This window comes from Pyruvatibacter sp. HU-CL02332 (assembly GCF_040362765.1).
Classification (GTDB): domain Bacteria; phylum Pseudomonadota; class Alphaproteobacteria; order CGMCC-115125; family CGMCC-115125; genus Pyruvatibacter.
Genome location: NZ_BAABWK010000001.1, coordinates 456,610 through 512,400 on the forward strand (window position 1 = coordinate 456,610; position 55,791 = coordinate 512,400).

General features: G+C 60.1%; 57 protein-coding genes (2 of these 57 cut by a window edge). 31 read left to right on the top strand and 26 right to left on the bottom strand.

The window, feature by feature from the left end; all coding sequences use genetic code 11:
• From ABXH05_RS02210 to ABXH05_RS02225, 4 genes are all read right to left on the bottom strand, one after another.
• Positions 1-1,935, bottom strand: partial view of a class I SAM-dependent DNA methyltransferase gene (locus ABXH05_RS02210; RefSeq protein ID WP_353559578.1) — the 5' portion only. It extends 1,584 nt beyond the left edge of the window; 1,935 of the gene's 3,519 nt are visible here — the first part of the coding sequence; the start codon lies at positions 1,933-1,935; its stop codon lies off the left edge, out of view.
• A gap of 197 nt (positions 1,936-2,132) precedes the next feature.
• Positions 2,133-3,494, bottom strand: coding sequence for a methyl-accepting chemotaxis protein (locus tag ABXH05_RS02215; protein WP_353559579.1), 1,362 nt, complete (start codon positions 3,492-3,494; stop codon positions 2,133-2,135).
• Between the two features lie 210 nt (positions 3,495-3,704).
• Entirely contained in the window at positions 3,705-4,118 is a 414-nt protein-coding gene (locus ABXH05_RS02220; protein WP_353559580.1) for a hypothetical protein, read from the bottom strand.
• Between the two features lie 100 nt (positions 4,119-4,218).
• Positions 4,219-5,676 (bottom strand): multicopper oxidase domain-containing protein, encoded by a 1,458-nt coding sequence (locus ABXH05_RS02225; protein WP_502947703.1) that lies wholly within the window; start codon positions 5,674-5,676, stop codon positions 4,219-4,221.
• 86 nt (positions 5,677-5,762) lie between these two features.
• On the opposite strand from ABXH05_RS02225, the gene uvrB reads away from it, so the two are divergent.
• The 3 genes from uvrB (at position 5,763) to ABXH05_RS02240 (ending at position 10,278) form a co-directional block, all read left to right on the top strand.
• Positions 5,763-8,159, top strand: a complete 2,397-nt coding sequence (uvrB, locus tag ABXH05_RS02230) for an excinuclease ABC subunit UvrB (protein WP_502947704.1) — start codon at positions 5,763-5,765, stop codon at positions 8,157-8,159.
• A gap of 191 nt (positions 8,160-8,350) precedes the next feature.
• A complete protein-coding gene (locus ABXH05_RS02235; protein WP_353559583.1) occupies positions 8,351-9,526 on the top strand; it encodes a DNA cytosine methyltransferase in 1,176 nt (391 codons plus the stop codon).
• A complete protein-coding gene (locus tag ABXH05_RS02240) occupies positions 9,523-10,278 on the top strand; it encodes a GIY-YIG nuclease family protein (protein ID WP_353559584.1) in 756 nt (251 codons plus the stop codon). Before ABXH05_RS02235 ends, ABXH05_RS02240 begins: the two co-directional genes overlap by 4 nt.
• A 782-nt stretch (positions 10,279-11,060) precedes the next feature.
• Here the strand turns inward: ABXH05_RS02240 and ABXH05_RS02245 are convergent.
• On the bottom strand, positions 11,061-12,923 hold the full coding sequence (locus ABXH05_RS02245) for a monovalent cation:proton antiporter-2 (CPA2) family protein (protein WP_353559585.1): 1,863 nt from the start codon (positions 12,921-12,923) through the stop codon (positions 11,061-11,063).
• Between the two features lie 307 nt (positions 12,924-13,230).
• Here ABXH05_RS02245 and ABXH05_RS02250 point away from each other — a divergent pair, with 307 nt between their 5' ends.
• The 7 genes from ABXH05_RS02250 to ABXH05_RS02280 all read left to right on the top strand — a co-directional run bounded on the left by ABXH05_RS02250 (position 13,231) and on the right by ABXH05_RS02280 (position 19,121).
• Positions 13,231-14,175: a calcium/sodium antiporter gene (locus tag ABXH05_RS02250; protein ID WP_353559586.1), complete on the top strand. Its 945-nt coding sequence runs from the start codon at positions 13,231-13,233 to the stop codon at positions 14,173-14,175.
• Positions 14,175-14,939, top strand: a complete 765-nt coding sequence (locus tag ABXH05_RS02255; protein ID WP_353559587.1) for an SDR family oxidoreductase — start codon at positions 14,175-14,177, stop codon at positions 14,937-14,939. Before ABXH05_RS02250 ends, ABXH05_RS02255 begins: the two co-directional genes overlap by 1 nt.
• Before the next feature lie 6 nt (positions 14,940-14,945).
• Entirely contained in the window at positions 14,946-15,380 is a 435-nt protein-coding gene (gene folB / locus ABXH05_RS02260; RefSeq protein ID WP_353559588.1) for a dihydroneopterin aldolase, read from the top strand.
• A 356-nt stretch (positions 15,381-15,736) separates the two neighbouring features.
• Complete coding sequence (uvrC, locus tag ABXH05_RS02265; RefSeq protein ID WP_353559589.1) at positions 15,737-17,680, top strand: excinuclease ABC subunit UvrC; 1,944 nt, start codon at positions 15,737-15,739, stop codon at positions 17,678-17,680.
• A 105-nt stretch (positions 17,681-17,785) separates the two neighbouring features.
• Positions 17,786-18,403, top strand: coding sequence for a CDP-diacylglycerol--glycerol-3-phosphate 3-phosphatidyltransferase (pgsA, locus tag ABXH05_RS02270; protein WP_353559590.1), 618 nt, complete (start codon positions 17,786-17,788; stop codon positions 18,401-18,403).
• A complete protein-coding gene (gene moaD, locus ABXH05_RS02275; protein ID WP_348138373.1) occupies positions 18,404-18,664 on the top strand; it encodes a molybdopterin converting factor subunit 1 in 261 nt (86 codons plus the stop codon).
• Between the two features lie 4 nt (positions 18,665-18,668).
• Complete coding sequence (locus ABXH05_RS02280) at positions 18,669-19,121, top strand: molybdenum cofactor biosynthesis protein MoaE (RefSeq protein WP_353559591.1); 453 nt, start codon at positions 18,669-18,671, stop codon at positions 19,119-19,121.
• A gap of 7 nt (positions 19,122-19,128) precedes the next feature.
• Here the strand turns inward: ABXH05_RS02280 and ABXH05_RS02285 are convergent, their stop codons facing one another.
• The gene (locus ABXH05_RS02285; RefSeq protein WP_353559592.1) at positions 19,129-20,025 is read right to left on the bottom strand and encodes a branched-chain amino acid aminotransferase; all 897 of its coding nucleotides are present in this window, start codon (positions 20,023-20,025) and stop codon (positions 19,129-19,131) included.
• Positions 20,026-20,281: 256 nt separating this feature from the next.
• Here ABXH05_RS02285 and ABXH05_RS02290 point away from each other — a divergent pair, with 256 nt between their 5' ends.
• The 3 genes from ABXH05_RS02290 to ABXH05_RS02300 are packed head-to-tail and all read left to right on the top strand — an operon-like array spanning position 20,282 to position 22,980.
• Positions 20,282-20,827: a MarR family winged helix-turn-helix transcriptional regulator gene (locus ABXH05_RS02290; protein WP_353559593.1), complete on the top strand. Its 546-nt coding sequence runs from the start codon at positions 20,282-20,284 to the stop codon at positions 20,825-20,827.
• Positions 20,820-21,539, top strand: a complete 720-nt coding sequence (locus ABXH05_RS02295; RefSeq protein ID WP_353559594.1) for a response regulator — start codon at positions 20,820-20,822, stop codon at positions 21,537-21,539. The genes ABXH05_RS02290 and ABXH05_RS02295 overlap by 8 nt, the downstream gene beginning before the upstream one ends.
• Positions 21,540-21,594: 55 nt before the next feature.
• The gene (locus ABXH05_RS02300) at positions 21,595-22,980 is read left to right on the top strand and encodes an ATP-binding protein (RefSeq protein ID WP_353559595.1); all 1,386 of its coding nucleotides are present in this window, start codon (positions 21,595-21,597) and stop codon (positions 22,978-22,980) included.
• A gap of 12 nt (positions 22,981-22,992) precedes the next feature.
• Here the strand turns inward: ABXH05_RS02300 and ABXH05_RS02305 are convergent, their stop codons facing one another.
• The 4 genes from ABXH05_RS02305 to ABXH05_RS02320 all read right to left on the bottom strand — a co-directional run bounded on the left by ABXH05_RS02305 (position 22,993) and on the right by ABXH05_RS02320 (position 25,594).
• The gene (locus ABXH05_RS02305; RefSeq protein ID WP_353559596.1) at positions 22,993-23,676 is read right to left on the bottom strand and encodes a TetR family transcriptional regulator; all 684 of its coding nucleotides are present in this window, start codon (positions 23,674-23,676) and stop codon (positions 22,993-22,995) included.
• 73 nt (positions 23,677-23,749) lie between these two features.
• Entirely contained in the window at positions 23,750-24,586 is an 837-nt protein-coding gene (gene proC, locus ABXH05_RS02310; protein WP_353559597.1) for a pyrroline-5-carboxylate reductase, read from the bottom strand.
• A 5-nt stretch (positions 24,587-24,591) separates the two neighbouring features.
• Positions 24,592-25,092, bottom strand: coding sequence for a type III secretion system chaperone family protein (locus ABXH05_RS02315; RefSeq protein ID WP_353559598.1), 501 nt, complete (start codon positions 25,090-25,092; stop codon positions 24,592-24,594).
• Between the two features lie 226 nt (positions 25,093-25,318).
• A complete protein-coding gene (locus tag ABXH05_RS02320; protein WP_353559599.1) occupies positions 25,319-25,594 on the bottom strand; it encodes an accessory factor UbiK family protein in 276 nt (91 codons plus the stop codon).
• Between the two features lie 244 nt (positions 25,595-25,838).
• Here ABXH05_RS02320 and lgt point away from each other — a divergent pair, with 244 nt between their 5' ends.
• From lgt to ABXH05_RS02345, 5 genes are all read left to right on the top strand, one after another.
• Positions 25,839-26,732 (top strand): prolipoprotein diacylglyceryl transferase, encoded by an 894-nt coding sequence (lgt, locus tag ABXH05_RS02325; protein ID WP_353559600.1) that lies wholly within the window; start codon positions 25,839-25,841, stop codon positions 26,730-26,732.
• Positions 26,732-27,814: a class I SAM-dependent methyltransferase gene (locus ABXH05_RS02330; RefSeq protein ID WP_353559601.1), complete on the top strand. Its 1,083-nt coding sequence runs from the start codon at positions 26,732-26,734 to the stop codon at positions 27,812-27,814. Before lgt ends, ABXH05_RS02330 begins: the two co-directional genes overlap by 1 nt.
• A gap of 6 nt (positions 27,815-27,820) precedes the next feature.
• Positions 27,821-28,597: a peptidoglycan editing factor PgeF gene (pgeF, locus tag ABXH05_RS02335; RefSeq protein WP_353559602.1), complete on the top strand. Its 777-nt coding sequence runs from the start codon at positions 27,821-27,823 to the stop codon at positions 28,595-28,597.
• Between the two features lie 137 nt (positions 28,598-28,734).
• Entirely contained in the window at positions 28,735-29,748 is a 1,014-nt protein-coding gene (locus tag ABXH05_RS02340) for a hypothetical protein (RefSeq protein ID WP_353559603.1), read from the top strand.
• A 108-nt stretch (positions 29,749-29,856) separates the two neighbouring features.
• Positions 29,857-30,789, top strand: coding sequence for a ribose-phosphate pyrophosphokinase (locus ABXH05_RS02345; protein WP_353559604.1), 933 nt, complete (start codon positions 29,857-29,859; stop codon positions 30,787-30,789).
• A gap of 15 nt (positions 30,790-30,804) precedes the next feature.
• On the opposite strand, the gene ABXH05_RS02350 is transcribed toward ABXH05_RS02345, so the two are convergent.
• On the bottom strand, positions 30,805-31,251 hold the full coding sequence (locus tag ABXH05_RS02350) for a MarR family winged helix-turn-helix transcriptional regulator (protein WP_353559605.1): 447 nt from the start codon (positions 31,249-31,251) through the stop codon (positions 30,805-30,807).
• 87 nt (positions 31,252-31,338) lie between these two features.
• Here ABXH05_RS02350 and ABXH05_RS02355 point away from each other — a divergent pair, with 87 nt between their 5' ends.
• The gene (locus ABXH05_RS02355) at positions 31,339-31,779 is read left to right on the top strand and encodes an ABA4-like family protein (RefSeq protein WP_353559606.1); all 441 of its coding nucleotides are present in this window, start codon (positions 31,339-31,341) and stop codon (positions 31,777-31,779) included.
• 4 nt (positions 31,780-31,783) lie between these two features.
• Here ABXH05_RS02355 and ABXH05_RS02360 read toward each other — a convergent pair whose 3' ends face one another.
• Entirely contained in the window at positions 31,784-32,155 is a 372-nt protein-coding gene (locus tag ABXH05_RS02360; RefSeq protein ID WP_353559607.1) for a hypothetical protein, read from the bottom strand.
• 248 nt (positions 32,156-32,403) lie between these two features.
• Between ABXH05_RS02360 and ABXH05_RS02365 the strand changes: the two genes are divergently transcribed.
• The 6 genes from ABXH05_RS02365 (at position 32,404) to ABXH05_RS02390 (ending at position 36,594) form a co-directional block, all read left to right on the top strand.
• Positions 32,404-33,066 carry a 50S ribosomal protein L25/general stress protein Ctc gene (locus tag ABXH05_RS02365; RefSeq protein WP_353559608.1) on the top strand — a complete coding sequence of 221 codons (663 nt, stop codon included), beginning with the start codon at positions 32,404-32,406 and terminating at the stop codon, positions 33,064-33,066.
• 84 nt (positions 33,067-33,150) lie between these two features.
• Positions 33,151-33,795 carry an aminoacyl-tRNA hydrolase gene (pth, locus tag ABXH05_RS02370; protein WP_353559609.1) on the top strand — a complete coding sequence of 215 codons (645 nt, stop codon included), beginning with the start codon at positions 33,151-33,153 and terminating at the stop codon, positions 33,793-33,795.
• The gene (gene ychF / locus ABXH05_RS02375; protein ID WP_348138330.1) at positions 33,795-34,892 is read left to right on the top strand and encodes a redox-regulated ATPase YchF; all 1,098 of its coding nucleotides are present in this window, start codon (positions 33,795-33,797) and stop codon (positions 34,890-34,892) included. Before pth ends, ychF begins: the two co-directional genes overlap by 1 nt.
• Positions 34,893-34,917: 25 nt before the next feature.
• Positions 34,918-35,391, top strand: coding sequence for a MaoC family dehydratase (locus ABXH05_RS02380; protein WP_353559610.1), 474 nt, complete (start codon positions 34,918-34,920; stop codon positions 35,389-35,391).
• Between the two features lie 3 nt (positions 35,392-35,394).
• On the top strand, positions 35,395-35,877 hold the full coding sequence (locus ABXH05_RS02385) for a MaoC family dehydratase (protein WP_348138326.1): 483 nt from the start codon (positions 35,395-35,397) through the stop codon (positions 35,875-35,877).
• Positions 35,878-35,907: 30 nt separating this feature from the next.
• A complete protein-coding gene (locus ABXH05_RS02390; RefSeq protein WP_353559611.1) occupies positions 35,908-36,594 on the top strand; it encodes a dienelactone hydrolase family protein in 687 nt (228 codons plus the stop codon).
• On the opposite strand, the gene ABXH05_RS02395 is transcribed toward ABXH05_RS02390, so the two are convergent.
• The 8 genes from ABXH05_RS02395 to petA all read right to left on the bottom strand — a co-directional run bounded on the left by ABXH05_RS02395 (position 36,591) and on the right by petA (position 43,088).
• A complete protein-coding gene (locus ABXH05_RS02395) occupies positions 36,591-37,004 on the bottom strand; it encodes an HIT domain-containing protein (protein WP_353559612.1) in 414 nt (137 codons plus the stop codon). The two genes, ABXH05_RS02390 and ABXH05_RS02395, sit on opposite strands and share 4 nt — an antisense overlap.
• Positions 37,001-37,654, bottom strand: a complete 654-nt coding sequence (locus tag ABXH05_RS02400; RefSeq protein ID WP_353559613.1) for a class II aldolase/adducin family protein — start codon at positions 37,652-37,654, stop codon at positions 37,001-37,003. The genes ABXH05_RS02395 and ABXH05_RS02400 overlap by 4 nt, the downstream gene beginning before the upstream one ends.
• Positions 37,651-38,742 carry an S-methyl-5-thioribose-1-phosphate isomerase gene (mtnA, locus tag ABXH05_RS02405; RefSeq protein ID WP_353559614.1) on the bottom strand — a complete coding sequence of 364 codons (1,092 nt, stop codon included), beginning with the start codon at positions 38,740-38,742 and terminating at the stop codon, positions 37,651-37,653. The genes ABXH05_RS02400 and mtnA overlap by 4 nt, the downstream gene beginning before the upstream one ends.
• A 24-nt stretch (positions 38,743-38,766) precedes the next feature.
• Entirely contained in the window at positions 38,767-39,294 is a 528-nt protein-coding gene (locus ABXH05_RS02410) for an adenine phosphoribosyltransferase (protein WP_502947705.1), read from the bottom strand.
• 27 nt (positions 39,295-39,321) lie between these two features.
• Positions 39,322-40,197 (bottom strand): S-methyl-5'-thioadenosine phosphorylase, encoded by an 876-nt coding sequence (locus tag ABXH05_RS02415; RefSeq protein WP_348138315.1) that lies wholly within the window; start codon positions 40,195-40,197, stop codon positions 39,322-39,324.
• Positions 40,198-40,310: 113 nt separating this feature from the next.
• Positions 40,311-41,135 (bottom strand): cytochrome c1, encoded by an 825-nt coding sequence (locus ABXH05_RS02420; RefSeq protein ID WP_348138313.1) that lies wholly within the window; start codon positions 41,133-41,135, stop codon positions 40,311-40,313.
• Positions 41,128-42,450, bottom strand: a complete 1,323-nt coding sequence (locus ABXH05_RS02425; protein ID WP_353559616.1) for a cytochrome b — start codon at positions 42,448-42,450, stop codon at positions 41,128-41,130. Before ABXH05_RS02425 ends, ABXH05_RS02420 begins: the two co-directional genes overlap by 8 nt.
• A 59-nt stretch (positions 42,451-42,509) precedes the next feature.
• Positions 42,510-43,088 (bottom strand): ubiquinol-cytochrome c reductase iron-sulfur subunit, encoded by a 579-nt coding sequence (gene petA, locus ABXH05_RS02430; RefSeq protein WP_348138309.1) that lies wholly within the window; start codon positions 43,086-43,088, stop codon positions 42,510-42,512.
• 313 nt (positions 43,089-43,401) lie between these two features.
• Here petA and ABXH05_RS02435 point away from each other — a divergent pair, with 313 nt between their 5' ends.
• Together ABXH05_RS02435 and hemF are read left to right on the top strand one after the other, a co-directional pair.
• Entirely contained in the window at positions 43,402-43,923 is a 522-nt protein-coding gene (locus tag ABXH05_RS02435) for a tRNA (cytidine(34)-2'-O)-methyltransferase (protein ID WP_353559617.1), read from the top strand.
• The gene (gene hemF / locus ABXH05_RS02440; RefSeq protein WP_353559618.1) at positions 43,920-44,831 is read left to right on the top strand and encodes an oxygen-dependent coproporphyrinogen oxidase; all 912 of its coding nucleotides are present in this window, start codon (positions 43,920-43,922) and stop codon (positions 44,829-44,831) included. Before ABXH05_RS02435 ends, hemF begins: the two co-directional genes overlap by 4 nt.
• Before the next feature lie 177 nt (positions 44,832-45,008).
• Here hemF and ABXH05_RS02445 read toward each other — a convergent pair whose 3' ends face one another.
• From ABXH05_RS02445 to ABXH05_RS02465, 5 genes are all read right to left on the bottom strand, one after another.
• Entirely contained in the window at positions 45,009-45,191 is a 183-nt protein-coding gene (locus tag ABXH05_RS02445; RefSeq protein ID WP_353559619.1) for a hypothetical protein, read from the bottom strand.
• A gap of 455 nt (positions 45,192-45,646) precedes the next feature.
• A complete protein-coding gene (locus ABXH05_RS02450; protein ID WP_353559620.1) occupies positions 45,647-46,891 on the bottom strand; it encodes a CCA tRNA nucleotidyltransferase in 1,245 nt (414 codons plus the stop codon).
• A 35-nt stretch (positions 46,892-46,926) separates the two neighbouring features.
• Positions 46,927-47,226, bottom strand: a complete 300-nt coding sequence (locus ABXH05_RS02455; protein WP_353559621.1) for a DUF6111 family protein — start codon at positions 47,224-47,226, stop codon at positions 46,927-46,929.
• 18 nt (positions 47,227-47,244) lie between these two features.
• Positions 47,245-47,901, bottom strand: coding sequence for a CoA pyrophosphatase (locus ABXH05_RS02460; protein WP_353559622.1), 657 nt, complete (start codon positions 47,899-47,901; stop codon positions 47,245-47,247).
• 14 nt (positions 47,902-47,915) lie between these two features.
• Positions 47,916-48,530, bottom strand: a complete 615-nt coding sequence (locus ABXH05_RS02465; RefSeq protein WP_353559623.1) for a DUF1285 domain-containing protein — start codon at positions 48,528-48,530, stop codon at positions 47,916-47,918.
• Between the two features lie 131 nt (positions 48,531-48,661).
• On the opposite strand from ABXH05_RS02465, the gene ABXH05_RS02470 reads away from it, so the two are divergent.
• Genes ABXH05_RS02470 through ABXH05_RS02485 form a run of 4 tightly spaced genes read left to right on the top strand, consistent with a single transcriptional unit; the run spans position 48,662 to position 55,547 of the window.
• Complete coding sequence (locus tag ABXH05_RS02470; RefSeq protein ID WP_348138293.1) at positions 48,662-49,660, top strand: AAA family ATPase; 999 nt, start codon at positions 48,662-48,664, stop codon at positions 49,658-49,660.
• Positions 49,661-49,701: 41 nt separating this feature from the next.
• A complete protein-coding gene (locus ABXH05_RS02475; RefSeq protein ID WP_353559624.1) occupies positions 49,702-50,655 on the top strand; it encodes a DUF58 domain-containing protein in 954 nt (317 codons plus the stop codon).
• 3 nt (positions 50,656-50,658) lie between these two features.
• Entirely contained in the window at positions 50,659-53,466 is a 2,808-nt protein-coding gene (locus ABXH05_RS02480) for a DUF4159 domain-containing protein (RefSeq protein ID WP_353559625.1), read from the top strand.
• Positions 53,466-55,547, top strand: coding sequence for a hypothetical protein (locus ABXH05_RS02485; RefSeq protein WP_353559626.1), 2,082 nt, complete (start codon positions 53,466-53,468; stop codon positions 55,545-55,547). Before ABXH05_RS02480 ends, ABXH05_RS02485 begins: the two co-directional genes overlap by 1 nt.
• Before the next feature lie 3 nt (positions 55,548-55,550).
• Here the strand turns inward: ABXH05_RS02485 and ABXH05_RS02490 are convergent, their stop codons facing one another.
• A protein-coding gene (locus tag ABXH05_RS02490) for a GNAT family N-acetyltransferase (protein WP_353559627.1) crosses the window boundary here: on the bottom strand, positions 55,551-55,791 show its 3' portion. The gene runs 341 nt beyond the window's last position; 241 of the gene's 582 nt are visible here — the last part of the coding sequence; the start codon falls outside the window, past its right edge; the stop codon is at positions 55,551-55,553.

The following is a 55,791-nucleotide window of genomic DNA, read 5'->3' on the forward strand; positions in this document are numbered from 1 at the left end:
CTCCGCCGCCTTGTCCCAGAAATGCATGACAAAGTCGGCACCACCGGGAATGTGCTTGCGCGCCTTCCAGCAGGCCTCCGCATAGCCGTCGCCCAGTTCCGCCCGCATGTCCTTGCCACCGGTAAAGGGCGGGTTGCCGACGATGAAATCCGCGTCCGGCCATGTGGCGGGCCGGGGGTTTTCATAGGTATAAAGCTCCATGCGCGCTGCTTCGTCCGGCACTTCCTCGCCGGTGACGGGGTGCAGCTTCATGGTGTGGCCGTCCCAGCGGGTGACGGGCTTGCCGTCGTCGCCGCGCAACAGCTCCTGCTTGTCGTAGGCCAGCACCGCGTCCTGGTTCTTGATGTTGTGGAACGCCTTGAGCACCGGTTCGTCGATGGCGGCGCGGCCGGATGTCCTGATCTGCCATTTGATGAAGCCGATCCACAGCACCAGCTCCGCAATGGCGACCGCGCGCGGATTGATCTCAAGGCCGAGGAACTGGTGCGGGTCCACCGTGTGGCTGGACAGCCCGGCGAGATAATCCGTCTCGCCCAGTTCGGCGAGGGTTTCCAGCACCTCCCCCTCCAGGCGCTTCATCAGCTCCATGGCCACATAGAGGAAGTTGCCGGTGCCGCAGGCCGGGTCCAGTACCTTTGTGTCCGTCAGCGACAGGTGGAAGGCCCGCACAACATCGCGCGCGTCATCATGCTTCCTGGCGTCGATGAGCTTTTGCGCTTCCACCTGCACGGCCCGCCAGTCCTCCGTCAGCGGATCAATGATCGTCGGGATCACCAGCCGCTCCACATAGGCGCGCGGCGTGTAATGAGCGCCGAGCTTGTGGCGGTCGCGTTTGTCCAGCGCGCGCTCCAGCAATGTGCCGAAGATGGCCGGCTCCACATCGCGCCAGTCCTTGCGGGCGGCAACCCACAATTCGTGAATCTGGCTGCCGTCCAGTTCCAGTGACGTTGGGCTCTCGAACAGCCCGCCATTAAACTGCCGCAGCACTTCGCCAAAGCCGGAGTAGAAGCCGCCGGTGTTCATCTTCTCCCAGAGGTCTTCCAGCATCAGGCGGAAGCGCTTGGGGTCTTCCTTGTGGTCCGCGAGAAGCTGTGTGAAGGCGCCTTCCGGCAGCAGCTTCACGTCTTCTGCAAACATCGTGAAGAGGCAGCGCATGAGATACTCGGCCACCGCTTCGGGTTGATGACCCTTGCCTTCAAGCTCGCGCGCTACCTTCGCCAGGCGCTCCGCAATGTCCCGCGTGACCTCCGCTGAGATGCGTGTGGGATCAAGCGACAGCGGGTCCGACCACACCGCCTTCAGCCGGTGCTGCACCTCCGGCTCGAGCAGATCGTCCAGATAGATGCGGTAAGACTGGCGATCAGGAAACTGCGCGTAGTTTTTTCCCTGCTGCGAGAAGTCGGCAAAAAGCTCAATGCAGTGGCCGACATCGACCACCACAAGAAACGGTGGCCAGCCATGATCCGTCGGCAGGGCGCGGGCGTAGTCCTCCGCCTGCCCGCGCGCGTTACGCATCGCCTTGTCCCAGCCCTTGGTGCCGCGCCGGGCCGTTCCGCCCTTGACCGCGTCCCCGGCCAGGTCAAACCCCGGCAGCGTCTCCGTCTCGACAAACTTCGAGCGGGCTTTACTGGAGCTCTGCTTGGCTTCCAGAACGAAGCTGCCGCGTTTGTACAGGTCGATGAACCCGGTGGTGCTGGAGCCGTCAGGGTGTTTGAACGCGACAGATCGCTCAAACACATAGTCGTTGTGCCGATTTTCTTCCTGCGACGGGTCAGGCTCCGGCTCGTCGAGCAGGCGTGCGAGTTCACTTAGAAAGAGCTGGTAATTCGACCGTTCGGAACCACCGGACTTCTGCCACTTCTCAACAAAGGCCGCCATCGCCTCCGGCGCGGCAATCGGCTGCTGTGTTTCAGATGGATCCCCCGAGTCACTCATCGGCGCAGCATTACCCGAAAGTGCATGAGGTTGAAGTTGTTTTTGTACTTTACCGGACCTCAAGTTGATCAGAGGAGATTGCTGGCATTTGTCCTGTGCACCGCGTTGCCCAAATCACAACCCAAGGAACGTCTCACAAATAAGCCCGCCCGTTTTGCAACGAGCGGGCGTTCTTGTTTCTGGAGTTGGCGCGAGGCTTAGCTGGCCTGACGCGTCTCCTGATCACCCTGGCGCAGATCCTCAACGGTGGTCTGGACCCGGTCGCGCAACTGGGTGGTGGCGCCGCGCAGTCCCGACGACACTTCCTGAAGCCGGGTGGCCATGGCGCTCATCGCGGTGATTTCAGCAGCCACATTTGCGATACTGCCGGACACTTCCTTGGTGCCGGTGGCCGTCTGCTGAACACTGCCGGCAATCTCGTTGGTGGCGGCACCCTGCTCGCCAATCGCTGATTCCACCTGCTGGGCAATCTCTTCCAGCTGGCTGATGACATTGGTGATGCGCGTAATACCCTCTGATGCGCCAGCGGTTTGCTGCTGAACACGGGTAACCTGATCAGAGATTTCCTGGGTGGCTTTTCCAGTCTGAGACGCAAGCGCCTTTACCTCGGACGCAACAACCGCAAAACCCTTGCCAGCTTCTCCGGCGCGCGCCGCCTCGATGGTGGCGTTGAGCGCCAGCAGGTTTGTCTGGTCTGCAACGTCCCGGATGAGATCGACGATTTTGCCGATCTGCTGCACCTCGGTGCTCAGACCGCTCATGGCCTCACCAATATGGCTGGCTTCGTCCGTCACACGCTGAACCGCCTGATGTGTTTCGCTCATCTGACGGCCAACTTCCTGAACGCTGGTTGCAAGTTCCTCACTTGCAGCAGCCACCGTTCCGATGCTGGCAGAGGCTTCTTCAGAAGCACTGGCAACGGATGACGACGCACCTTCAATCTTCGTCGCCGCATGGCCAAGCTCGCCGGAGGCAGTGTCGATGTCATCGACCTGCCCCACAACAGTCTCGACCGCCCCGGCCACATCCTTGTCGAGCCCATCAGCCAGAGACGACAGCCGCTCCTGCAAGACGCGGTCACCGGCTTCAATGTAAACGGATACGGCGAGCTCCATGTCCAGCATCACCGCCTTGGTGACGGCTTCAACTGTCAGGTCCACAGACTTGCGCTTGGTGGCCTTGCGGACGATCGCCAGAAGGTCCCCAAGAACGATCGCATAGGCGCTCACATACCAGCGGGGTTCCAGATTGATCCGCTGATGCGCATTGCCAATGGTGACGGCGCGTTCGAAATAATCGACACCAAAGTCACCCTTGAACAGACGCTCCCAGTGAGAGGCCTGCGCCGCCTTGAGGGCTGCAACCTTGTCTAGCCCCCCGAGCAGCGGTTTCAATTCTTCATATTTCAGCAGGTGCTCGTAGAAACGATCCAGCAATGGCGCCAACTCTCCTTCAAGAGAGGGCCAGAGGACCTCAAGCGCCTCGCCGTGCTCCGGTGCAAGTCCGATGAATTCAAGCCGCGCCTCGCGCGTTTGCGTGCTTTTGTTCTGTCCCGACATTTTTCAAAACCCCCTTAAGCCTTTGATTGAGGGAGTGTTTGACCGGCCCGGTTAACAACGAGACAACCGAAAAACACGCATAAGTAGAAGCGCTGCAACCAGCGTTATTCTGACAAAACCTCATTGATTTGATGTCGTTGCCATTCCGCCGTTTACGGACCTTTTTCATGGCCACCGCAAACACCGAAAAAAGTGCAAAAAAATGTCTGCCTAGTCGAAATCAGACCAGTCATAGACAAATGTCAGGAAGGCGAGCAGCAGGATCGTGACCGCAGCAAGGCCCAGAACGACATATTGCATGAAGTCATCAATGGCAGCACCAGTGTGCGGATGAGCCAGACTCAGGCCCAGCAGGGATAGGTCCGTTCCCGCAGCACGCATCATGTCCAGGGACTGACGCCCTGCTTCAGCAATGATGTAGAACTCACCGGCATTGACGATCAGTACCGTGAAGATAGCAAAGAAGGCAGCAAAGGCTCCCGCCTTCATCGGCATCGGCGCATGGCGCAGGAAATAGTAGAGCCCGCCCAGATAGGCGAGGACAAAGCCCGTGGCCGTGGTCAGCGCCAGCAGGATCAGCTCCTGCATGTAGGTGGTGATGGTGACAATCTCGGCTTCGTTCATCAGGCCCTCCGGATGGTCCGCAGCCCTCACACTGCGATGAAAACCGCCTTGGAAGGAGTCGCAATTTGTATCACTTGGTACCACGGGCCTGCCAACCCGGTCAGGCCACGCGAATATACCCCGCCAGACCGGTCTTTTGATGCTCGATCACATGACAATGAAACGCCCAGTCGCCCGGATTGTCCGCCTTGAGAGCAATGTCCACGACCTCGTTTTTCATCAACAGGATCGTGTCCGTGTAGTTGCCCGGCAGCTGCCGCTGGTTTGATCGCAGCGGCTTGAACACCAGACCGTGCAGATGAATGGGATGCAGGTTGGGTGACTCGTTCTTCAGCCGAAGAATGTAGCTCTTGCCCAGCTCCAGCGTTGCCAGCGGGCCGACGCCCTCCACCGCATCACCGGGCCACGGGCTGCGATCGATCGACCAGAACGTATAGCCATAACTGCCGCACAGCCCGTTGTTGGAGCCCTTGCCGTCCGACGTCCAGCCGAACACCAGCTGGCGGATTTCTGCATTGGCCACGTCCGGCTCGGCGATGGGGTTGCGCGGCAGCGGTTTCAGCTCGGCGAGATCGCGGCGACGGGAGGCCCCGGACGCCCGAAGCGTGACGACGGTCCGCTGCGATGTGCCGAACTGCCCGGTGAACGAGACCTCGCTGCCCTCACTGTCCGGCACTCGAAGCGCCACATCCATCCGCTGGCCCGGCCCAAGCCAGAGCGGCTTGTCTGCCATCGGCCACGCAATGTCTTCCTCCACCGGATGGCCGTCCCACGCGATGATCCTGCCGGGCACATCCGGGAACGCCAGCTTGTAGATCCGCGTCGTGTCCGTTGCGGCAAACCGCAGACGAACAAGCCCGCCGCTGGGCACGTCATAGATGGGCTCCACCGACCAGTTCGTGGTGGAGACATTGCCAAGGGTGCCACCGCGCGCAGCCCCGCGCGGCGTGAAGAAGGGCCGCAGCTGACCTTCAGCGTCGAGCCGGAAATCCTTCAGGTTCAACGGCACGTCGAGATCAAACCCCGCATCTTCCGGCTCTTCGACAATGAGAAGGCCGGTCAGCCCCAGCGCCATCTGGTTCATGGTCATGCAATGGGGGTGATACCAGTAGGTGCCGGCGTCGGGCGGCGTGTAGGCGTACTCAAACGTCTCGTCCTGCCCGATGGGGAACTGGGTCAGATAGGGCACGCCATCCATGGCATTGGGCAGGCGAATGCCGTGCCAGTGCATGGTGGTGTAGTCCTCCAGCCCGTTGGTCATGTGGATGACAGCACGCTCGCCCTGGGTGAGGCGCACAACCGGCGGCGGCGCATTGTCCGCCAGACTGATCAGGCCCTCGGTCTCGAACGCGCCAACGCCCGGCCGGTTGAACACATGGCTGGTCATCCGCGACCGCAGCGAGATCGGCCCGCGTTCCGCCGCCAGAAACTGCGTCCCGCCCGCGGCCAGCGTCAGCCCGGCAGCGCCAACCGCCCCGGACCCCAGCAAAAACTGTCTCCTGTTCATGGACACATGATAATTGTTCTCAGGTCTGAAGGGACCGTGCCCAATCCGCACAGGTGAAGGCCGCGCATGTCAGGAGAGAGCAAAACGGGACCCATTGGCCCTTTCAAAATGGGGGCCTGCGTACCATATTCGTTCTCATGTCGACTCCCTCCAAATCAGAAGCAAAACCGAAGCGGAAGACGCGGACCAAGACCGCGCCGAAATCTGCGACGCGGGACAATAAAGTCCCGCTGAAGGATGACGCTTATCCGCTGCCCGCGGACCAGATGCCATCTGCCCCGGCTGGTCTGGCAGAAGCACCGGGCGCGTCGTTCGTGCCTGCGGCCGAGGTGGACCCCAAGGAAGCCTTCAAGCTGGATGGCTCGGGTGCCGGCCTGCGCTACCTGCCTGATGTGCCGTTTGAGGCGCACCGTCCCGAGCGGCCGGACAAGCTGCTACCCAATGTCCGCTTCAAGGTGGCCTCGGACTACGAGCCCGCGGGCGACCAGCCCACCGCCATCAAGGATCTGGTGGAAGGCGTCGAGACCAATGAGCGCGATCAGGTGCTGCTTGGCGTCACCGGCTCCGGCAAGACCTACACCATGGCCAAGGTCATCGAGGCGACCCAGCGCCCCGCTGTGGTACTGGCCCACAACAAAACCCTGGCGGCCCAGCTCTACAGCGAGTTCAAGAACTTCTTCCCGGACAATGCGGTCGAGTATTTCGTCTCCTACTACGACTACTACATGCCGGAGGCCTATATCCCGCGCACGGATACCTTCATCGAGAAGGAAAGCTCCGTAAACGAACAGATCGATCGGATGCGCCACTCGGCCACCCGCGCCCTGCTGGAGCGCGACGACGTCATCATCGTCGCGTCGGTCTCCTGCATCTACGGCATCGGCTCGGTCGAGACCTATACGTCCATGACGTTCGACCTCAAGAAAGGTCAGCGCATCGACCGCAACCAGATCCTCGCCGATCTGGTGGCCATCCAGTACAAGCGCAACGACACGGCGTTCCAGCGCGGCACCTTCAGGGTGCGCGGCGACACGGTGGAAATCTTCCCGGCCCACTATGAGGACCGCGCCTGGCGCGTCTCCCTGTTTGGCGACGAGATTGAAGAGATCACCGAGTTTGACCCGCTCACCGGCCAGAAGTCCGCCAAGCTCGACTATGTGAAGGTCTACGCCAACTCCCACTACGTGACCCCGCGCCCCACCCTCACCCGTGCCATTGAAGGCATCAAAGGCGAGCTCAAAGCCCGGCTGGCGGAACTCACCGCGCAGGGCAAGCTGCTGGAAGCGCAACGCATCGAGCAGCGCACCCAGTTTGACCTGGAGATGATGCAGGCCACGGGCTCGTGCGCCGGCATTGAAAACTATTCGCGCTGGCTGACCGGCCGCAAACCCGGCGAGCCGCCGCCCACGCTGTTTGAATATGTCCCCGACAACGCCCTCGTCTTCGTCGACGAAAGCCACCAGACCGTGCCGCAGATCGGCGGCATGTTCAGAGGCGACTACCGCCGAAAATCCACCCTGGCGGAATATGGCTTCCGCCTGCCCTCCTGCGTCGACAACCGCCCCATGCGGTTTGAGGAGTGGGACGCCATGCGGCCGCAGACCGTGTTCGTCTCCGCCACCCCGGCGCAATGGGAGCTGGACCAGACCGGCGGCGTCTTCACCGAACAGGTGATCCGCCCCACCGGCCTCATCGACCCGGTGACGGAAATTCGCCCCGTGGAAACCCAGGTGGAAGACCTGATTGCCGAGGTGAAGGACGTCGCCAAGGAGGGCTACCGCTCGCTGGTGACCGTGCTCACCAAGCGCATGGCCGAGGACCTGACCGAATACATGCACGAGCAGGGCGTGCGCGTGCGCTACATGCACTCGGACATCGACACGCTGGAGCGCATCGAGATCATCCGCGACCTGCGCCTTGGCACGTTTGATGTGCTGGTGGGCATCAACCTGCTGCGCGAAGGCCTCGACATTCCCGAATGCGCCCTTGTCGCCATTCTCGACGCCGACAAGGAAGGCTTCCTCAGGTCAGAGACCTCGCTGGTCCAGACCATCGGCCGTGCCGCGCGTAACGTCGACGGCCGGGTTATTCTGTATGCGGACACAATTACGGGCTCGCTGGAACGCGCTTTGGCTGAAACCGAACGCCGCCGCAAGAAGCAGATGGCCTACAACGAAGAACACGGCATCACCCCGCAAAGCGTGAAGGCCAACATCTCCGACGTGCTCGACAGCATGTACGAACGCGACCATGTGCGCGTCGAAGGCGCGACGGGCAAGGACGGCGAAACCGTCCTGCTGGCCGGCCACAACCTCAAGGCCCACATGGAAGACCTCGAACGCCGCATGAAAGACGCCGCCGCCGACCTCGAATTCGAGGAAGCCGCGAGACTGCGCGATGAGCTGAAGAAGCTTCAGGAAACGGAGCTAGCAATTGCCAATGATCCGATGGTGCGCCCCGACGAGATCAAGCGGATGCAGGGTGAACCTGAGCGGCCCAAGCCGCGGCAGAAGCGTGGGCGGCGGGGGCGGTAGTGGTCCCGCTGCATGGGTAAAACGATACAAAAACGACTTAGTAGTCCAATACCCAACACGAATCGGTTACGAAAACACAAAGGCAAATTGCATAACGTGAACAGATGGACAATTTGCGATTGTCCGAATGCCCTAGGTAAGCGATAGTGAACATAAAGAGAACAAATCAGTTTGTTTCTAGGGGATGAATGATGCATTCAGTCGAATTGTTCGCAGGAGCGGGAGGCTTAGAACTTGGCATCAGCAAGGCAGGCTTCCGCCCGATTGGAATAGTCGAAAGGGATCGTTGGTGCTGCGACACGATTCGGGAAAACATAAATGCGGGCATTGGTTCGGTACGTAAATGGCCCGAACCTATTGAGAGCGATGTTCGCGTGCTCGATTTTCGGGATTTCGAGTCCAAAGCCGATCTGGTCAGCGGCGGACCGCCATGCCAACCTTTCTCGCTTGCAGGCAGACATCAGGCCGATGCGGACCAACGGGATATGTGGACCGAAGCCGTACGTGCAGTCAGAGAAATCAAGCCGAAGGCGTTTATCTTCGAAAATGTAAAAGGCCTAACAAGGGCAACCTTCAACGAGTATTTCTCGTACATTCAGCATCAACTTCGATATCCAATGATAGAACAGGCAAATGGCGAAGCTTGGTCTGATCATATGCGCCGCCTCGAGCAGCACCACTCATCCAGCCCTCACCATGATGAAGACTTGGTCTATAATCTGCTGCCACGTGTGCTGAATGCCGCAGACTATGGAGTGCCGCAACGGCGTGAACGAGTAGTTATCGTAGGATTCCGAGCGGACTTAAATGTTACATGGAGTTTTCCGGCCCCCACACACTCCATAGATTCTCTGCTTTGGCAGCAGAAAACTGGTGAGTACTGGGAGAAACACCAAGTCGCGTCAAAAGACAGGCAAATGGCTCGGCAGTTTGCCAAGCGGGCGGATAGAATTGACAAGGCACCGAAATCAAAACCATGGCGGACCGTCAGAGATGCTCTAGTCGGACTAGAAGAGCCTATTGCTGATCCGTCGCAAAGTCAGGGTTTTGCCGATCACAAATTTCAGCCCGGAGCGAAGTCCTACCCAGGACACACCGGTAGCCCGCTAGATCTTCCTGCAAAGACACTAAAAGCCGGTGTGCATGGTGTTCCTGGCGGAGAGAACATGCTAGCGCGTCGCAACGGGACTGTTCGTTACTTTACGGTCAGAGAGAGTGCGCGCCTGCAAACATTTCCCGACGAGTTTGTGTTCCACGGAGCATGGAGCGAGGTAATGAGACAACTCGGAAATGCCGTTCCTGTGGAACTGGCACATGTTGTTGCGAGGCATGTGGCGAAATCGCTCAAAGCGCGCAGTTCACAATGACCCACTACAAAGAGTTCGAGTTTGATTTACCTGAGGCACTTCTAGAGCGGCTTGTAAACTCGTTCGAAGAAATGGATGGCGGGCCGTTGCTCTCAGAGACCGTCGCTGATGTTCCAAATGAGCAAGGCGTTTATCAACTCTTTCTGGACAACCAACTCGTCTACATCGGCAAAACTGATGCAGATGCTGGGTTGAACAGGCGACTCGCCCGACACGCCAAGAAAATCCTACACAGGCGAAATCTCACGCCGAGCCGCGTTTCATTTAAGGCAATCCGAGTGTTCGTTTTTACGGCCATGGATTTGGAAAGTGACCTAATAAGGCACTACGGGGGTACGAGAAACGTGGCGTGGAATGGCAGCGGGTTTGGATCAAATGACCCAGGACGCCGACGTGATACATCCGCCGTGAAAGACAACCATTACGACTGGCAATTCCCAATTAATATTGACGAAGAAATTGATTTTGAATTGGAGCCAGGTGGTTCGGTTGAGGATGCTCTTAGTAGGTTACGACTGGCTTTGCCCTATGTCCTGCGGTATGAGACACAAGAAGGTGGACGGGCCGCACACTCTGAACTCCAACAAGCGACCTTGGACCCCAGCGCAGGCACCACAAGCTGCCGCTTGATTGTTGAACAAGCGCTTTCAAAGCTGCCTTCTGGCTGGCAAGCGACGGCACTACCCGGTTACGTAATTATCTACCGTGAAGACCGGCACTATGACCGGGCTGAAGTCATTTCAAAATCCTGACAAAAAACTTATCCCCGCCCCGTCTGACCGCCCGTATCCTGTCCGGACCTTCTCACTGAGGGCATCCCGGGCCGACCGGGCTTGGTGGGGAGGGCGGATGTCCCGGAAGGGGCGGGTCTGAAAGTGCCTTAGGAACGGGGCGCGGACAGCCGTCCCGCGGCAGCTGGCGAGTAACGGGTGCCAGCGCCACAGGGGCGGTGACGGCGCGGCCAGGCGCATAAGATAAGACGAGACCCGGTGTCGAAAGGGCGTCCCCTTAGCCTAGGAGGCGGGATCAGGGCCCCCAGCGTGCACGTTCCACAGCACGTGGCATCGGAAGCATGGCCGCCATGGGATCAGTTGCAGGGTAACGCCCTGCCCTCATGGGTTTCTGCCGGAGCCGAAGCGCATTCCGTGCGGGACGTGCTGCAAGGCGGCACTTCACGTCGACATTTTGGATCGCTGCCTCCCGCAAGGGCACGCTCCTCCCAGGCACGCTCATCAAGGGCGCCGCCTGAAGGAGCAAGGCAGCACGTCCCGCTCCCTCTCTTTTGTTTGTCGGAGCGCTTGGCCATCGCTCCTCTCGCGCTCCCTTTTGAGCGCGGGGCGTTTGGTGCTGGCCGGGCGCATATTCCGTGTCCCCGGACGTGATCCGGGGCCTACTCGCAGCGCTGCGGGCACACCCTCAGAGCATGATGTACAGCGGGCGCTGCGAATACGCTTCAGGCCCTGCGGCAAGCGGGAATGAGAGTGGACCCCGGATCAAGTCCGGGGATACGGGGGAGAGGAACGGAAAGGGACGGTTATTCAGCCGCCGCCTTGCCGGGCTTATCGTCCGCATCCGGATGAACAGGGATGGGCTTGGCGTCGTCTGATCCCGGGGCTTCGAGGCCCACATAGTCCCGCTCGCGGATGCGCATGATGATGTCGCCCACGGCTTCGCGTGGCGTGCCGAGGCTTTCCAGCACCTGACCGGCAAGCTGCAGGGAGCTTTCCAGGGTCTCCGGCACAACGCCGGTGGCGCCGAGTTTGAACAGTTCGTCCGAGTGCGACATGTCCCAGGCGCGCACGAAGATGGGAATGGCCGGCCAGCGGTCGCGGATGGCTTCCACGGCGCGCGATGCGGCGGCGAAATTGTCCAGCGTGATGACGACGGCGCCCGCATGGTCAGCGCCGACACGCTCGAGCACGTCCGTCTTGGCGGCGTCGCCATAATAGACGGGCTCGCCCTTGGACCGGCAGTCGCGGGTGCGCGGGACGTTGAGATCAAGCGCCATATAGGGGTGCTTGAGGTCGCCCAGCATCTTGGCGACGGTCTGCCCGACGCGGCCATAGCCGGCGATGATCACATGGCCATCAAGGCCGCGGGCTTCATCTTCAGATGCCTGAATGGGTTCAGCGCCCATACGGTCATCAATCAGCCGCTTGAGGAGCGCGCCGAAGTCCGCCAGGAACGGCGTCAGCGCCATGGAGACGGCGGCCACGATGAGCATGTATTGGGCCACCGGCTCGGAAATGATGTCGGAGCCCATGGCGGCGGTGACACCCACAAAGGCGAACTCGCCGCCCGCCGACAGAATGAGACCAGTGCGCAGGGAGGTCGTCAGCGGCAGGCCGAAGGCGCGGACGAGGCCGATCAGAATGGTCGCCTTGAGCACGATCAGGCCGACGACACCGATCAGCACGTTCGACCATTCGCTGGCCAGCACGCCAAAGTCGATGCCCATGCCGATGGAGATGAAGAACAGGCCGAGCAACAGCCCCTTGAACGGCTCGATATCGGTCTCGACCTGGTGGCGGAACTCGGTCTCTGACAGCAGCAGCCCGGCGAGGAACGCCCCCAGCGCCATGGAAAGGCCCGCATAGCCGGTGAACCAGGCGGTGCCCAGCACGGCCAGCAGGGTCAGCGCCATGAACAGTTCCGGGCTCTGGGTCCAGGTGACCATGCGATAGAGATGCCGCACCAGCCAGCGGCCGACAAAGATGATGAGAAGGACCGCGATGACCGCCCGCAGCAGCGCCGTGCCCACCAGCTCCGCCACATGGCCGTTCTCACCGGCGGCAAAGATCGTCACCAGCATGAGCAGCGGCACCACGGCCAGGTCCTGCGCCAGCAGGATGGCAAAGCTCGTACGCCCCATGCGCGAGGCGAATTCCCCGCGCTCCATCAGCAGCTGCATAATGACTGCTGTGGACGACAGCGCCAGACACAAGCCGATGATGATGGAGGCCTGCACCGAGTTGCCCCACCACAGGGCCGCCCCGGCAATAACCGCCCCGGACACCAGCACCTGCGCAAAGCCCAGGCCGAACACCATGGTCCGCATGGCCTTGAGCCGCTCGACAGAGAGTTCGAGCCCGATCATGAACAAAAGGAAGACGACGCCCAGTTCGGCCATGGCCGAGACACCCTGAACATCATCAATGATGGCAAGCCCGAAAGGACCAATCACCGCGCCGACAAACAGATAGCCCAGCACCGGGCTGGCCTTGAACCACTTGAACAGCGGCACCAAAAGCACACTGGCAACCAGAAAAACGATGATCTCGCGGATATAGGGAATGGCCACATGGCCGCCCCCATGGTCATCATGACCCGCACCGGATGCACCGGTTGCCATCTGAGCTGCCTGACGGGCAACTTCCGCGATTGTATCGGGTTCCAAGTCTATGACCGCCTTTTAACAAATCAGTGTCTTTGCAACGCGCCGCCTGCCCATATATATCAAAGGAATACTGCGCGGATATGGCGGGGGGCCGTGAATCGCAGCAGAAAAAGAGAATAATCTGGAGTCAGATGCCACAGCCGGATGAACGGGTGGGCAATTCGTAGGCAACAAGACCTACGCTGACGAATTTTGGGGCAGGAAACAGGATCTCCGTGACCAGCACAGACCACTCATCAAGCGCTGACGCCCTGCCTCTGGCAGCAGGCGCTGCAACGCTGTAGCTGGCGGGACGACAGATCACTCCATGATGTATCTCGCCCTCGCCGGTGGCCTAATCATTCTGCTGTTCTGCGGTGACCTGCTTGTGCGCGGTGCCGTGGCGCTGGCCAGCCGCTTCGGGCTGCATCCGCTGGTGATCGGTCTCACGGTGGTGGCCTTCGGTACGTCGGCACCTGAACTCATGGTGTCCCTCAAGGCAGCGCTCGAAGGCGCGCCGGGCATCTCCCTGGGCAACATTGTCGGCTCCAACGTGGCCAATGTGCTGCTGGTGCTCGGCATTCCGGCCATCATCTACCCCACGGTCTGCAATCAGGCGTCGATCCGCCGTAATACCTCCATGATGGTCGGCTCCACGATGATCTTCGTGGCCATGTGTTTCACCGGCATGCTGACCTTCTTTGATGGGTTCATCCTGTTCCTGCTGGTTCTCGCCTTCCTCGGTTACTCCGGCTACCGCGCCAAAATGTCCCCCGATGACAGCCTCGACGACGAGCTGGAAGACATCTCCGGCCTGCCCGAGCGCGGATGGGCGATTGCAGCCTTCATGCTGATCGGCCTGCTTGGCCTGCCCCTGGGCGCTGAGCTTGTGGTGGAAGGCGCAACAGAGATTGCCCGCCGCTTTGGCGTCTCTGAGGCAACCATCGGCCTGACGGTTATTTCCATCGGCACATCATTGCCGGAGCTTGCCACTACCCTCGTCGCGGCCTTCCGCAAGCAGGCAGACGTGGCCGTGGGCAATGTCATCGGCTCGAACCTGTTCAACATTCTGGCCATTGGCGGCATCACCGCCATGGTGGTGCCGCTGCCGGTCCCCGATGAGTTCCTCAAGTTTGACCTCTGGGTCATGCTGGCGTCAGCCCTGCTGGTCGTACCCTTCGCCTTCATGCGCGCAACCATCACACGGCTGGCCGGTGCAATCTTCACAGCGCTCTATGTCGGCTTCATCTTCACAGTGTTCCACATTTCCTGATGGCCCAGACCGCACCGCGAACAGCGATCATTACAGGCGGCGCCAAACGCATCGGCAAGGCGCTGGTGCAGGGCCTTGCGGAAGTCGGATGGGCCGTCGCCATTCACTATGGCGCGTCCAGCGATGATGCGCAGGCTCTGGCCGACGAGATCAATGCCAGCGGCGGCAAGGCGACGACTGTCCAGTGCGATCTGGCAAGTCCGCATGTAGCCGACACCATCATGTCCGCCGTGCACAAGGATCTAGGTCCGGCCGACCTGCTGATCAACAGCGCCTCCCTGTTTGAGGATGACGACGCCCAAACAGTCTCAAGCGACAGCTTCGATGCCCATATGGCGGTCAATCTGCGGGCGCCTGTGCTGCTTGCCAGCACTTTTGCAAAACAGCTGCCGGATGGTGTGGACGGCAACATCATCAACCTGATCGACCAGCGTGTCTGGCGGCTTAACCCGCGCTTCCTGTCCTACACCACGTCAAAGTCAGCCCTGTGGACCGTGACACAGACCCTTGCCCAGTCCCTTGCGCCCCGCATTCGCGTAAATGGCATTGGCCCAGGCCCGACCATGGGAAATGACCGCCAAACCCCTGAGGATTTTGCCGCGCAGGCATCTGCGGTACCGCTCGAACGAGGTCCGGACATAGCTGAGTTTCAGCGCGCGGTGCGCTTTATCCTTGAAACACCCTCTCTGACCGGGCAAATGCTGGCTCTCGACGGTGGACAGCACCTCGCGTGGGAAACCCCCGACGCGACAGGCAAGGAATAGTCACCCATGACCAAGTTGGCGACTGAGACCTCAGGTAACGTAACTCCCCTGCGCATTGCAGATGCAGCACGGCTGACCCGCCACGTATTCGTGCGTGACCTCCGGCTCGATGCCCATATCGGCGTTCATCGTCATGAAGAAGGCCGCGCCCAGCCAATTATCGTCAATGTCGACCTGACGGTAACCGAAGGCGAAGAGACCCTGAACGACAGTCTGGCTAATGTGGTCTGCTACGAGCGTGTCGTGAACAACATCAAGGATCTGGTCGCTCAGGGCCATGTCCGCCTGGTGGAAACCCTGGCTGAAAGCATTGCCGAGGACTGCTTCACAGACGAACGGGTGCTCGCAGCACGGGTCCGCATTGAGAAGCTGGACGCTATCGAGGAAGCCCATAGCGTGGGAATCGAAATCGAACGCATGCGCCCTCTGCCCCAGAACTAAACTGAGTGTTTCCAGGTAATCGCGCTGCCCTGATAAGCCGGTGACAGCTGAACTGTCACATGGGTGACAAAGACGTCGTTTTGCACATGCGCACAAGGTGCGTATATGGCGGAATTCTGCGATTCCTTCAGTTGAGGAAACAACAGTGGGTAGCTGCTGAACACTGAGATTGTGCCCATAATTTCAACAACTTAGACGCAAGACGAATTTTGGGCAGGCATGGCAAAATTCCGCGCTCTATAGGCCAATGGTGAATCGAGCCACAGGGTTTCCAACAGACTTATCCACAGGTGATGAAAATAGATTCGTCACGGTTCAATCTTCTATTTCAGCCCCGCGGGTGCATATTCATACCCATGAGCGACACACCTCAAACAGCGTCAGAAAAAGAGACCCAAAAGGGCGAAGAGGCTGAAGCAGCACCGCTGGTCGGCGCGGACCTGATTGCCGACTACGTCACCCGATTGCCCAATGCCCCGGGCGTCTATCGCATGTTCGGCGCTGATGGGGATGTGCTCTATGTGGGCAAGGCCCGTAGCCTCAAAAAGCGGGTGACCAGCTATACCCGCCTTATCGGCCACACCAACCGCATCGCCCGGATGATCACTGCCACCACCGCCATGGAATTCGTGGTGACGGAAAGTGAAACCGAAGCGCTGCTGCTGGAAGCCAATCTCATCAAGCAGCTGCGCCCGCGCTACAACGTGCAGCTGCGCGACGACAAATCATTTCCCTACATTCTCATTGCCCGCGACCATGACGTGCCGCAAATCCTCAAGCATCGCGGCGCACGCAGTCGCAAGGGTGACTACTTCGGGCCCTTCGCGTCCGCAGGTGCTGTGAACCGCACACTGAACGCCTTGCAAAAGGCGTTTCTTCTGCGGTCCTGCTCGGACACTGTCTATGAAGCCCGCTCCCGGCCCTGCCTGCTCTATCAAATCAAACGCTGCTCAGCCCCCTGCACCGGAGAGATCAGCGGCGAGGACTATGCGGCGCTCGTAGGAGAGGCGGACTCATTCCTCACCGGCAAGAGCAAGAAAATCCGTGAGCGGATGGCACAGCACATGGAGCAAGCCTCCAGTGAACTGGATTTCGAGAAGGCCGCCATCTATCGCGACCGGCTTCGCGCCCTGAGCCACATTCAATCCCGCCAGGGCATCAACCCGCAAACGGTTGAAGAGGCCGACGTGTTTGCGATCCACGCCGAAGGCGGTCAGGCATGTGTGCAAGTCTTCTTCTTCCGCGCGGGGCAGAACTGGGGCAATCGCGCCTACTTCCCCAAGCATGACAAGGACATGGAAGCCGCTGAAATCCTCGATGGATTCCTGGCTCAGTTCTATGAAGAGCGCCCCGCACCACGCCTGGTGCTGCTGAATGCTGACGTGGAAAACGCGGATCTGCTGGCCGATGCGCTGACTATCAAGCGCGGTCGCAAGGTTGCCGTCGGGAGACCGCAGCGCGGCGAGAAGCGTGAGCTCGTGCAATATGCCTTCGACAATGCCCGCGAGGCCCTTGGCCGCCGCATGGCGGAGTCCTCGACCCAGACCAAGCTTCACGCGGGTCTGGCCGAAGCATTTGCCATGGACGCGCCGCCAGAACGCATCGAGGTCTACGACAACAGTCATATCTCCGGCACCAACGCAGTCGGCGGCATGGTCGTCGCAGGCCCTGAGGGCTTTCGCAAAAATCAGTACCGCAAGTTCAACATCAAGGACCCTGACACCGAGCCAGGCGATGACTACGCCATGATGCGCGAAGTCCTGACCCGCCGGTTTGCCCGGCTGGTCAAGGATCAGGCCGCCATCGACAACGCCGAAGATGGTGAAACCACCGAACCACCGCCCGACTGGCCAGACCTGGTGTTGATCGACGGTGGCGCCGGACAGCTCTCAATCGTGCAGTCTGTTTTTGATGATCTGGGGATCGACCGTGTGACCCTGGTCGGCATTGCCAAGGGCCCGGACAGGGACGCCGGGCGCGAACGGTTCTTCATGACTGGCAAGCAGCCCTTCATGATGGAACCCAAGAGCCCCGTGCTCTATTACCTCCAGCGCCTGCGGGACGAAGCCCATCGCTTCGCAATCGGCACTCATCGCGCCCGCCGCAAGAAAGCCATCGGCAAATCGATGCTGGACGGCATCGCGTCCATTGGCCCCAAGCGCAAACGTGCCCTGCTCAACCATTTCGGCTCTGCCAGAGCTGTCGCAGCCGCCGGATTGGCTGACCTTGAGTCTGTTGAAGGCATATCGACCACCGTCGCGCGCTCGATCTATGACCACTTCCATGAAGGGGCCAAATAGCGGCTCTCAGCGTCGCACATACTTTGTAAACCGATGTGCAAATTTGTGATGCTGTGTTGTGCACACCCCCTCCCCGCCGCCGCATGCCTCGTATATGATCCCGCCATGTCGAGTGACCCCACCACACCTTCACGCGTCGACTCTGTCGCCTGGACACTGCCAAACATCCTCACCTATGCGCGGATTGCGCTGGTGCCGGTGCTTGTTGCCACGTTCTTCATCTCCGGTGAGATGGGCCGATGGATCGCAGTCTGCATCTTCATTGCCGCGAGTGTGACGGACTATATCGACGGCTACATCGCCCGCGCCTGGCAGCAGCAATCGAGCCTCGGCACCATGCTGGACCCGATCGCCGACAAGCTTCTGGTGTCCGCTGCACTGTTGTTGCTGGCAGCCAACGAAACCATTGCCGGCATCAGCCTGTTTGCTGCCGTCATTATTTTGTCGCGCGAGATTCTCGTCTCCGGCCTGCGGGAGTTTCTGGCAACGGTTCAGGTGAGCGTGCCGGTTACACAACTGGCCAAGTGGAAGACCGCCATTCAGATGACAGCTGTGACGTTCCTGCTGTGCGGTCCTGAAGGCCGGGAGCTGTTCTGGTTCAGCTCGGAACTGGGCATTGTCCTCTTGTGGCTTGCAGCCATGCTGACGCTCTATACGGGCTATGACTATTTCCGGGCCGGCATGCATCACGTGATTGCAGCCGATGACAAGGATGACACCTAGATGAGTGCAGAAGTCACAGTCCTGTACTTCGCACGTCTGCGCGAAGCTGTCGGCACCCCGGAAGAGCACATTGCGCTGCCCGATGGTGTGACCACCGCCGGTCATCTGCTGGCGCACCTTGCTGCCAACGACGACCAGAAGCACGCAGCCTTTGACGGTCTGGACATCAAGATTGCCGTCAATCAGGAACAGGCAACACCCGACACGCCCATCAAGGGTGGCGACGAAGTGGCCCTGTTCCCCCCTGTAACCGGCGGCTGACATCATGCCGGTGCGCATTCAATCCCACGCCTTTGATGCCGGTGCCGAACTCATGGCATTGACCAACGGACGGCCAGATATCGGGGCCAGCGTCACATTCGTAGGGCAGGTCCGCGAACTCACCGGCGGCAAGTCACTGCATACCATGACGCTTGAGCACTACCCGGCCATGGCTCAGGCAGAACTTGAACGCATCGAGGCGGAAGCCAGGGTGCGCTTTGAGGTGCAGGACATCGAAGTCATTCATCGCTTCGGTGATCTGTCGCCCGGCGACCCGATTGTGCTGGTGATTGCAACGTCTGCATCGCGGCAACCAGCATTCGACGCTGCGAACTTCATCATGGATTTTTTGAAAACCAACGCGCCGTTCTGGAAGAAGGAACATGACGCGGAAGGCAGCCACTGGGTGGATGCGAAATCAAGCGATGACGCAGCCACCCAGCGCTGGCAAAAATAGAAAAACTCTACTCGGCAGCCGCGACCGCACCCGTGCGGTTCACCAAAGCCATATAGTCGTTCATCAGGTTCTCGGTGATCTCACCGGGCGTGAACCGGTACTCACCAATCTCCGAAACCGGCGTCACTTCAGCAGCTGTGCCCGTAATGAAGCACTGATTGAAGTCAGCCATTTCTTCCGGCTTGATGTGACGTTCCACAATCTCAATGCCCCGCGCCTTCGCCAGATCAATGACCGTGCGGCGGGTGATGCCGTCCAGGAAACAGTCCGGCGTCGGCGTGTGCAGCTTGCCGTCTTTTTCAAAGAAGACATTGGCACCCGTCGCTTCAGCCACATAGCCGCGATAGTCCAGCATCATGGCGTCCGAGTAGCCTTTGTCTTCGGCGGCATGCTTGGAGATCGTGCAGATCATGTAGAGACCTGCAGCCTTGCTCTTGCATGGTGCCGTTTCGGGCGCTGGACGGCGATACTCAGCCATATCCAGTCGAATGCCCTTGAGGCGTTCTGCGGGGTCAAAGTATGAGGGCCATTCCCAAACCGCGACCGCCAGATTGATTTTCGTTTCCTGAGCAGAGACGCCCATCATCTCGCTGCCACGCCACGCAACCGGGCGCACATAGCCGTCGGTGAAACCCTGTGCCGCAACGGCTTCCTTGCAGGCAGCATCAATCTCATCGGCCGTATAAGGAATTTCAAAACCGAGGATGCGCGCAGACTCGATCAGCCGGTCCGTGTGTTCGCGCAGCTTGAAAATCTCACCGGAGTACACCCGCTCCCCTTCAAACACGCAGCTGGCGTAGTGCAGCGCATGGCTAAGGATATGGATGTTCGCGTCACGCCAGGGGCGCAGGCTGCCATTCATCCAGATCGACCCGTCCCGGTCGTCAAACGGTATTGAGGCCATGATGGCCACTCCCTCAAATAGCTGTCCGTCTTTGGTGAGAGGCTCCGCCGCAATAAGGGCGGAGTATCGCGTTACAAAGCGCGGGCAATTGTGAGCACCCTACGGGCGCAATCTGTTTTAGACAGGCGTATCGTGACCGCTGGAAGCCTGAATTTCACCCGATTCGAGGGAGAAATCCCGGCATTTGGAACCGATCACGACTTATCCTGTCGTTTATGTGGCATCATGAGTAACAATCTAACCAATATAAGTCAACATGGCTGACATAAATTCTTTTGACGATGCTCCACAGGCAAGTGGCGAGGACGCGCAGGCGGAAGCACGTCTGATCGAGGCTATGGAGCTTTTGTTCTTTGCCTATCGCGACTTTGTCGGCGATCCAGACACCATTCTGGAAGGTCAGGGCTTTGGCCGTGCCCATCACCGGGTGCTCCATTTTGTCGGGCGCAACCCTGGCATCACCGTGCAGAGCCTGCTTGCGATCCTGCAGATCACCAAGCAGAGCCTCGCCCGCGTCCTGCGCCAGCTCGTGGAAGCCGACCAGATCGAACAGCGCACCGGCGCCCAGGACCGCCGTGAGCGGCATCTGCACCTGACCGACAAGGGCACAGCCCTGTGGCACAAGCTGCAGGCACCCCAACGCACACGGCTTGAAAAAGCATTTGCGACCGTCGGCCCGGAAGGCGAAGCTGCTTGGCGCACCGTAATGGCCGCCATGCTGGACCGTGCCAGCCGAAACGAACTTCATCCGGGCACAGACCATATTCCAAGCGCCAAGCCAGAGGTGACACGGGATGACTGAAGTCACCGCTCCCATCCGGCGCGGCTCAGCACCTGCTGACGACGCGCCCCACCTGTTGATTGTCGACGATGACCGCCGCATTCGAGAGCTGCTGCAAAAGTACCTGAGCGACAATGGCTTTCGCGTCACGGCAGCAGAACACGCCGCCCATGCGCGCGAACGTCTCAACGGCCTCGCCTTTGATCTCATCATCCTCGATGTGATGATGCCCGGTGAAAGCGGCATCACATTCGCCAAGTCCCTGCGCACCACATCAGACGTACCGGTATTGATGCTCACCGCACGCACCGAAGCAGAAGATCGCATCGAGGGTCTTGAAGCCGGAGCGGACGACTATCTGCCAAAGCCCTTTGAGCCGCGCGAACTTCTCCTGCGCGTCAAGACGATCCTGCGGCGGACGAACACACGCCCCCAACCGCAAAAGGATGTGACCTTCGGCGGCTTCACGTTCGACATTGAGCGGGGCCTCCTCTCCAAGGAGGACAAGCCTGTGCGCCTCACAACGCGTGAAATCGAGCTGATGAAGCTCTTCACCCGCGCCGCCGGCCGCGCCCTCCCCCGCGAAGAACTGACAGGAGGTGACGCTGGCATCTCCGACCGCGCCGTCGATGTGCAGATCAACAGATTGCGCCGCAAAATCGAGCCAGACCCAAAGGAACCGCGCTATCTGCGGACCATCCGCGGGGCCGGATACATGTTTATCCCCGATTGAGCCTCAATCCGTTAGACTTGGAGTACAGGCCGCATGCCTGTGCAGGAGTAGAGCCATGGCTGACACCACAGTAACCCGCCCGACACCCCGCCCGCCTGCGAGACGGTTTCTCGCGGCCATCGACCCGTCCGTCCTCATCAAGGACCTGACGCCGCGCGGCCTGTTCGGACGCTCGCTCATTATCGTGATCGCGCCGATGCTGCTTTTGCAGATCGTGGCAACTTTCGTGTTTCTCGATCGTCACTGGGAAAAGGTGACGCGTGGCCTCGCCTATATGGCCGCCAACGACATGGCGCTCATCATGAGCCTCTATGATGACCTCACCGGCACCAGAGGATACGAAGCCTTTGCAGAGCGTATCGGCAGCACGGTGGAAGTGCAGGTCTTCATCTGGCCCGGCGAGCGCCTGCCGCCAAAAGTAGACCCTGGCCTCTTCCCGATGCTGCAGGAAAGCCTTGAAGCTGAAATGGCGCAGCGCTTTGACGAACCCATCTGGATCGACACCGTCACCTACGAAAAGTTTGTGGACGTTCGCATTCAAAAACCTGAAGGCGTCGTGCGCGCCCTGTTCCTGCGCAGCCGCGTCTCGGCCACCAATAGCCACATCTTCCTCTCCTGGATGGTCGCAGCCTCGATCATCCTGCTGCTGGTTGCAGTGCTGTTCCTTCGCGGACAGGTGCGGCCCATCCAGCGTCTTGCCCATGCGGCAGAAGCCTTTGGTCTTGGCCGTGACATGCCGGACTTCAAACCCACCGGCGCAACCGAAGTTCGCCGCGCCGCGCAATCTTTGATTGTTATGCGCGACCGGCTTGCCCGACAGATTGAGCAGCGCACGTCGATGCTGGCGGGTGTCAGCCATGACCTGAAAACACCACTGACCCGGTTCAAGCTGCAGCTGGCCATGATGGGGGATGACCCGGAGATCAAGGAGCTGGAGCGCGATGTCACCGAGATGCAGCGCTTGCTGGATGAGTATCTGGACTTCGCCCGTGGTCAGGGTGGCGAAAGTGCCAGATCGTTGGAGCTTGAAGAATTTCTGGAAGACATTCGCGTCAACGCTGCCCGCAAGGGCGGCAACGTAACCCTCGATATGGATGGGCCGCTGAATGTGCGTGCCCGCCCGGCGGCCCTCAAACGCTGCATTACAAATCTCGTCGAGAACGCGGCAGGCCATGCCGACCATGTGCGCCTGAGCGCAGTCCAACATGGGCACTCAGTCGAAATCTATGTGGATGATGACGGCCCCGGAATTCCGCCCGAGCAAATGGAAGATGCTTTCCGGCCGTTCCACCGTCTGGATGAGTCCCGCAACCAGAACCGGTCAGGCTCAGGTCTTGGCCTCGCCATTGCCCGTGACGTGGCGCGCGGACATGGGGGAGAAATTCTGTTGCTGGAAAGCCCGCTCGGCGGTCTCAGGGCACTTGTTCAACTGCCCGTCTAGGCGTCCGGTCACCTACTGACGCGACGCGAGCCCGGACAGGGCTTCAAATGAGCTGCGCATCAGGCCGGACACATTATCCACCATGCCCGAGGCCTGCTCCATCAGGCTTTCAGCCCGCCGCAAACGCCGGTCAAGATCAGCCATGGTCTTGGCCATGTCCTGGCTCTCTTCATTGAGCCAGACACGAAGATTGGCGGCATAGATCACGCCGATGGCGCGCACCCGTATGGCACCACGCACCCCGCTGGTATCAATGTCTGCGGCTTCCAGCATCCACTGCACGCTTTCGAGCGCCGGCGACATGGCGCCAACAAGCGCGCCGGGATCCGTCGGCAGATCACCGAGAATGGCTCGCAACGCCGGGCGATACGGCCAAAGCAGATCGTAGCGGCTCATCAAGACATCAAACAAACGATCCCGTGCCGGCTCGTCGCTGACTTCATCCTCAACATCATTGAGAACCTTTGCGTCGATCTTCTGGGAAAAAGCACTCAGGATGGCGGTCTTCGACGGCGTCACCTTGAGGGCTTCCGCAAGCGGAACACCTGCGGCTTCCGCAATCTCTGCCATGGACAGATCCCGCCAGCCTTTGGTTTCAGCCAGCGTCAGCGCGGCATCCACAAGACGTGCCTTAAGCTTGGCTTTCCCGGCCTTTTTCAGCTTTTTGCGCGGCTTTGTTTCACTATTGGCGTTCATGGGCCAAAGGATAGGCCAAGAAGGGTGACGCTTCCACTAACGCAGCAACGCTACGGCGAACGCGGGAAGAGCCCTAAAGCTCCCGTGCGCGGTCCCGTGCAGCGGTCAAAGCCTTGGCCATAAGGGGTTTGAGGCCATCATCCGCCATCAACACCGCCAGTGCTGCCGCCGTTGTGCCGCCGGGCGACGTGACGTTTTCACGCAACGTCGAGGCCGGTTCAGCAGCCTGATGCATCAACTCCCCCGCCCCGCTGACGGTGGCGCGGGCCAGGGCATCTGCCAGATCATCCGGCAATCCCAGTTCACGACCAGCTGCGGCCATGCATTCCGCCAGCCAGAATACATACGCCGGACCACTGCCGGATACGGCGGTTACCGCATCCATCAGATCTTCATCGTCCAGCCAGACGACATCGCCCACCGCCTTCAGAAGGGCCGTCGCAAGATCGCGCTGCTCGTTACTGACATCTGAACCTGCATAGGCCGCCGTGATGCCGCGTCCCACAGACGCAGGCGTATTGGGCATGGACCGCACGACGGGTGAATCGCCTAAGGCCTGAATGATATCCGCTACGCTTTTGCCCGCCGCAATTGATACGACCAAAGGCTTCGACGCCATCACGGGCGCAAGGGTCGTTGCTGCTGCATCAAGTATTTGCGGCTTCACCGCCAGCACCACAATGGCGACGTCATTCAGCTCGGACGCATCAGGATGAATTGAAAAGCCTTGCTCGGCAGCAAGCGCCAGCATGTCAGGGGCAGGCTGCGGATCAACAACCGCAATCTGAGCAGCCGCCGCGCCGGCATCAAGCCAACCCCGCAACATGGCGCCGCCCATTTTGCCCGCGCCGGCCAGAACAAGAGTGCCGGGCAGAACCAGCTGTGAGGAAGACGCGGGCGTATGGGTCATAAGTGTCAGGCGGATCCTTGGGTCTCAAACATGCAGGCAGCCATTGCATCTTCCGCCGACTGGCCGGCCCACAGCACAAACTGGAATGCCGGGTAGTACCGCTCACACGCTTCAATCGCCAGCGATAAAAGCATTTCGCATTGTTCAGGCGACGCATCGCCTGTACCCAGAAGCAGGCCGTGGCGGAACAAGACCACGCCTTCTTCCTTCCAGATATCGAAATGGCCAAGCCACATCTGCTCGTTGATACGCGCAAGAAGGCTGTGCACATCGTTGAGCTTGCCGCCTTTGATTTTGAGGTCGAACGCGCACGCAAGGTGCAGCCCGTTCAGATCGTCACGCCAGGTAAAGGAGAGGTCGTAGTCACACCACGAGCCGGTGACAGTGAGGGACAGCTCGTCCTCAGCCGACCGGTCAAATGGCCAGTTCTGGCTTGTCGCGATGGACTCCAGAACATCAATCGGGTTTTCAAGAAGGGTGGCGGTATCAGCGGTGGTCAACGACATGGCAGGCCTTCCCGTTTTTCGGGGGCCTGACGCAGGCTGGCCTCAACGATCAGCTAACCGGCATCACCCCCCGGTGACACTGAAGCATCTCGTCCGCCATCCAGCCCTGCATGCCTTCGAAGGCACATCTTGTGCCGGAGGCGAAGCGACACACTATGGTCACCGTGCATGGCCGATTGAGTCGGTGCAAGGACGACTTGATGAATCTTGAAAGACGATAAAGCGCTCAACCTTTTGAGGTGGTGGCTTCAAGCGCGTCCAACCGCGCCTCCATGGCCTCCAGTCTGGCTTTCAGGCCTTCGGCTTCTGTCCGCGCAGCAACGGCAACGTCTTTCATGACGTCGAATTCTTCACGCGGCACGAGGTCGAGATCAGCCACCATTCGCTCCGCCTGCGCACGAATCAGCGTTTCCACTTCATTCCGCACCCCTTGCGCCGCACCGGCAGCACTGGTCACAAGCTTGGCAACATCATCAAGAAGGCGGTTTTCGTACTGGGTCATGGCTCTCAACTCCTGCGCGCGTGTTCATGGGCGCGCCCGATCATGGAGCCGCACTATCGCGCGAGCGCCATATCCGGTGCAAGCGCGGCAAATGGACCATGAAAAGCCGTTCAGCCAGCCTCCGGTTCAGCTTTGAAGCAGCGGGGGCTATGTCACGCGCAGTTTTCTTGACATACACGGCGCTGGGAAGAACCCTCCGCCTTCACACCTGCTTGCAGCACGTCACCGCCAAAAGGCCTCCTCGATGTATGAAATTACCTATCCGCAGTTTGACCCGGTCCTCTTCGAGATCGGCCCGCTGGTCATTCGCTGGTACGCCCTGGCTTACATTGCCGGCATCATCGGCGGCTGGCGGCTCGCATTGCGCATGGTGTCATCGCCCAGGCTCTGGGAGGGCTACCCCTACCCCGCAGCCGCCTCAAAGCGCAAACACGCCAAGCCCGACGCGCCGATCACCCGGGACCACATCGACGACTTTCTGGTCTGGGCCACCTTCGGGGTCATTCTGGGCGGTCGCATCGGTTTCGTGCTGTTTTACAATCTGCCCTACTACCTCTCGAACCCGCTCGAGATTCTGTATGTCTGGCAGGGTGGCATGGCATTTCACGGCGGCCTTGCGGGCGTTGTTGTTGCCATCATCCTGTTTGCGCGCTCGCGCGGCATCAACATGTACTCCCTGGGCGACCTGATCGCGACAGTCGCGCCTCTGGGTTACTTCTTTGGCCGCATTGCCAACTTCATCAATGGTGAATTGTGGGGCCGCGCGGCGGACGTGCCCTGGGCCATGGTCTTTCCGCGTGACCCGCTTCAGATCGCCCGTCACCCAAGTCAGCTTTATCAAGCAGGTATCGACGGCGCCTTGCTCTTCGCCATCATGCTGCTGGCGGTCTATCGGTTCGGCACGCTCAAACGTCCCGGCATGACCCTGGGCATCTTCCTTACCGGCTATGGCTGCGCACGTTTCTTCACCGAGAACTTCCGCGAGCCGGATCAACAACTCGGCTATCTCATCGGCAATTGGCTGACCATGGGCATGACCCTGTCCCTGCCCATGATCGTGGCAGGTATCTGGTTCATCTGGCGCGCCAACACCGAACCTTATCTGGGCACGCAGACGGCTGTTAAAGACAAAAAATAATGCCCGACCTTTCCACGATTATCCGCGATGAAATCAGCGAAACGGGGCCGATGCCGGTTGCTCGCTTCATGGCACTGGCCCTTGGCCACCCCCAGCACGGCTACTATACAACCAGCGATCCTCTGGGTACGGACTTTACGACCTCGCCCGAGATCAGCCAGATGTTCGGCGAGCTTGTCGGGGCATGGGCAGCTGACGTGTGGCATCAGATCGGCTCGCCAGTTGCTTTCACACTGGTTGAGCTTGGCCCCGGCCGTGGCACCTTGATGGCAGACGCCCTGCGCGCAGCCTCCGGCCAGCCGGGCTTTGCCAAGGCCGCCCGCATCCAGATGGTGGAAACAAGCCCGGTACTCGGCCGGGTTCAGCAGGCAACGCTCGCCCCCATCACCACAAAATTCGGCTATGCGGAACCGGAATGGATCAGCTCGGTCGACCAGTTGGCAGACGGTCCTCTGATCATCATCGCCAATGAATTTTTTGATGCCCTGCCGATCCACCAGTTCGTAAAGACCGACAAGGGTTGGCGCGAACAATGTGTGGTCGAGGCTGATGGCGAACTTGCTTTCGCGCCATCTCCGACACCGGTGCCCGGCGGCGTCATGCTGGCCCCGTCCCTCAAGGATGCTCCTTTTGGAACCATCACGGAAACCTGCCAGGCAGGCACGGCCATCATATCCGAACTATGCCAGCGCATCGCCAATACCAGCGGCGCGGTCCTGATCATCGACTATGGCTACACCCGTAGTGCGGCCGGCGACACGCTGCAGGCCATGCGCAAGGGCAAATTCGTGCCGGTGCTCGAAAATCCCGGCAAGGCCGACCTTACTGCCCACGTGGATTTCCAGGCACTTGCCGAGTGCGCAGGCGAAGGCACCACGGCCCACCCTGCCACCACACAGGGGCAGTTCCTGATACAGCTTGGCATCGCGCAAAGAGCCGCCATGCTGAAGCAGGGAGCGACGCCTGATCAGGCAGAAGCCATCGATGAGGCCGTACGCCGCTTGACCGATGACGATGCAATGGGGACGCTGTTCAAAGTGCTGGCGATCACCGCCGGGCGCATTGACCCCGCAGGATTCTAGAAGATCATGCCCACCCGTCCGATCCACGCTATGGAACTCGAAGATTTGCCCGGCATCCGCCACGGATTCTATACGCGCACGGGTGGCGTCTCCACGGGCATCTACAGAGGTCTCAATTGCGGCCCTGGCTCCAACGACGATGCCAGCGCCGTCGAGCTGAACCGCACCCGGGTCGCGATCTCCATGAATGTCGCGCCGGAAAACCTGATGTCGCTCTATCAAATCCACTCGGCATCCGCGATTCCAGTGACAGAACCCTGGACGGACAACGCCCGTCCCCAGGCGGACGGCATGGCAACGGCCACACCCGGCATTGCCCTTGGCATCCTCACCGCTGATTGCGCGCCCATTCTGTTTGCCGACCCCAAGGCACAGGTGATTGGCGCTGCCCATGCAGGCTGGCGTGGCGCCGTTGCCGGTGTGGCTGAAGCAACGCTCGACCAGATGGAAAAGCTGGGTGCCAAACGCGCAGACATCATCGCTGTCGTCGGTCCCGCCATCAGCCAGGAAAACTACGAGGTTGGCGCTGATCTACGCACCGACGTGCTGGCCGAGAGCGAAGGCAATGCCCGGTTCTTTGATGCCTCGGATCGGCCGGATCATTGGCGTTTTGACCTTGAGGCCTATGTGCTGCACCGCCTGAAAATGGCGGGTGTCGGCACCATGGCGGGCCTGAGTGAGTGCACCTATGCAGATGATGACCGTTTTTTCAGCTATCGCCGCACAACCCACCGGGGCGAGGCGGACTATGGGCGCCAGATATCCTGCATTGCCCTCTCCTGAGGACCCGTCTTGAAGACCCGGCTGCAAAGCCGACGCGGGCCCACTGATCGCCTATACTTTGCGCAACAACCCAAAACGTGATTCGATTCACGGCACAACTGGCGCGTGTGCGCCCCATCAGGCGATCTGACCAGACAATGACCCCCGTCCGCTCCATATGTGTTGCCGCCATGGCGCTACTGGCCACCGCCAGTTGCGGCACATGGGGCGATGAAGCGGAAAACCCGGTGGATGTCACAACGCTGGATGTCGCCCGCCCGGGCCTTGCAGTGGCCCCCATTATCGGTGCACCGGTTGATGCCAGCGCGCGCCTGACCGAAATCATCTCAAGCGCGGCCTCTGCCCGCGGCGTGCCCCTGGCTATGGACAACATGGCCGCCGGCTTTGATTACGTGCTGGAAGGCACAGCCTCCGCCCGTCAGACCCCACAGGGAACCGTCCTGGCCTTTGCCTGGGACCTGACGGACGCCAACGGCATCCGGCAGCACAGGTTCATAGACACCCAGATCGTCCCCACCCGCTCTCCGCAGGTGGCCTGGAGCACGGCAGGCAATGCCTCCTTGTCCAAAGTCGCCATGCAGGTTGCCGACGAACTGGCGGGCTTTTATGGCCAGCAGGCGGTGCTGGCCAATGCGGGCACCTATGTGGGCGATACCTCTATGATCACGACCGCTGCTCTGCCGCCCACGGGCGCACCGTCAGCGCCAGCACCCGCTCCGGTTGATCTGACCGGCCCCATTACACTCCATCTGCGCGAAGTCGCTGGCGAACCAAAATCCGCCCAACCGATTCTCGGGCCCGCCCTGCGGCGCGCCTTCCAGAGCAAGGGTGCCAATCTGCTTGCAGCGCCCGAGCCCGGCATCCTGCTGGTGACCGGCTCCATGGTTGTGCGCCCCTCGTCAGCAGGCGGCGATATGGTGACCCTGCAATGGGATGTCACCCGCGCGGGCGGCGCCCCGGTTGGCTCTATTGTGCAGGAACGCCTGTTTGCGCCCGGGCAGATCAACACGGCATGGACACAGGCCGCACCGGCGGCCGCGGAAGAGGCCGTGCGTGCCGTCTATGCACTGGTGTCTCCTGACCGCGACACCAAGGCAAAAACGGCGGCCTTAAGAGAGCTTCGCGGGTTTACATCGCCGGACGCGTATTGATACAACGCGCCCGCTGACTAGGCGTCATGGAAGTGTCATCCAACGCCCACAAAGCTCGCGCATCGACTGCTTAAAGGGGGCCTCGCACCAAGCGGGGATCGGGACCGAATGAAGCTTCTTGCCGGTAACTCCAACCGGGCGCTGAGCGAAGCCATCGCCGCCTATCTCAACGTGCCGCTCACCAAGGCCATCGTCCGCCGGTTTGCGGATATGGAAGTTTTCGTCGAGATTCAGGAAAACGTCCGCGGCGAGGATGCCTTTGTCATCCAGTCCACGTCGTTCCCGGCCAATGACCATTTGATGGAACTGCTGATCTGCATTGATGCGTTGAAGCGTGCCAGCGCGCGCCGCATCACGGCGGTCATTCCCTATTTCGGCTACGCCCGCCAGGACCGCAAGCCCGGTCCGCGCACGCCGATCTCCGCCAAGCTGGTCTCCAACCTCATCACCAATGCCGGTGCGGATCGCGTGCTGACCGTTGATCTCCACGCCGGACAGATCCAGGGCTTCTTTGATATCCCGACAGACAATCTGTTTGCCGCCCCTGTCCTGACCCAGGACATCAAGGAGAATTTCGGCGCCGACCCGCTCATGGTTGTGTCGCCGGACGTAGGCGGCGTGGTTCGGGCTCGTGCCCTGGCCAAACGCATTGATGCGGACCTCGCCATCGTCGACAAGCGCCGCGAACGCGCCGGTGAAAGCGAAGTCATGAACATCATCGGCGACGTTGAGGGCCGGTCCTGCATCCTCATGGATGACATCGTCGACAGTGCCGGCACCCTGTGCAACGCGGCACAGGCCCTCCTCGATCAGGGCGCAAAGGAAGTCTCAGCCTATGTGAGCCACGGCGTGCTCTCCGGTGGCGCGGTTGCCCGCGTGTCATCGTCCAAGCTGAAGAACCTCGTCATCACCGACACGATCCAGGCCACCGAGGCCATCCGCGTCAGCCACAACATCCGCGTTGTATCGATCGCACCACTCATCGGCGAAGCCATGCACCGCATCGCCGAAGAACGCTCCGTGTCGAGCCTGTTCGACTAGAGCAGCTTCGATCGATCAGGTCAGACTGCTGGCGCTTCCTGCAACAAGCCGGGAGAGCAGCTGTGACAACTGCGTCAGGTCGCTTTCATCCCAGCGGTCCTCAAAGACGTATCCCGCGTGTTTGGCAAATGTCTCGCGCGCCTCGCTGAGTTTTCGCCGACCGGCATCACTGAGAACGACAAAAGCCAGTCTTGCATCACGGGCATCCGCCTCGCGGTCGACCATCCCCAGTTTCTCCATCGGCGCCACCATGCGGGTCACCGTGGAAGCACTGACATACATCCGCTTGGCCAGCTCCACCCGCGATAGCCGGTGCGCGGGCGCATGGTCGAGATGCATGAGCAAAAAGAACTCGTTCACCGACAAGCCGTGAACGGCTGAGAACTCGCCCGCAAGCCGGGCCCGGATATCGTCTGCGGATTGCAGCAGGCGCAGGGCATTGATGACGCGACTATCTTCCATGGTAGAAATATAACCGATATACTTGCATATGCAAGTATTATGCGTCATATCTTGCAGATCGCAAGACACAGGGTGTGAGGGTTGGTTATGGATTTTGAAAGTGTGTTCTCGGCTGTTGGCCTGCTCGCCATGCTTGGTTGGCTCACCCTGGTGATCTCGCCGCTCATTCCGATCTGGTCAGACCGTATCGCAGGCCTGATTGCGCCCGTGCTCCTTGCCGCCACCTATGTGGCCTTCCTGCTGCTCGTCCCGTCTGAGAACGGCGGTGGCTTCGGCAGCTTTGCGGAAGTAAAGCAACTCTTCACAAATCCCGGGGCTGTCATGGCCGGATGGATCCACTTCCTCGCCTTTGACCTTCTCATCGGCGCATGGATCTGCCGCACCGCGCGGCGTGAAAACATCCCCTTCTGGATGGCACTGCCCTGTTTGCCGGCAACCTTCCTGTTTGGACCAGCCGGGTTCCTCCTGTTCACAGCCGTTCGCGGGATCAAGCGGATGACAGGCCCAGCGGCACCTACAGCGGCGTAACGCGTCAGGCCCGTAGCCAGACCGCCCACGCCAGAAAGAACAGGACCGGCAGGCACACAAGATCAGCAAGCGCTATGCGCTGGATTGGCCCTGCGGGACTGCCACCCACCCAGTAAGCCACCAGAAATCCCACCATGCTCCACCCGGCGAGGATCAGCACCGGCTGCCGGATCGCCGGGACAAAGGCCGCGGCCAGGCAGGAGAGCGCCACAAGGGCAAACCCCATGGCTCGGTGATGCAGCAGAATCCCCAACCCGCTCTCGGTGACAGCAGGCCCATAGAGCGATGCCATCATGCCCGGGCGCACCGCCGACAGCGCCGGCTGGGCATGAAGGGCTGTCAGGATCAAAAAGCCGACAGAAATGGCGTAAGACATGGCCGAATTCCTCAATTCGTGATGATTGAGGAGTGATCGCGCAGACGCCCCGGGGCTTGAAATTCCCTCCAAGGTAAGCGCACTGCAGGCGCCGCTTGCCCTGCCCCCGATTTTCCCCTAAAACCCCGCCACCACTGCCTTTTCCGCACCCCTGGAGGGGACAAGGTTCGTGGAGGAGGACGGCTGGTCCGCTTGGGACCTTGTGGCCGTCCTTTTGTTTTGACGCTCATTTTTTACGGAGACGACCCATGGCAGAGACCCTGGCGTTGACCGCAGAGCGCCGCGACCGTGCCGGCAAGGGGGCCGCACGGGCAGCAAGGCGTGAGGACAAAGTTCCTGCGGTTATTTACGGCGACAAGAAAGAACCCACCCTCATCAAGGTTGGCTCACGCGACGTGACCAAGCTTTGGAACACCGGCACCTTGATGTCCACATTGCTGGACCTCGACGTTGAAGGCGACACCACCCGCGTGATTGCCCGTGACGTACAGCTTGATCCGGTGCGTGATTGGGTGATCCACGTTGACTTCCTCCGCCTTGGTAAGGGCGCGAAGATCAACGTCATGATTCCGGTGAACTTCATCAATGAAGAAGCAAGCCCCGGCATCGACAAAGACAAGGGTGTTCTCAACGTGGTCCGCCACGAAGTTGAGCTTCTCTGCCCTGCCTCCAACCTGCCTGACGAGATCACCATTGATCTCACCGGCAAGGAAATTGGTGACTCAATTCACATCTCCGAGGTGACCCTGCCCGAAGGTGCGAAGCCCACCATTACCGACCGCGACTTCACCATCGCTACAATCGCTGCACCCACAATTGCACCGATTGAAGATGACGCACCCGAAGAGCCGGATGCACCTGAAGTTGAAAACGGCGGCGACGCTGACGACGCTGCCAGCAGCGACGACTAGTCTGCCCACACGGTTTGACCGGGCCGCGTAGAACTTGCGTTTTACGCGGCCCACCAAAACCGCCGCACAACTAGGACGCCGCACATGCTCCTCATTGCAGGGCTCGGCAACCCCGGGCAAAAATACGAGCACAACCGACACAACATTGGCTTTAAGGTCGTGGACGCGATTGCCCGCGACCATGGCTTCAGCCCGTGGCGCCAGCGCTTTCATGGCGAGGTAGCCGAGGGCCGCATGGGCACGCAGAAAGTCATGCTGCTCAAGCCAACCACCTACATGAACGACAGTGGCATTGCCGTTTCCGAGGCTGCCAATTTCTTCAAGCTCGGCCCCAACGAGGTCTATGTCATTTATGACGAGATCGACCTCGCCCCTGCAAAGGTCCGCGTAAAGGCCGGTGGCGGCGCTGCAGGTCACAATGGCATTCGCTCCATTGTTTCCCACTTCGGCAAGGATTTTATGAGGGTACGTCTGGGTGTCGGCCACCCTGGCGACAAGAACCGCGTGCCCGGCTATGTGCTCAAGGATTTCGCCAAATCTGAAGGTCCCTTCGTAGAGGCGCTTATAGCTGCGGTCAGCAATGCAGTTCCGGACCTTGCGCAGGAGCGTGATTCCGAGTTCATGAACAAAGTTGCGCTTGATCTGCGCGAGCAGGGCTTTGGCGAAAAGCCCGCGAAAAAGAAGAAGGCTGCGGATGATGCGGCAGCCAAGAATGGAGACGACGCCTGATGGGTTTTAAGTGCGGCATTGTTGGCCTTCCCAATGTGGGGAAATCGACGCTGTTCAACGCGTTGACAAAAACGGCCGCTGCTCAGGCGGAGAACTACCCCTTCTGCACCATCGAACCCAATGTGGGCGAGGTCGCCGTGCCAGAAGAACGCCTTATGAAGCTGGCAGGCATCGCCACCTCCAAGGAAGTGATCCCCGCCCGCCTCACCTTCGTGGACATTGCAGGCCTCGTGAAAGGTGCGAGCCAGGGCGAAGGTCTGGGCAACCAGTTCCTCGCCAACATCCGCGAAGTTGATGCCGTGGCCTATGTGCTGCGCTGCTTTGAAGATGACGACATCACCCATGTGGAAGGGCGCATTGACCCGACCAATGACGCGGACGTCGTTGAAACAGAATTGATGCTCTCGGACCTCGACAGCCTGGAGCGCCGCATCGCGCCTTTGGAAAAGAAAGCCAAGTCCGGCGAGAAAGAAGCCAAGGCGCAGATCGCGCTGATGGAAAAAGCGCTGGTACTATTGCGCGACGGCAAACCAGCCCGCCTTGCTGACATTTCCGACGATGAAAAGCAGGATTGGAAGAACCTCCAGCTGCTGACCTCCAAACCCGTTTTGTACGTCTGCAACGTTGAAGAAGAATCTGCGGCAACCGGCAACAGTTTCTCCGAGCAGGTTGCAGAGCGCGCCAAGGCCGAAGGCGCAGCCTTCGTTGTGATCTCCGCCAAGATTGAAGCCGAAGTCGCCCAGCTCGATGACGAAGAAGCAGGCGAATATCTCGAGACCCTGGGGCTTGAAGAACCCGGCCTCAACCGCCTGATCCAGGCTGGCTACAATCTGCTAGGCCTGTGCACCTATTTCACCGCCGGCCCCAAAGAGGCCCGTGCATGGACAATCCGCACCGGCACGCGCGCGCCACAGGCCGCCGCAGTGATCCACACAGATTTCGAAAAAGGCTTCATCCGCGCCGAAACCATTGGCTATGACGACTATGTCAGTCTTGGCGGCGAGACAGCGGCCCGTGAAGCAGGCAAGATGCGCCTAGAGGGCAAGGAATACATTGTCCAGGACGGCGACGTGCTTCATTTCAGATTTGCAAATTAGTCAAAGCGCCGGGACAATCAAAAAGATGGCAAGCAAACCAGAGCTTTATTGGGAAGATTTCCCAATCGACGAAGAAGCAACCTTCGGGGCTTACGAAGTAAAGCGCGAAGACATGATCGAGTTCGCGTCCGAATTTGATCCGCAGCCATTTCATCTGAACGAAGAAATCGCCAAGACGTCCCTTCTGGGTGGCCTTGCAACCTCAGGCTGGCAGAACTGCGCCATCGCCATGCGCATCATGTGGGACGGCTATCTGCACAAGTCGGCGTCCATGGGCGCACCTGGCGTTGAAGAAGTGCGCTGGCGCAAACCTGTTTATGCGGGCGACGTGCTCTCCATGAAGCGCAAGACGCTCGAAACCCGCCGCTCAAAATCACGCCCCGGAATGGGTCTGGTGCGCTTTGGTTGGGAAATGTTCAACCAGAACGGCGACCTGAAAATGACCATGGAAGGTTGGGCCATGTTCGAGTGCCGCACCGATAGCAAGGTGGGAGCGTAAGTCATGTGGTTTGAAGATTTTAAAATTGGCGCGCGCATGGAGCTTGGCTCCTACACCTTCTCCGAAGACGAGATCATCCGCTTCGCCAAGAAATACGACCCCCAGCCTTTCCACGTAGACCCTGTTGCAGCCAAGGACGGCCCCTATGGCGGCCTCATCGCCTCAGGCTGGCATACCAGCGCCACCTGGATGAAACTGATGATCAGCCTGCGTCAGAGCACGCCACGCTCCGCAGAAGACGACAGCCCGCAAGGCGGCCCCTCACCCGGATTTTTCGACATGCGCTGGCCCAATCCGGTCCGTGCCGGAGACACCATCACCTACACCGCTGAATGCGTTGAACTGGTGCCCCTCAAGTCACGACCCGAATGGGGAATCGTGCGGCACAAAAATGAGGGCTTTAATCAGGATGGTAAAATGGTGTTCCATTTCATTGGGCAGGGCCTGATGCCCCGCCGTGAGCCGGGCAGCGACCTGCCGGGCTAACGATCCAACTGGCTGGGAGCTGAAAACACGATGGCGCACAAAGGTGAAATGATGACCCTGAAGAGTGCCGGTGATGGTGCTCAGCTATCCGCCTACCACGTCACACCTTTCGGCGACAAAAAGGGCGGTCTCGTCCTTGTTCAGGAAATTTTCGGCGTCACGGACCACATCAAGGATCTGTGCGACGGCTTTGCTGCCGACGGCTACGAGGTCGTTGCCCCCAGCCTCTATGACCGCGAAGAGACAGGTTTTCAGGCCACCTACTCCGACGAAGACATCGCCCGCTCCCTGAAACTGCAGCAAGCCACCGGCTACGACCATGTCAAAGGTGACATTCAGGCAGCCATCGACTTCCTGCACACCCGCAACAATCTGCGCGTCCACATCACCGGCTATTGCTATGGCGGGTCCGTGGCATGGGTCGCTGCATGCCGCTGCACAGGCTTGACGTCAGCTGCTGGATATTACGGCCGCCACATCATCGACCATGTGGAAGAAGAGCCCCAGTGCGAGACGATCCTGCATTTCGGCGAGCAGGACAAAGCCATCCCCATGGAGTGGGTCCGCGACATCGAAGCCGCACACCCGGACATTCGCGTCTATGTCTATGACGCCGACCACGGCTTCAATTCAGACCGTCGCGCCAACTACGACGAAGACGCCACCCAGCAGGCCCGTGAGCGGACGCTGGAACTCTTCGAGATGGCCGACCTCTAACGGCCCTGAAGCACGTCTCGGAGCGCCGCCAGTCGCTCAGCCTTCAGCGTGTCATCCATTGGCACACGCTCGCCAACGCCCCACACAGGGCCGGGCCAGGCGAAGTCACCTTCGTAGCGCGCCATGATGTGCACATGCAGCTGACGGACAATATTGCCAAGCGCACCGGTATTGACCTTGGTCGGCTGCGCGATCTCGCCAACGGCCTTGGATACTTGCCCAACCTCCAGCATCAGCCGGGCCTGGTCATCGGCAGACAGATCATGAAGCTCCTCAAGCCCCGCCAGACGCGGCACCAGAACAACCCACAAGGTCCGCGCGTCATCGCGCAGGAGCACATCACACAGCGTCAGGGACACCGCGAGAACACTTTCATCCGCAAGGCGGTGGTCCAGAACAAACACGGTCATGCGTCTTCTCCTGGCTGTTGTCCGTATCCGGCAAATTTGGCGATGACGCGTTCCATCTCGGCATCATCAAGTATCACCGGATTGCCCACCTGACGCGCCCGCCAATATTGCGCGCACAAATCTTCCACCTCGTGCGCCAGCTCCAGCGCGGATGTGAGGCTGTCCCCAAAGGCCAGCTGCCCATGGTTTGCCAGCAGGCAGGCTTTGCGGTCGGTCATGGCTGCAACCGCATTGCGAGCCAGATCTTCGGTGCCGAATGTCGCGTAGTCCGCACACCGGATGTCTTTGCCACCTGCAACCGCAATCATGTAGTGAAACGGCGGGATGTCCTCTCGCAGACATGCCAGCGCCACGGCAAACGCGCTATGGGCATGAACGACCGCCTGCGCCTGCGGACGCGCTGCAAAGAGCGCTTGATGCATATGCCACTCGCTGGAAGGCTTACGCTGGCCTTCTGGTTGTGAGCCATCCATGGCCACATAGGCCACGTCCTCAGGCGTCAGGTCCTCATAGGACATGCCGGTGGGCGTAATCAAAAAACCATCGCCGGACCGCACCGAGACATTGCCTGAGCGCTGGGGCGACAGCCCGCTGGCCTGCATGGCGCACGCTGTATCGATCACGTCCTGACGCAGAACCATGTCACTCATTTGCCTGCGTGCTCCGGGTAAAGCCCTGCAAGACCCTCAGCACTGGCCTCGCACACGCCGCGCTCCGTGATGAGGCCAGTAACCAGACGTGCGGGCGTCACATCAAAAGCAGGGTTCGCAGCCGGTGAGCCAGGAGCAGCAATATCAACGTCGATCACTTCACCCGACGCAGTACGTCCAGACATGCGCGTCACTTCATCAGCACTGCGCTCTTCGATGGGAATGGCCATCCCATCCGTCATCGTCCAGTCAATGGTCGTGCCCGGCAATGCCACATAGAACGGCACACTATTGTCATGCGCCGCCAATGCCTTGAGGTAAGTTCCAATCTTGTTAGCCACATCACCCGCAGCCGTAGTGCGATCCGTGCCGGTGATGCATAGATCAACCTGCCCGCGCTGCATCAGATGCCCGCCCGCATTGTCCACGATGATGGTATGCGGCACGCCATGGGCCCCGAGCTCAAACGCCGTGAGGGCGGCACCCTGATTGCGCGGACGGGTCTCATCCACCCAGACATGCACATCAATGCCTTTGTCGTGGGCCATGTAGATGGGCGCCAGTGCCGTGCCCCAGTCCACCGTCGCCACCCAGCCGGCATTGCAATGGGTCAGAATATTGACCGGACCAGTCTTGCGAGCGGCCACAGCTTCGATCAACGGCAATCCGTGCTGCCCGATGGATCGGCATATCTCGACATCTTCGTCACAGATCTGCCCTGCCCGCTCAAACGCGAGTGCTACCCGCGCATCATGAGCCGCTGGGCGCAGATGCCCCATCATATCGTCGATCGCCCAGCGCAGATTGACGGCTGTGGGCCGCGTCGCCATCAAGACCTCAGCGGCTTTCTCCAGCGCTGCGTCCGACGCATCGTCACGCAGGGCCAGCCAAAGCCCATAGGCAGCCGTCGCCCCGATCAGCGGCGCACCGCGCACCCGCATGGTGACAATGGCCCTCGCTGCATCCTCAAGTGTGCGCAGCAGCGTCGTCTCGAACCGGTGCGGTAGGAGCGTCTGATCAATGATTTCAACCGACGCGCCGTCAGCGCCGGGCCAGATGGTGCGGTAGTGCGTGCCGTTGATCTTCATGAGGTCGGCCTCGCCTGCTTGAGGTCAGTCGCCTTCAAACTCACACAAAGTCTGAACTTCAACGCCCATGTCTTCCAGCTTCTTGCGCCCGCCTATGTCCGGCAGGTCAATGACAAAGCTCGCAGCAATCACCTTGCCGCCTGCCTGACGCACAAGCTTGATGGCCGCTTCAGCCGTCCCGCCTGTGGCAATCAGATCGTCCACCACAAGCACGCATTGCCCCTCGGTCACCGCATCAATATGCATCTCCACGGTGTCTGTGCCGTATTCAAGCGCATATTCCACGCCAATGGTCTCGCCGGGCAGCTTGCCCTTCTTGCGGATCGGCACGAATGGCTTGCCGAGCTGGTGGGCCACCGCACCGCCGAGAATGAACCCCCGCGCTTCGATGCCCGCCACAATGTCGATCTCCGACACCACGTTGAGCTGCACCAGCTGGTCGACAGTGCAGCGGAAGCCACGCGCGTCATTCAGCAATGTCGTGATGTCACGAAACATGATGCCCGGCTTTGGATAGTCGGGGATGGTGCGGATCAGGTCTTTGATGTCCATGGGATCACTCTGCATAGATGGAAGGGTTCAATTGGAGTTGAGCACGCGGCCGGCAACCGCGTCGAGTTTGGCAATCAATGCGGGGTCGCGGGCCTCTGGCGCTGTAATGAGTGCCGTATCAAGCGTGGTATCAGCGCCGGACGGGCACGCGTCGCGTTCGCGCGGAAAATCGCGCGCGAGGTGCGTCACAAGATTGACCGCATTGGCCGCATTGGCATGCATGACTTCCAGAATGTCAGAGACTTCCACCGCGTCATGTCCGGGATGCCAGCAATCAAAATCCGTCACCATGGCAACGGTCGCATAGGGAATTTCCGCCTCGCGCGCCAGTTTCGCCTCCGGCATGTTGGTCATCCCGATCACATCACACCCCCAGGTGCGATACAGGTTGCTCTCCGCCAGAGATGAGAATTGCGGGCCTTCCATGCACAGATAGGTGCCGCCACGGGCGATGTTGATGCCCGCAGCCTTGGCTGCCGCTTCTGCATGGTCCTGCAATCGCGACACGACGGGATGCGCCATGGAGACATGCGCCACCAGCCCGTTGCCGAAGAATGACTTCTGGCGATCAAACGTCCGATCAATGAACTGGTCAACGAGGACGAAACTGCCCGGTGGCAAATCCTCGCGAAATGATCCGCAGGCGGAAATTGAAATGATGTCGGTGACGCCTGCCCGCTTCATGATGTCGATATTGGCGCGGTAGTTGATGCCCGATGGCGACAGCCGGTGGCCACGCCCGTGCCGCGGCAGAAACACGACCTTCTGCCCTTCCAGCTCGCCGATGTTCAGGGCGTCTGATGGCTGGCCCCACGGGCTCTCAAACGTGGTCCATGTCGCGTTCTTGAGGCCTGGATGGTCATAGACCCCTGACCCGCCAATGATGCCCAATACTGTTTCCATGCCGCCCTGCCCCTGTTTGCGCCGGATGCCGCCAATTGCTGTGACCCGTCATGCAAAAGGCCGCCCGTGAATACGGACGGCCTTATGTGTATCTCGTATCTGCGGCTTACGCCTTAATGCTGGTCGGACCAGATCTTGCGCTGCGTGAAATACAGCAGCCCTGCCAGGATCACCAGGAATGTCATCACCATGAAGCCGGTGCTCTTGCGAGCTTCAAGCTTTGGTTCAGCGGCCCAGTGCAGGAACGTTGTGACGTCCTTTGCCATCTGATCAACGGTGGCTTCCGTGCCGTCCGCATACTCAACAGAGTCAGGATAGAGCGGCTGTGCCATCGCAATCTGGTGGCCGGAGAAGTACTTGTTGTAGTTCATGCCCGGCTGCATCTGCATGTCAGCAGGCGCATCTTCATATCCAAGCATCAGCGAGTAAGTGTAGTCGGCTCCACCATCGCGCGCCTTGGTCATCAAGGAGAGATCAGGTGGGTAGGCACCATTGTTGGCCAGGCGACCAAGCTGCTCGTTTTCAAACGGAGCTTTGAAAGCATCCTTTGGCTGCGCGGGGCGCTCGAACATGTCGCCCTCATCATTCGGGCCGTCCTGGACCTGATAGGCAGCAGCAATTGCTTTCACTTCGGCTTCAGAGAACCCGGGGCCACCTTCGTCACCAAGGTTACGGTATTTGAGGTATTTCAGACCGTGACAGGCGGCACACACTTCTTTGTACACCTGAAACCCGCGCTGCAGTGAGGCGCGATCAAAAGTGCCAAACGGCCCTTCCCAGCTCCACTGCATATCAAGTGGCTTTTCGTAGTCACCGGCTGCCTGGGCAACGCTGACACCGCTGACAGCAATCGCGGCTGCAATGGCTGCACCGGCAAGTTTGCCCACAAGTCTGGATGAGAACTGGCGCATCTGCGTCTCTTTCATCTTCTTAAACATTACGGTCAGGTGCTGCGGTTGCTCCTGCAGGAGCACCACCACCGCCGGAACCGCCATCACCATGGCTGCCCCCGTTTTCAGCCAGCACAGCATCCGAGATGCTGGTCGGCACGGGCTTGGGTGTCTCGATCAGGCCCAGCACAGGCATGACCACCAGGAAGAACGCAAAGTACAGTCCTGTGAAGATCTGCGCAGCGAGGATGTAGCCGCCTTCAGCAGGCTGGCCACCGAGCCACCCCAGAACGAGGCAGACACCGACGAAAATCCAGAAGAACTGCTTGTACAGCGGACGGTAGCGGGCTGACTTCACCTTGGATGTATCGAGCCAGGGAATGAAGAACAGGATCGCAATCGCCGCGAACATGGCAATCACACCGCCAAGCTTGGCCGAGATCGGCCCGATGTCGAACGTCACAGCACGCAGGATTGCGTAGAACGGCAACAGATACCACTCAGGCACAATGTGCGACGGCGTGACCAGCGGATTGGCTTCCACGTAGTTCACCGCGTGACCAAGCACGTTGGGATCGTAGAACACGAAGTAAGCAAACAGGATCGCGAAGATCGTCAGCGCGAACGCATCCTTCATCGTGTAGTACGGATGGAATGGCACCGTGTCCTGCTCGCCCTTCACTTCAACGCCTGTCGGGTTGTTGTTACCCGGCACATGCAGCGCCCAGATGTGGAGGAACACCACACCGGCAATCATGAACGGGAACAGATAGTGAAGTGAGAAGAAGCGGTTGAGCGTTGCGTTATCAATCGCAAAGCCACCCACAAGCCAGGTCTGCAGCCCTTCACCGACAAGCGGGATGGCGCCAAACAGGCTGGTGATCACATTCGCACCCCACAGGCTCATCTGGCCCCATGGCAGGAGATAGCCAAGGAAGGCTGTTGCGGTCATCAGCAGGTAGATGATGACACCCAGAATCCACAGAACCTCACGTGGTGCCTTGTAGGAGCCGTAGTAGAGGCCACGGAACATGTGCAGATAAACAGCCAGGAAGAACATCGATGCGCCGTTTGAGTGGATGTAGCGCAGAAGCCAGCCGTAATTCACGTCACGCATAATTTTCTCGACACTGGCAAAGGCCATGTCCACATGCGCGGTGTAGTGCATCGCAAGGATAATGCCGGTGATGATCTGCACAGCCAGGCAGAACGTCAGGATAGCGCCGAAAGTGTACCAGTAGTTGAGGTTCTTCGGGGTCGGGAAATTGATCGCCGTGTCATGGGCCACCCGCATCAGCGGAAGGCGGTCATCCATCCACTTCGCAAAGCCGTTTGACGGCTGATATGTCGATTCGTGAGCCATGTATGCCTCGTCTTGAGCGTGCGTTTCGAGCGTGCTTCTAAAAGCACCCCCGGGGTGGATTAGCCGATGCGGATGCGTGTGTCGGACAGGAATTCAAGCGGCGGAACCGGCAGGTTTTCCGGAGCCGGGCCGCGGCGGATACGCCCTGCAATGTCGTAGTGCGAACCATGGCAAGGGCAGAACCAGCCACCGAAATCACCCTGGTCAGACAGCGGTACGCAACCAAGGTGCGTGCACACACCGATCAGCACCAGCCACTTTTCAGTGTCGGATGCAGCGCGGTTGATGTCTTCAGCGTCAGCATCGGGGTCGATATTGGCGTTGCGGGCAATCGGATCAGGCAACTCATCCATGGAGACCGACTTGGCCTCTTCAATCTCTGCAGCCGTCCGGTGACGGATGAAGACGGGCTTGCCGCGCCACATGATTGTTACGCCCTGCCCCTCGGCAACACCGCTGATGTCCACTTCCGTGGAGGCCAGCGCGCGCGTTGAAGCGTCCGGGTTCATCTGGTCAACCAGCGGCCAGACGGCAAATGCGCCGCCGACAGCGGCAAAGGCGCCTGTGGCCACATACAAGAAGTCGCGACGGGTGGGCTCTTCGCCTGCCTCGGTCACTGCTGAATTAGCGTCTGCCAACGGATGTGTCCTCCGGACTTGGATATTCGGTCTTGGCGCCCTGGCAAGGACGACATGATGGTCTAAACCAGCAACGAAAACGACGCAGAATTGTTGGTAGGACTCAAGTTACGCTTACTAAAAAGCTGGCGCGTCGCTTCGTTCTTTTGCCACCCGCAAAGCTAAATTGTCCACCCCCGTGGGGTTATGTGGCACGATGACGCAAGTTTTTGCCGCCAAGTGACTGATATGTCTGGAAAAAGGCCCCATGGGAACAACCCCCGTGACGCCCATCCACCCCTCAGTTCCCTGACTTTATGAGCGAGTCACGACAATGCGCCTTGCGCTCTATGAGCCGGACATTCCCCAAAACGCAGGCACGATCATGCGAATGGCGGCCTGTATGGGCGTATCCGTGGACATAATAGAGCCGTGCGGATTCACCCTCTCAGACCGCAGGTTTCGCCGTGCCGGGATGGATTATCTCGACCACCTGGACCTGACCGTCCATGCCTCTTACAGCGCCTTTACGTCGTCCCCGGTGAGAACCGCCAGCCGCACCATCCTGCTGACCACCCGCGCGGACACCTTCCACCATGAGGTCACCTACGAACCCGGCGACACCTTGATGCTGGGCCGCGAAAGCGCTGGTGTGCCGGATGACGTACACAATGCCGCAGACCTGCGCGTGAAAATTCCCATGGCGCCGGTGCCATCTTTGCGCTCGCTCAATGTTGCGGTGGCCGCCTCCATGGTACTTGGCGAGGCGCTGCGCCAGACGGGTCAGTTTCCTGATTCCGTCCAACCAGGCGCATCTGACATAACAATGCCTGCCACAACTGGAGTATCCCCGTGAGTGACGCCGCCCTCTCTGCCCCATCCAGCGCTGACTATGTAAGCGAGGATCATAAGGCCACCGCCGCTGCGTGGTTCCGCCAGCTGCGTGACGACATCTGCGCCAGCTACGAAAAGATCGAAGACGAGCTGACCGGCACCAATGCCGACATGCCCGCCGGTCGTTTTGAACGCACGCCGTGGCAGCGCGGTGATGAAAACGAAGACAAGGGCGGCGGCGAAATGTCCGTCATGAAAGGCCGCGTCTTTGAAAAAGTCGGGGTGCACATCTCGACCGTCTATGGCGAATTCTCCGAAGAGTTCCGCAAGCAGATCCCTGGCGCCGAAGAAGACCCGCGCTTTTGGGCTGGCGGCATCTCCCTCATTGCTCACATGTGGAACCCGCACGTGCCGGCCGTTCACATGAACACCCGCCACGTGGTGACCACAAAAGGCTGGTTCGGCGGCGGGGCTGACCTGACGCCGGTTCTCAATCGCTACCGCACACAGGACTTTGAGGACTCTGTCGAGTTCCATGCCGCCATGAAAGCCTCCTGCGACGCCCACGGCGCGGACTATCATGAGCGCTTCAAGAAATGGTGCGATGAATATTTCTACCTGCCCCACCGCGACGAACCGCGCGGCATTGGCGGCATCTTCTATGACCGCCACAACACCGGCGACTGGGACAAGGACTTTGCCTTCACCCAGGACGTCGGCCGCGCCTTCCGGGACATCTACCCAGCCTTGGTGCGCAAGCGCATGAATGATCCGTGGACGGAAGAAGAACGCGAAGAACAGCTCGTTCGCCGCGGCCGCTACGTCGAGTTCAACCTGCTCTATGACCGCGGCACGACCTTTGGCCTCAAAACCGGCGGCAATGTGAACTCGATCCTGTCGTCCATGCCACCGGAAGTGAAGTGGCCGTAAGCGTCACGCCCTGAGGACCGGACATAACAAAGGGGACGGCCGGGGTGGCCGTCCCCTTTTTGCATCGATCGCCTGATCGGGGGTGTGCGCGTTGCCTTGGAGGGGGGCTCCAACGGGGTGCAACGTGCGCGGTCAGACAATCAATTGGGAACCTCCGCAAAGGAGGCCAACGCGGATCTAGTCTTTGTAATCCGCACCGCGATATTTGAGATCACGGCCATGCTTGGCGTCTTCATGATGCGCCGTGTACGAGGAACCGCGATAGTTGACCTTCTCGCCTTCCTTGTACTCGTGGTGGGCATCCACTTCCGGGTTGCCACCTTTGTTTTCCGTGCCGCGATAGATTTTTTTCTCAGACATATTTTCCACTCCGAAGTCGCGAAGCAAAGACAAACGTCCCTAAATCACGAGTTGCGAAACTGAGTGGCGATTCCGTTTGAAGTTGGAGCTGATCCACATCTTTTGTGGATGGCACCAGGTCACGCCACCGTTGCTAAAAATCGGCCGCGCAGAAGATATTTCCCGCCCGACCGGCTCAAGCTTTTGACGCATGCCTAATGCGACGAAGGACACAACAAGTGTTGACCTTCGCAATCTCAATCTTGTCAGTATTAACCATGATAGCAACAGAAAAATGCAGGTTTTCTGCGGTTTTTACTGCCCATTTTGCTGCCATTTTCATCATCTGCTCAAGCATTGAACAGATGTGGCCTGTAACAAACAGACATGAAGCCATTTTTGATTAGAAAGCGTGCGGTCTAGCGATGCGCCCATTCATTGAGCACAGGATTCTAGACCCAACGCTGGATGCCGCCCTAGTAAACCGTGGCCTGAACAACAGCCTTCAGTCGCTCGATGATTGAGAACTCGTCATCTGTGAAGTCAGAGTCGATCCACCACTCCTCGACCTCCGCGCGCACACGACCGATCTCAGGACCTTCAGGCACACCGGCTGCTTTGATCATGGAACCCGACAGCGGTATTTCAGGGCGTTCCCATGTGTCCGCCATGGCGAGCAGGGCACGCCACTGGAAAGCATTGGTGGTCTTGCCATCATCTGCCCACCCGAGCATCACCCGGTCCTTGAACAGTTGAAGACCCATGCCGTAGAGCGCACGCCGCACCTCACGCATGGACAGGTAGCAGACGATCTTGGTCTGGTCCGTATGCATGGCAGTGAGCCGGTCACGATCAGCATTGGACAGCCTAAGGCGCTTGGCAGCACTTGCGGCAGCCTCTTCACCATCCACGATGGCACCAAGGCGCAACACCGGATCGCTGGTGAACAGCTGCGTCACTTCAATGTCGAGCACGCGCTCAAACCGGTCGAGGCGTGAGGCTTCCGGCAATACGTCACCCATGATGCCGGCTGCCGCCATGGCACGCACAACGGGACCCGCATTGTCAGCCCCCAGCAGTTTCAGCAATTCAACCTGAATGCGTTCCGCAGACAGCTTTGCCAGCCCATCCCGGTTGGCCGCACAGGCCTGCAGGCTTGGCGCATCAAGGTCACCCGCGCCATAGGCCGCATGAAAACGGAAGAACCGCAGAACACGCAGATAGTCTTCCTTGATGCGCGTCTCGGCATCACCGATGAACCGTACACGCCGGGCCTTGAGGTCGTCATACCCACCCAGCGGATCATGCACCGTGCCGTCCGCATCCGCGTAAAGTGCATTCATGGTGAAGTCGCGACGTTCAGCGTCCCCCTGCCAGTCCTGCGTAAAGGCCACATCCGCATGGCGACCATTCGTCTCCACATCGACCCGTAGCGTAGTGACTTCGTAACTCCGCTCTGCGCCGACCGCCATCACCGTGCCGTGGTCCGCCCCGATGGGCACAACCTTGAACCCGGCAGCTTCCAGCTTTGCCGTGGAGCGTGCTGGCTCATCACTGGTGGCAATATCAACGTCTGCAACCGGCACGCCCAGCAAGGCATTGCGCACACACCCGCCAACAAAGCGCGCCGTTGCACCCTCATTGAGAGCGGACATCACCTTTTGCGTTTCAGCATCGCGCAGCCAGATCTGATGTTTGATCGAAGGAATGTCGGCAGCCATAAATCGGGTACTCCGGAATATCGGTCTTGAAAAATCTACTCGGTCTCAACGGGCGTATTTCCCGTGGGCTCAATATGCCCGGGAATAATCTGGCCATTCTCCATGCGCGGCGGAACGTATTGCCCTTCACCTGCCGGCGTGCCGCTGAAGACCGCAAGATAGACCAGCCCCGCAGCCACCATGGCCGTGCCGGCACCCAGCAACCAGGCAATGGGCGCATCGTTGAAAGCCCCGCCGGACGCAAGGCTGCGCCGCTGCACCATCAGCACGTAAAGCGCCCACACGATGAAGGGAATGGCGAACAGCAGAAGCTGGATCAGTACAATTCTCAGCATGATAAAGCGTCCTCGCGCTCAAGCGCCCTGCGTTAGATCAAGAGAACGGGCAAACGCACGCTCATACAGATTGACGATCATACCTGCCGTCGCCCCCCATATGTAATGACCATCATGGGGCATCGCATAAAAAGTGCGTTTCTTGCCCTTCCAGGTTGCCGAATGACGCTCGTGGTTTTTAGGGTCCATCAAAAAAGCCAATGGCACCTCAAAGGCTTCATCCACTTCGCCGGGATTAAGCGTCAATTCAAAGCCCGGCTTCACAAAGCCCACGACAGGCACCACCCGAAATCGCGTACCGGTTTCATAGGCATCCAGAAACCCGACCACATCCACGAAGCTGCGATCCAGCCCGACTTCTTCCTCGGCCTCACGCAGGGCGGCATCCACGGGCCCGTCATCTTCCGGGTCGATGCGCCCGCCGGGAAAGGCCACCTGCCCCGCATGGCTGGAGAGATCGCCGGAACGCTCGGTCAGCAGCACATGGATGCCGTCAGCGTGTTCGATCAGCGGCACCAGCACAGCGGCTTCGCGAATGGCCATGCTCTCATCAATATCGTCCGGGTCGTTCAGCTTGAAGTCGCCATTGAGCATGCCGTCAGAGTCCACAAGACCCGGAGGGTCTTTGCGAAGGCCTGCCATGAGGCTGGAACGAAATTCATCAGAGGGACGCATCAGCCAGATTTTTCCTATTCAACACCAAGTTCAGCAGCACGTTGCATCTTGAAGAACACATTGCCACTCCAAACGCCAAACCAGTCCTCACCCTCAACGCTATGCGTCGTGCCGAGGTCCACGAGATCATAATAGACCGCCCGGTTGATCCGCGCTTCCAGGGCACGCCCCCCTTCGCCACGGATATGCACATACGGCGCAGGTTCATCCGTTTGCGGATCAAGCTCAAACCGCAACCCGTGATCAAGCCCCGCCACCACCACATCCCCAATGGACGTGGTGAACGCCAGCGTCTGTTGCGTCCCTTCGCCTGCCTGCTGCATGGCCACCGCAACAAACGGCACATCTTCAACGGTGATCTTTGCCTGCTCGACCGGTGTCACCAGATGATAGCTGCCATCTTCTTCGCGAATGAGAATGGACGCGAAGAGTTTCACCAGCTTGGCACGTGAAATTTCGCCGCCCTGATAATGCCAGGACCCGTCGCGGGCGATTCGCATGTCGATGCTGTGTTTTCGCTCTGGATGCCACTTGTCCACAGGCGGCAGGCCCGACTTGGAGGCCAATTCAGCTTCTTTGAGGCCCATCACGGCCTTTTCAACAACATCCTCGTCAGTCGTGTCACTCATGGTGCCTGCTTTTAGGGTAGGGTCATATTCTGAACACAGGCGTTTTCGACAACTCGCCGTTGCTGCCCGCAGCAATCATCTTACCGTTCCTTAAGATGGGAATGGGTGCCTATGAGGATATATGTAGGGTCATGACCTCTCTGAGTGAAGCCAACGACGACGTAATCCGTGCGGTTGAACAAACCGGCGAACAGATCACCCGCGTCAAGGACGCCATCGGGCGGCTGGTTTTCGGCCAGGACCAGGTGATTGAGCGGGTTCTGGTAACCATCCTTGCAGGCGGCCATGGCCTGCTTGTTGGCGTGCCGGGCCTTGCCAAAACGCGTCTGGTCCACACCACCGGCATCGTGCTTGGCCTTGATGACCGCCGCATCCAGTTCACACCTGACCTGATGCCCGGCGATATTGTCGGCTCAGAAGTGCTGGAAGAAGGCGACGGCGGCCGCCGCGCCTTCAGGTTCATTCAGGGACCGGTGTTTTGCCAGTTGCTGATGGCAGACGAAATCAACCGCGCCAGCCCACGCACACAATCAGCTTTGCTGCAGGCCATGCAGGAGCACCACGTGACTGTCGCAGGCCAGCGTCACGAACTGCCCCGCCCGTTCCACGTGCTCGCGACACAAAACCCGCTTGAGCAGGAAGGCACTTATCCTTTGCCTGAGGCTCAGCTTGACCGCTTCCTGATGCAGATTGACGTCAACTATCCCGACCTCGAAGCAGAGCGCCGCATGTTGCTGGAAACAACCGGCGATGCCGAAGCGAGCGCGGCAGCGGTCATGCGTCATGAAGACGTAGAAGCAGCCCAGCGCCTTGTCCGCCGCATGCCGGTGGGTGAAAGCGTGGTGGATGCCATTCTCCAGCTCGTGCGAAGCGCCCGTCCGGAAGAAACCGAACTTGAAGAAGTACGCGAGACGGTTGCCTGGGGCCCGGGCCCCCGCGCCAGTCAGGCGCTCATGCTGGCTGTGCGCGCAAAGGCACTGATGGACGGTCGCTACGCGCCAAGCGTTGACGATGTGGTGGAGCTGGCTGATCCAATCCTCCGCCACCGCATGGCTCTGTCATTTGCCGCACGCGCAGAAGGCACAACCGTTTCCGGCGTCATCGACCGGCTGTGCCGACCGTTTCGCTAGATCATCCACGAGACCAGACGCTGGTCAGGAGTAACCCGTAGATGGCCAAAGCTTCGGCCGACACAGACACATCTACTCTCGCCGGGCGCCCCGCCGGTGATGGCTCCGCCTATGGCCGCACGCCGCAACGCCGCGAAGCAGAAGAGCTGGCCGACGCGCTGCCACCTCTACTGGTGGAAGCTGAACGCATTGCAGCTACTGTTGCGCCGGGCATGCATGGCCGCAAACGTACAGGCCCCGGCGAAACCTTCTGGCAGTTCCGGCGGTATCAGCAGGGAGACAGTGCCCACCTGGTTGACTGGCGCCAGTCCGCCCGCTCCGACCGTTTGTATGTGCGCGAGCATGAATGGGAAGCCGCTGAGACTGTGTGGCTCTGGTGTGACCGGTCAGCCTCCATGGATTTTTCCTCAACCAAGCGCACACCCAGCAAGCTGGACCGCGCCATGGTGATCACTCTGGCAACGGCCACACTTCTCGTGCGCGCCGGTGAGCGCATTGCGGGTCTCGGGGAACCGCTGCCGCCAGCCTCAGGACGCACTGCATTGCGCCGCATGGCCCACCGGCTCAGCACGCCGGATCCAAAAGCCCAAAGCGAAATCCCGGCTGACGCTCTGCCCCGCTTTTCACGGGCCGTGCTCGTAAGCGACTTTCTGTCTGACCCTGATGACATTGCTGCCCGCATTCAAAGCCACGCCACCGCCGGCACACGCGGACATCTGCTGCAGATCCTTGATCCTGCTGAAGAAGATCTGCCCTTCAACGGTCGCACGGAATTTGAAGGCGTCGAGGAAGGTCAAAAACTGACATTCGGCCGCGCGGAAACAATCCGCAGCGCCTATCAGAAAAAACTGTTTAGCCATCGCGAGGCGCTGCGGGCAGCCACCCGCCGGTTTGGCTGGACGTTCACGACCCACCGCACCGACCGCCCTCCACAGACAGCCGTGCTTGCCTTGCACGCGGCCCTGTCTGGCGCACCTCTTCCAAGCGAGGGCTAGAGCATGCTCAGTCTTGGTCCCATCGGCTTTGCCGCACCGCTCGCCCTCATTGGCCTTGCCGCCCTGCCGGTCATCTGGTGGCTGTTGCGCGTGACGCCGCCCGCCCCCAATCGCGTGCGCTTCCCGGCCATTCAACTCCTGCTGGGTCTCAACGATGAAGACGAAACTCCCGCCCAGACCCCGTGGTGGCTGATGGCGCTGCGGCTGCTCGCTGCCACTTTGTTGATTCTCGCCTTTGCCGAACCCGTGGCAAATCCGACAACCGCAGAAGAAGGCTCCGGCCCGCTTCTGCTGGTGGTGGATGACAGCTGGGCCGCAGCCCCCGACTGGAACCGCCGTGCCGCAACGCTGGATGGCCTGCTGGCAAATGCCCGACGCGCCGACCGCGATGTAGTGGTTTTACCAACCACGCCACGCGCCAATGCAGCCACCCTCAATGTCATGACCGCCGACGATGCGTCCGCCTTTGCGGCCGCGCTGGCCCCTCGGGCACTGGGCACGGACTTTGCCGCAGCCGCCACAAGATTGACGCAAGCAGCCCTCCCAAATCAGGGCGACTGGCAGGTGATCTGGCTCAGCGATGGTCTCGCTGACACAAACGGCAGCCCGATGGCGCAGGCCTTTGCTGATGACCTCGCCCGCCATGGTGACATTACACTTGTTTCGCCAGCACCCGGCGATCTGGCCCTGGCCATTCGGCCTCCGTCCCAGATTGGCCAGACACTGGATGTGACGATTGTCCGCCCTGCCGGCAACGGCCAGCATGGCGGCAGGATTGCAGCCTTCGGGTCCGGCGATCGGCGCCTGTCGGAAGCTGAGTTTGCATTTGCTGATGGCGAGACCCAACGCACCGTCACCATCGACATGCCTCTGGAACTCCGCAATGCCATCACCCGCATCGCCATCACCGGCGAACAATCCGCTGGTGCGGTGACACTGCTGGATGACCGCTGGCAGCGGCGCACCGTCGGCCTGGTTGCCGGTGGCGGCAAGGCAGACGATGCGCAGCCGCTCCTTTCTGACCTTTATTACCTGCGCCGTGCCACCAGCCCGTTTGCTGAAATCCGTGAGGCACGGACCGGAGACGACACGTCCGAGGTTGAAGACCTCCTGTCACGTCCCTTGTCCATGCTCATCACCGCAGATGTCGGCCAACTTGTGGGCAACGATGCAGACCTCGTGCGCAATTGGGTAGAGACCGGCGGCACACTCGTGCGCTTTGCCGGACCGCGCCTTGCTGCCAACACTGATGATCTGATGCCGGTTGCTCTGCGCGGCGGCGGTCGGGCGCTTGGCGGGGCGCTGACATGGGCAGCCCCTCAGGGACTGGCCCCCTTTGAAGAGGCAAGCCCCTTTGCCGGCCTGCCCATTCCTGACGACGTTGAAATCAATCGGCAGGTTCTGGCTGAGCCCTCCAGCGATCTCACCAACAACACATGGGCACGACTGACCGACGGCACTCCCCTGGTCACCGCCGCCCAGCGTGGTGAGGGCTGGGTCGTCCTTTTCCACGTATCAGCGGACACGGACTGGTCGAACCTGCCGCTTTCAGGCCTGTATGTTGAGATGCTCCGTCGCCTGCTTGATTTGAGCCGCGGCACCGGCGCCAACGACACCGATACGGCGCAACTCCTGCCGCCCTATCAATCCCTTGATGGCAATGGTCGCTTGGTTGCGCCCGCGCCCCTGGCACAGCCAGTTGCGCAAAAGGAAATTGATGCGTTGCGGCCTTCACCGGCCCACCCCCCCGGTCTGTATGGCACGCCGGATGGCTTCCGCGCCTTGAATGTCATCGCAGCCGACACAGTGCTCACGCCGTTGGATACCTCGTTTGCCACAACCAGGACCGCTTACGCAGGCAGCAGCGAAACAGAACTCAAGCCGTGGCTTTTGACACTCGCACTGGCCCTGCTGCTCTTCGATGGGCTTGTCGCGCTCGTCCTGTCCGGCCGCCTGAGAGTACCACCCTCACTAGCCGCCCGACTGGGCACCGGCGCGTCCGTGTTGCTGGCAGCGGCACTGCTCATAGGCCTGCCGGATCAGGCCAGCGCTCAGGAGGAAGCCAAAGCAGGAGACGATGTGGCTCTTCTGGCAACCCTTGATACGCGGCTGGCCTATGTCATCACCGGCGACGCAACCGTCGATGAGATGAGCCGCGCTGGTCTCTCTGGTCTCAGTCAGGTTTTGCGCAGCCGTACCGCCATTGAGCCTGCGGAGCCATTGGGCGTGAATGTGGAACGCGATGAACTTGCCTTCTACCCCATGCTCTACTGGCCGGTCCTGCCCAGCCAGCCGGCTCTGTCCGCCGAGGCACTTGCCAGCGTTGACAACTACATGAAGCGCGGCGGCACGATCCTTTTTGACACCATGGACCACCAGCGCATTGAAGCCATCGGATCATCGCCGGGAAACGACGCCCTACGCGCACTGCTGGGGAACCTCGATGTGCCACCGCTTGAGCCCGTTGGCGAAGACCATGTGCTCACCAAGGCGTTCTATCTGTTGCGGACCTTCCCCGGTCGATGGGCCGGTGGTGACCTGTGGGTGCAAGCCCGCGGCGACGCCACGTCCAGCCCCGGCACGCTCAATCAGGATGGCGTGACGCCCCTGCTTATCGGCTCAAACGACTTTGCTGCCGCCTGGGCGATTGATGCACGTGGCCTGCCCATGGCGCAGCCCGTGCCCGGCGGCGAGCGCCAGCGCGAAATGGCCCGGCGCTTCGGCGTCAATCTCGTGATGTATGCCCTGACCGGCAACTACAAGGCGGATCAGGTACATGTGCCTGCTCTGCTTGAAAGGCTGGGCCAGTAATGGACGCGACCTGGCAGATCAGTTTTTCACCCCTGATATCCGACGGTCTGCTGACCGTCGCCATCGTGCTGGCTGTCGCGCTCATTGCTGTCAGCCTGTGGCGACGCGGCGCAGGCGCGTGGTGGCGTATCATTGCCTATTCCGCTTTGGTCATTGCCCTGCTCAATCCCGCAGCCCTGCGCGAAGACCGTGAGCCGGTCACCGATGTTGCGGTGCTCGTGGTTGATCGGTCGCAATCAAACACGCTCAAGGACCGAACATCGCTGACAGACGCAACCGCCGATGCTCTGCGCACCAGCCTTGAAGCGGAATCAGGACTGGACGTTCGCGAAGTCGACGTGACGGATGCCCTGAGCATGACGCAAACCAGCGACAGCGGCGGGACGCAGCTCTTCTCGGCCATTGAAAGCGCCATCGGCGATGTCCCGCCCGAACGCGTTGCCGGCATTATTGCCGTTACCGATGGTCAGATACATGACCTGGCACCCCGCACTCTGGCCACCACCGGCGCACCGTTCCATGCGCTACTGACCGGCAGCCCGGACGAAGCGGACCGCATCCTGACCATTGAAGACGCCCCCCGCTTTGCAATTGTCGGCGAAAGCATCACCCTCAAGCTGCGGGTGGATGATCGCGGGTCCAAGGCGGGCCCTGTTCCTGCTGACATCATCCTGCATGTTGACGGCGAACCGCTACCGCCCGTCACCGTCACCACCGGCATCACCCAGGAGATCGAAATCGATCTGGAGCATGGTGGCGAAAACGTCATCGAGATTGAAGCCGCCGCTGGTCCATCCGAGATAACACTGGAAAATAACCGCGCCGTCGCCATTGCCAATGGCATTCGTGACCGACTGCGGGTGCTGCTGGTCTCCGGCGAGCCGCATGCCGGCGAGCGCACATGGCGCAACCTGCTGAAGGCGGACCCCGCCGTTGATCTCGTGCACTTCACTATTCTGCGCCCGCCCGAAAAACAGGACGGCACGCCAATCAATGAGCTGTCGCTGATCGCCTTCCCGACCCGTGAACTGTTCTCGGTGAAGCTGCAGGAATTCGATCTGGTGATCTTCGACCGCTATCGCCGCCGTGGCGTGCTGCCGGTGTCGTATCTGCAGAACGTTGCCAACTACGTGGACAATGGCGGCGCATTGCTGATGGCGGCGGGCCCGGATTTTGCGTCGCCCTTCTCAATCTTCCGCACACCTCTGGCCGGCGTGCTGCCGGCCGCGCCCACCGGCGATATCATCGCGGAGGGCTACTACCCGCAGGTCACGGACATCGGCCAGCGCCATCCCGTGACATCCGGTCTGCCGGGCGCCGATCAATCGCCGCCAAACTGGGGCCGCTGGTTCCGCCTGATTGATGCGGAACAGGCGACCGGAAACACATTGATGGAGGGCCCCGGTGAAAAACCACTGATGGTGCTGGACCGTGTCGGCGAAGGCCGCGTGGCGCAACTCCTGTCAGATCATGCATGGCTGTGGACGCGCGGCTATGAAGGCGGCGGCCCACAGGCTGAAATGCTGCGCCGCCTTGCCCATTGGCTCATGAAAGAGCCGGACCTCGAAGAAGAAAAACTGCAGGCGCGCGCACAGGGCAACACGCTTACCATCGCGCGCCAGACCATGGGCGAGGACGTGCCACCCGTTACCGTCACTAAACCTGATGGCACCACGGAAGACGTCCGACTTGCTGAAGAAGGCCCCGGCCTCTTCACCGCGCGCATGGAAATCGACCAGATGGGCCTCTACCGGCTCGACGATGGAACCCAGACAGCCATCACCGCTGCCGGTCCGCTCAACCCGAAAGAGTTTGCAGATGTGCGCGTTACCGACACCGAGGTGGCAGAGCTTGTGGCGGAAACAAAAGGCAGCACGCGCTACCTTGCCGACACTGACATCCCAACGATCCGCCGCATCCGACCTGGACGCAACGCGTCAGGCTCAGACTGGATCGGCCTAAATGCCAACAGCGAGTATGCGGTACGGGCGGTGAGCGAACACACGCTGATCCGTCCCGAGTTCGCGTTGCTGATTGCGCTGGGTGCTTTCATGCTGGCGTGGCGACGCGAAGGCCGCTAGAGGCTAAAGCACGCGCGGACGCAACATGGCGCCCGCAACACCGGCGTCCGCCCCAGGTTCAAGGGCAATCCACAAAAGGCGTTCGGGATCATAGGGCTGCGGCATCACGACCTGACCCGCTGGCACTTTTGAAAACCCGGCCCGTTGGTAATACGGCAGGTCGCCCACCAGAAACACCAGCCTGTGGCCCTGCTCTTTTGCAGCAGCCAGACTTGCCGCCATCAAAGCCAACCCGGCCCCCTTG

Coding starts and splice junctions, on each gene's coding strand:
- ABXH05_RS02215 (WP_353559579.1), bottom strand. CDS start 3,494: ATGTCGGGACAGAACAAAAGCACGCAAACGCGCGAGGCGCGGCTTGAA.
- ABXH05_RS02220 (WP_353559580.1), bottom strand. CDS start 4,118: ATGAACGAAGCCGAGATTGTCACCATCACCACCTACATGCAGGAGCTG.
- uvrB (WP_502947704.1), top strand. CDS start 5,763: ATGTCGACTCCCTCCAAATCAGAAGCAAAACCGAAGCGGAAGACGCGG.
- ABXH05_RS02235 (WP_353559583.1), top strand. CDS start 8,351: ATGCATTCAGTCGAATTGTTCGCAGGAGCGGGAGGCTTAGAACTTGGC.
- ABXH05_RS02240 (WP_353559584.1), top strand. CDS start 9,523: ATGACCCACTACAAAGAGTTCGAGTTTGATTTACCTGAGGCACTTCTA.
- ABXH05_RS02250 (WP_353559586.1), top strand. CDS start 13,231: ATGATGTATCTCGCCCTCGCCGGTGGCCTAATCATTCTGCTGTTCTGC.
- ABXH05_RS02255 (WP_353559587.1), top strand. CDS start 14,175: ATGGCCCAGACCGCACCGCGAACAGCGATCATTACAGGCGGCGCCAAA.
- folB (WP_353559588.1), top strand. CDS start 14,946: ATGACCAAGTTGGCGACTGAGACCTCAGGTAACGTAACTCCCCTGCGC.
- uvrC (WP_353559589.1), top strand. CDS start 15,737: ATGAGCGACACACCTCAAACAGCGTCAGAAAAAGAGACCCAAAAGGGC.
- pgsA (WP_353559590.1), top strand. CDS start 17,786: ATGTCGAGTGACCCCACCACACCTTCACGCGTCGACTCTGTCGCCTGG.
- moaD (WP_348138373.1), top strand. CDS start 18,404: ATGAGTGCAGAAGTCACAGTCCTGTACTTCGCACGTCTGCGCGAAGCT.
- ABXH05_RS02280 (WP_353559591.1), top strand. CDS start 18,669: ATGCCGGTGCGCATTCAATCCCACGCCTTTGATGCCGGTGCCGAACTC.
- ABXH05_RS02285 (WP_353559592.1), bottom strand. CDS start 20,025: ATGGCCTCAATACCGTTTGACGACCGGGACGGGTCGATCTGGATGAAT.
- ABXH05_RS02290 (WP_353559593.1), top strand. CDS start 20,282: ATGGCTGACATAAATTCTTTTGACGATGCTCCACAGGCAAGTGGCGAG.
- ABXH05_RS02295 (WP_353559594.1), top strand. CDS start 20,820: ATGACTGAAGTCACCGCTCCCATCCGGCGCGGCTCAGCACCTGCTGAC.
- ABXH05_RS02300 (WP_353559595.1), top strand. CDS start 21,595: ATGGCTGACACCACAGTAACCCGCCCGACACCCCGCCCGCCTGCGAGA.
- ABXH05_RS02305 (WP_353559596.1), bottom strand. CDS start 23,676: ATGAACGCCAATAGTGAAACAAAGCCGCGCAAAAAGCTGAAAAAGGCC.
- proC (WP_353559597.1), bottom strand. CDS start 24,586: ATGACCCATACGCCCGCGTCTTCCTCACAGCTGGTTCTGCCCGGCACT.
- ABXH05_RS02315 (WP_353559598.1), bottom strand. CDS start 25,092: ATGTCGTTGACCACCGCTGATACCGCCACCCTTCTTGAAAACCCGATT.
- ABXH05_RS02320 (WP_353559599.1), bottom strand. CDS start 25,594: ATGACCCAGTACGAAAACCGCCTTCTTGATGATGTTGCCAAGCTTGTG.
- lgt (WP_353559600.1), top strand. CDS start 25,839: ATGTATGAAATTACCTATCCGCAGTTTGACCCGGTCCTCTTCGAGATC.
- ABXH05_RS02330 (WP_353559601.1), top strand. CDS start 26,732: ATGCCCGACCTTTCCACGATTATCCGCGATGAAATCAGCGAAACGGGG.
- pgeF (WP_353559602.1), top strand. CDS start 27,821: ATGCCCACCCGTCCGATCCACGCTATGGAACTCGAAGATTTGCCCGGC.
- ABXH05_RS02340 (WP_353559603.1), top strand. CDS start 28,735: ATGACCCCCGTCCGCTCCATATGTGTTGCCGCCATGGCGCTACTGGCC.
- ABXH05_RS02345 (WP_353559604.1), top strand. CDS start 29,857: ATGAAGCTTCTTGCCGGTAACTCCAACCGGGCGCTGAGCGAAGCCATC.
- ABXH05_RS02350 (WP_353559605.1), bottom strand. CDS start 31,251: ATGGAAGATAGTCGCGTCATCAATGCCCTGCGCCTGCTGCAATCCGCA.
- ABXH05_RS02355 (WP_353559606.1), top strand. CDS start 31,339: ATGGATTTTGAAAGTGTGTTCTCGGCTGTTGGCCTGCTCGCCATGCTT.
- ABXH05_RS02360 (WP_353559607.1), bottom strand. CDS start 32,155: ATGTCTTACGCCATTTCTGTCGGCTTTTTGATCCTGACAGCCCTTCAT.
- ABXH05_RS02365 (WP_353559608.1), top strand. CDS start 32,404: ATGGCAGAGACCCTGGCGTTGACCGCAGAGCGCCGCGACCGTGCCGGC.
- pth (WP_353559609.1), top strand. CDS start 33,151: ATGCTCCTCATTGCAGGGCTCGGCAACCCCGGGCAAAAATACGAGCAC.
- ychF (WP_348138330.1), top strand. CDS start 33,795: ATGGGTTTTAAGTGCGGCATTGTTGGCCTTCCCAATGTGGGGAAATCG.
- ABXH05_RS02380 (WP_353559610.1), top strand. CDS start 34,918: ATGGCAAGCAAACCAGAGCTTTATTGGGAAGATTTCCCAATCGACGAA.
- ABXH05_RS02385 (WP_348138326.1), top strand. CDS start 35,395: ATGTGGTTTGAAGATTTTAAAATTGGCGCGCGCATGGAGCTTGGCTCC.
- ABXH05_RS02390 (WP_353559611.1), top strand. CDS start 35,908: ATGGCGCACAAAGGTGAAATGATGACCCTGAAGAGTGCCGGTGATGGT.
- ABXH05_RS02395 (WP_353559612.1), bottom strand. CDS start 37,004: ATGACCGTGTTTGTTCTGGACCACCGCCTTGCGGATGAAAGTGTTCTC.
- ABXH05_RS02400 (WP_353559613.1), bottom strand. CDS start 37,654: ATGAGTGACATGGTTCTGCGTCAGGACGTGATCGATACAGCGTGCGCC.
- mtnA (WP_353559614.1), bottom strand. CDS start 38,742: ATGAAGATCAACGGCACGCACTACCGCACCATCTGGCCCGGCGCTGAC.
- ABXH05_RS02410 (WP_502947705.1), bottom strand. CDS start 39,294: ATGGACATCAAAGACCTGATCCGCACCATCCCCGACTATCCAAAGCCG.
- ABXH05_RS02415 (WP_348138315.1), bottom strand. CDS start 40,197: ATGGAAACAGTATTGGGCATCATTGGCGGGTCAGGGGTCTATGACCAT.
- ABXH05_RS02420 (WP_348138313.1), bottom strand. CDS start 41,135: ATGTTTAAGAAGATGAAAGAGACGCAGATGCGCCAGTTCTCATCCAGA.
- ABXH05_RS02425 (WP_353559616.1), bottom strand. CDS start 42,450: ATGGCTCACGAATCGACATATCAGCCGTCAAACGGCTTTGCGAAGTGG.
- ABXH05_RS02435 (WP_353559617.1), top strand. CDS start 43,402: ATGCGCCTTGCGCTCTATGAGCCGGACATTCCCCAAAACGCAGGCACG.
- ABXH05_RS02445 (WP_353559619.1), bottom strand. CDS start 45,191: ATGTCTGAGAAAAAAATCTATCGCGGCACGGAAAACAAAGGTGGCAAC.
- ABXH05_RS02450 (WP_353559620.1), bottom strand. CDS start 46,891: ATGGCTGCCGACATTCCTTCGATCAAACATCAGATCTGGCTGCGCGAT.
- ABXH05_RS02455 (WP_353559621.1), bottom strand. CDS start 47,226: ATGCTGAGAATTGTACTGATCCAGCTTCTGCTGTTCGCCATTCCCTTC.
- ABXH05_RS02460 (WP_353559622.1), bottom strand. CDS start 47,901: ATGCGTCCCTCTGATGAATTTCGTTCCAGCCTCATGGCAGGCCTTCGC.
- ABXH05_RS02465 (WP_353559623.1), bottom strand. CDS start 48,530: ATGAGTGACACGACTGACGAGGATGTTGTTGAAAAGGCCGTGATGGGC.
- ABXH05_RS02470 (WP_348138293.1), top strand. CDS start 48,662: ATGACCTCTCTGAGTGAAGCCAACGACGACGTAATCCGTGCGGTTGAA.
- ABXH05_RS02475 (WP_353559624.1), top strand. CDS start 49,702: ATGGCCAAAGCTTCGGCCGACACAGACACATCTACTCTCGCCGGGCGC.
- ABXH05_RS02480 (WP_353559625.1), top strand. CDS start 50,659: ATGCTCAGTCTTGGTCCCATCGGCTTTGCCGCACCGCTCGCCCTCATT.
- ABXH05_RS02485 (WP_353559626.1), top strand. CDS start 53,466: ATGGACGCGACCTGGCAGATCAGTTTTTCACCCCTGATATCCGACGGT.